Source organism: Lentzea sp. NPDC051213 (genome assembly GCF_044455585.1).
Classification (GTDB): Bacteria; Actinomycetota; Actinomycetes; order Mycobacteriales; family Pseudonocardiaceae; genus Lentzea.
In genome coordinates, this window is sequence record NZ_JBITEX010000003.1 from 451741 (window position 1) to 509029 (window position 57289).

The 57289-nt window shown below is 68.3% G+C and carries 53 protein-coding genes and 1 tRNA gene (2 of these 54 running past the window's edge); 34 read left to right on the plus strand and 20 right to left on the minus strand.

Annotation, left to right across the window (positions count from 1 at the left end; genetic code table 11):
- The 5 genes from ACIA8G_RS15300 to ACIA8G_RS15320 all read right to left on the minus strand — a co-directional run.
- Positions 1-156: the beginning of a glycosyltransferase gene (locus tag ACIA8G_RS15300; RefSeq protein ID WP_396419064.1), read on the minus strand. The gene continues 1200 nt to the left of window position 1, outside the view; the window shows 156 of its 1356 coding nt (coding positions 1-156); the start codon lies at positions 154-156; its stop codon lies off the left edge, out of view.
- A gap of 3 nt (positions 157-159) precedes the next feature.
- Entirely contained in the window at positions 160-1347 is a 1188-nt protein-coding gene (locus tag ACIA8G_RS15305) for a class I SAM-dependent methyltransferase (RefSeq protein ID WP_396419065.1), read from the minus strand.
- A 92-nt stretch (positions 1348-1439) separates the two neighbouring features.
- Positions 1440-1877 carry a hypothetical protein gene (locus ACIA8G_RS15310; protein WP_396419066.1) on the minus strand — a complete coding sequence of 146 codons (438 nt, stop codon included), beginning with the start codon at positions 1875-1877 and terminating at the stop codon, positions 1440-1442.
- A gap of 44 nt (positions 1878-1921) precedes the next feature.
- A complete protein-coding gene (locus ACIA8G_RS15315; protein ID WP_396419067.1) occupies positions 1922-3067 on the minus strand; it encodes a glycosyltransferase family 4 protein in 1146 nt (381 codons plus the stop codon).
- 80 nt (positions 3068-3147) lie between these two features.
- Entirely contained in the window at positions 3148-3798 is a 651-nt protein-coding gene (locus ACIA8G_RS15320; RefSeq protein WP_396419068.1) for an L-threonylcarbamoyladenylate synthase, read from the minus strand.
- 117 nt (positions 3799-3915) lie between these two features.
- Here ACIA8G_RS15320 and ACIA8G_RS15325 point away from each other — a divergent pair, with 117 nt between their 5' ends.
- The 10 genes from ACIA8G_RS15325 (at position 3916) to ACIA8G_RS15370 (ending at position 11391) form a co-directional block, all read left to right on the plus strand.
- Positions 3916-5190, plus strand: a complete 1275-nt coding sequence (locus ACIA8G_RS15325) for a hypothetical protein (RefSeq protein ID WP_396419069.1) — start codon at positions 3916-3918, stop codon at positions 5188-5190.
- 317 nt (positions 5191-5507) lie between these two features.
- Positions 5508-5684 (plus strand): DUF397 domain-containing protein, encoded by a 177-nt coding sequence (locus ACIA8G_RS15330; protein ID WP_396419070.1) that lies wholly within the window; start codon positions 5508-5510, stop codon positions 5682-5684.
- Positions 5685-5784: 100 nt separating this feature from the next.
- Positions 5785-6231, plus strand: a complete 447-nt coding sequence (locus tag ACIA8G_RS15335; protein ID WP_396419071.1) for a hypothetical protein — start codon at positions 5785-5787, stop codon at positions 6229-6231.
- Positions 6228-6764 carry a DUF3558 family protein gene (locus ACIA8G_RS15340; RefSeq protein WP_396419072.1) on the plus strand — a complete coding sequence of 179 codons (537 nt, stop codon included), beginning with the start codon at positions 6228-6230 and terminating at the stop codon, positions 6762-6764. The genes ACIA8G_RS15335 and ACIA8G_RS15340 overlap by 4 nt, the downstream gene beginning before the upstream one ends.
- A gap of 90 nt (positions 6765-6854) precedes the next feature.
- Positions 6855-8030: a hypothetical protein gene (locus ACIA8G_RS15345; protein WP_396419073.1), complete on the plus strand. Its 1176-nt coding sequence runs from the start codon at positions 6855-6857 to the stop codon at positions 8028-8030.
- Positions 8027-8779 (plus strand): ESX secretion-associated protein EspG, encoded by a 753-nt coding sequence (locus ACIA8G_RS15350; RefSeq protein ID WP_396419074.1) that lies wholly within the window; start codon positions 8027-8029, stop codon positions 8777-8779. Before ACIA8G_RS15345 ends, ACIA8G_RS15350 begins: the two co-directional genes overlap by 4 nt.
- Complete coding sequence (locus ACIA8G_RS15355; protein ID WP_396419075.1) at positions 8776-9261, plus strand: YbaB/EbfC family nucleoid-associated protein; 486 nt, start codon at positions 8776-8778, stop codon at positions 9259-9261. The genes ACIA8G_RS15350 and ACIA8G_RS15355 overlap by 4 nt, the downstream gene beginning before the upstream one ends.
- Positions 9258-9566 (plus strand): hypothetical protein, encoded by a 309-nt coding sequence (locus ACIA8G_RS15360; RefSeq protein ID WP_396419076.1) that lies wholly within the window; start codon positions 9258-9260, stop codon positions 9564-9566. Before ACIA8G_RS15355 ends, ACIA8G_RS15360 begins: the two co-directional genes overlap by 4 nt.
- A complete protein-coding gene (locus ACIA8G_RS15365) occupies positions 9563-10792 on the plus strand; it encodes a hypothetical protein (RefSeq protein ID WP_396419077.1) in 1230 nt (409 codons plus the stop codon). Before ACIA8G_RS15360 ends, ACIA8G_RS15365 begins: the two co-directional genes overlap by 4 nt.
- Before the next feature lie 35 nt (positions 10793-10827).
- Complete coding sequence (locus tag ACIA8G_RS15370) at positions 10828-11391, plus strand: hypothetical protein (RefSeq protein WP_396419078.1); 564 nt, start codon at positions 10828-10830, stop codon at positions 11389-11391.
- Positions 11392-11501: 110 nt separating this feature from the next.
- On the opposite strand, the gene ACIA8G_RS15375 is transcribed toward ACIA8G_RS15370, so the two are convergent.
- The gene (locus tag ACIA8G_RS15375) at positions 11502-12461 is read right to left on the minus strand and encodes a toll/interleukin-1 receptor domain-containing protein (protein ID WP_396419079.1); all 960 of its coding nucleotides are present in this window, start codon (positions 12459-12461) and stop codon (positions 11502-11504) included.
- Between the two features lie 187 nt (positions 12462-12648).
- Between ACIA8G_RS15375 and ACIA8G_RS15380 the strand changes: the two genes are divergently transcribed.
- Positions 12649-14364 (plus strand): hypothetical protein, encoded by a 1716-nt coding sequence (locus ACIA8G_RS15380; RefSeq protein WP_396419080.1) that lies wholly within the window; start codon positions 12649-12651, stop codon positions 14362-14364.
- On the plus strand, positions 14361-14684 hold the full coding sequence (locus ACIA8G_RS15385) for a hypothetical protein (RefSeq protein WP_396419081.1): 324 nt from the start codon (positions 14361-14363) through the stop codon (positions 14682-14684). Before ACIA8G_RS15380 ends, ACIA8G_RS15385 begins: the two co-directional genes overlap by 4 nt.
- Before the next feature lie 47 nt (positions 14685-14731).
- Here ACIA8G_RS15385 and prmC read toward each other — a convergent pair whose 3' ends face one another.
- The 5 genes from prmC to rpmE form a co-directional block, all read right to left on the minus strand.
- Positions 14732-15595: a peptide chain release factor N(5)-glutamine methyltransferase gene (gene prmC / locus ACIA8G_RS15390; RefSeq protein ID WP_396419667.1), complete on the minus strand. Its 864-nt coding sequence runs from the start codon at positions 15593-15595 to the stop codon at positions 14732-14734.
- A gap of 21 nt (positions 15596-15616) precedes the next feature.
- Positions 15617-17002, minus strand: a complete 1386-nt coding sequence (gene lpdA, locus ACIA8G_RS15395) for a dihydrolipoyl dehydrogenase (protein WP_396419082.1) — start codon at positions 17000-17002, stop codon at positions 15617-15619.
- Positions 17003-17013: 11 nt separating this feature from the next.
- A complete protein-coding gene (locus ACIA8G_RS15400) occupies positions 17014-18222 on the minus strand; it encodes an acyl-CoA thioester hydrolase/BAAT C-terminal domain-containing protein (protein ID WP_396419083.1) in 1209 nt (402 codons plus the stop codon).
- Between the two features lie 20 nt (positions 18223-18242).
- A complete protein-coding gene (gene prfA, locus ACIA8G_RS15405) occupies positions 18243-19307 on the minus strand; it encodes a peptide chain release factor 1 (protein ID WP_396419084.1) in 1065 nt (354 codons plus the stop codon).
- Between the two features lie 90 nt (positions 19308-19397).
- On the minus strand, positions 19398-19610 hold the full coding sequence (gene rpmE, locus ACIA8G_RS15410) for a 50S ribosomal protein L31 (protein ID WP_030472471.1): 213 nt from the start codon (positions 19608-19610) through the stop codon (positions 19398-19400).
- A gap of 241 nt (positions 19611-19851) precedes the next feature.
- Between rpmE and ACIA8G_RS15415 the strand changes: the two genes are divergently transcribed.
- Positions 19852-20238 (plus strand): hypothetical protein, encoded by a 387-nt coding sequence (locus ACIA8G_RS15415; protein WP_396419085.1) that lies wholly within the window; start codon positions 19852-19854, stop codon positions 20236-20238.
- Between the two features lie 173 nt (positions 20239-20411).
- Here ACIA8G_RS15415 and rho read toward each other — a convergent pair whose 3' ends face one another.
- The 6 genes from rho to argS form a co-directional block, all read right to left on the minus strand.
- Entirely contained in the window at positions 20412-22421 is a 2010-nt protein-coding gene (gene rho / locus ACIA8G_RS15420) for a transcription termination factor Rho (protein WP_396419086.1), read from the minus strand.
- 322 nt (positions 22422-22743) lie between these two features.
- Positions 22744-23589, minus strand: coding sequence for a homoserine kinase (gene thrB, locus ACIA8G_RS15425; protein WP_396419087.1), 846 nt, complete (start codon positions 23587-23589; stop codon positions 22744-22746).
- Positions 23586-24638, minus strand: a complete 1053-nt coding sequence (thrC, locus tag ACIA8G_RS15430; RefSeq protein WP_396419088.1) for a threonine synthase — start codon at positions 24636-24638, stop codon at positions 23586-23588. Before thrC ends, thrB begins: the two co-directional genes overlap by 4 nt.
- Positions 24635-25927: a homoserine dehydrogenase gene (locus tag ACIA8G_RS15435; RefSeq protein ID WP_396419089.1), complete on the minus strand. Its 1293-nt coding sequence runs from the start codon at positions 25925-25927 to the stop codon at positions 24635-24637. Before ACIA8G_RS15435 ends, thrC begins: the two co-directional genes overlap by 4 nt.
- 28 nt (positions 25928-25955) lie before the next feature.
- Complete coding sequence (gene lysA / locus ACIA8G_RS15440; protein ID WP_396419090.1) at positions 25956-27374, minus strand: diaminopimelate decarboxylase; 1419 nt, start codon at positions 27372-27374, stop codon at positions 25956-25958.
- A complete protein-coding gene (argS, locus tag ACIA8G_RS15445; protein ID WP_396419091.1) occupies positions 27374-29002 on the minus strand; it encodes an arginine--tRNA ligase in 1629 nt (542 codons plus the stop codon). Before argS ends, lysA begins: the two co-directional genes overlap by 1 nt.
- A 169-nt stretch (positions 29003-29171) precedes the next feature.
- On the opposite strand from argS, the gene ACIA8G_RS15450 reads away from it, so the two are divergent.
- From ACIA8G_RS15450 to ACIA8G_RS15460, 3 genes are all read left to right on the plus strand, one after another.
- Positions 29172-29996, plus strand: coding sequence for a DUF3105 domain-containing protein (locus tag ACIA8G_RS15450; RefSeq protein ID WP_396419668.1), 825 nt, complete (start codon positions 29172-29174; stop codon positions 29994-29996).
- Complete coding sequence (locus ACIA8G_RS15455) at positions 29996-30706, plus strand: DUF305 domain-containing protein (RefSeq protein WP_396419092.1); 711 nt, start codon at positions 29996-29998, stop codon at positions 30704-30706. Before ACIA8G_RS15450 ends, ACIA8G_RS15455 begins: the two co-directional genes overlap by 1 nt.
- A gap of 138 nt (positions 30707-30844) precedes the next feature.
- Positions 30845-32719: an acyl-CoA dehydrogenase family protein gene (locus ACIA8G_RS15460; protein WP_396419093.1), complete on the plus strand. Its 1875-nt coding sequence runs from the start codon at positions 30845-30847 to the stop codon at positions 32717-32719.
- Positions 32720-32936: 217 nt separating this feature from the next.
- Here ACIA8G_RS15460 and ACIA8G_RS15465 read toward each other — a convergent pair whose 3' ends face one another.
- Positions 32937-34106 carry an ROK family protein gene (locus ACIA8G_RS15465; RefSeq protein WP_396419094.1) on the minus strand — a complete coding sequence of 390 codons (1170 nt, stop codon included), beginning with the start codon at positions 34104-34106 and terminating at the stop codon, positions 32937-32939.
- Between the two features lie 153 nt (positions 34107-34259).
- Between ACIA8G_RS15465 and ACIA8G_RS15470 the strand changes: the two genes are divergently transcribed.
- Entirely contained in the window at positions 34260-38492 is a 4233-nt protein-coding gene (locus ACIA8G_RS15470) for a GH92 family glycosyl hydrolase (RefSeq protein WP_396419095.1), read from the plus strand.
- A 50-nt stretch (positions 38493-38542) separates the two neighbouring features.
- Here ACIA8G_RS15470 and ACIA8G_RS15475 read toward each other — a convergent pair whose 3' ends face one another.
- The gene (locus tag ACIA8G_RS15475; protein ID WP_396419096.1) at positions 38543-39229 is read right to left on the minus strand and encodes a hemerythrin domain-containing protein; all 687 of its coding nucleotides are present in this window, start codon (positions 39227-39229) and stop codon (positions 38543-38545) included.
- A 127-nt stretch (positions 39230-39356) separates the two neighbouring features.
- Between ACIA8G_RS15475 and ACIA8G_RS15480 the strand changes: the two genes are divergently transcribed.
- Complete coding sequence (locus ACIA8G_RS15480; RefSeq protein WP_396419097.1) at positions 39357-40022, plus strand: hypothetical protein; 666 nt, start codon at positions 39357-39359, stop codon at positions 40020-40022.
- Positions 40023-40326: 304 nt separating this feature from the next.
- On the opposite strand, the gene ACIA8G_RS15485 is transcribed toward ACIA8G_RS15480, so the two are convergent.
- On the minus strand, positions 40327-41235 hold the full coding sequence (locus ACIA8G_RS15485; protein ID WP_396419098.1) for a cation diffusion facilitator family transporter: 909 nt from the start codon (positions 41233-41235) through the stop codon (positions 40327-40329).
- A gap of 148 nt (positions 41236-41383) precedes the next feature.
- Between ACIA8G_RS15485 and ACIA8G_RS15490 the strand changes: the two genes are divergently transcribed.
- From ACIA8G_RS15490 to sbnB, 16 genes are all read left to right on the plus strand, one after another.
- Positions 41384-41455, plus strand: a tRNA-Arg gene (locus ACIA8G_RS15490).
- Positions 41456-42293: 838 nt separating this feature from the next.
- Complete coding sequence (locus tag ACIA8G_RS15495; protein WP_396419099.1) at positions 42294-43073, plus strand: thioesterase II family protein; 780 nt, start codon at positions 42294-42296, stop codon at positions 43071-43073.
- Positions 43070-43804 carry a PucR family transcriptional regulator gene (locus ACIA8G_RS15500; RefSeq protein WP_396419100.1) on the plus strand — a complete coding sequence of 245 codons (735 nt, stop codon included), beginning with the start codon at positions 43070-43072 and terminating at the stop codon, positions 43802-43804. The genes ACIA8G_RS15495 and ACIA8G_RS15500 overlap by 4 nt, the downstream gene beginning before the upstream one ends.
- Before the next feature lie 483 nt (positions 43805-44287).
- Positions 44288-45673 carry a LuxR C-terminal-related transcriptional regulator gene (locus ACIA8G_RS15505; protein ID WP_396419101.1) on the plus strand — a complete coding sequence of 462 codons (1386 nt, stop codon included), beginning with the start codon at positions 44288-44290 and terminating at the stop codon, positions 45671-45673.
- Positions 45674-45703: 30 nt separating this feature from the next.
- The gene (gene aroF / locus ACIA8G_RS15510; protein ID WP_396419102.1) at positions 45704-46594 is read left to right on the plus strand and encodes a 3-deoxy-7-phosphoheptulonate synthase; all 891 of its coding nucleotides are present in this window, start codon (positions 45704-45706) and stop codon (positions 46592-46594) included.
- Positions 46591-48261, plus strand: coding sequence for a (2,3-dihydroxybenzoyl)adenylate synthase (locus ACIA8G_RS15515; protein WP_396419103.1), 1671 nt, complete (start codon positions 46591-46593; stop codon positions 48259-48261). The genes aroF and ACIA8G_RS15515 overlap by 4 nt, the downstream gene beginning before the upstream one ends.
- Positions 48258-49628, plus strand: a complete 1371-nt coding sequence (locus ACIA8G_RS15520) for a salicylate synthase (RefSeq protein ID WP_396419104.1) — start codon at positions 48258-48260, stop codon at positions 49626-49628. The genes ACIA8G_RS15515 and ACIA8G_RS15520 overlap by 4 nt, the downstream gene beginning before the upstream one ends.
- Positions 49625-50344 carry a nitroreductase family protein gene (locus ACIA8G_RS15525; RefSeq protein WP_396419105.1) on the plus strand — a complete coding sequence of 240 codons (720 nt, stop codon included), beginning with the start codon at positions 49625-49627 and terminating at the stop codon, positions 50342-50344. Before ACIA8G_RS15520 ends, ACIA8G_RS15525 begins: the two co-directional genes overlap by 4 nt.
- A gap of 32 nt (positions 50345-50376) precedes the next feature.
- A complete protein-coding gene (sbnA, locus tag ACIA8G_RS15530) occupies positions 50377-51363 on the plus strand; it encodes a 2,3-diaminopropionate biosynthesis protein SbnA (protein ID WP_396419106.1) in 987 nt (328 codons plus the stop codon).
- Entirely contained in the window at positions 51360-51644 is a 285-nt protein-coding gene (locus tag ACIA8G_RS15535) for an acyl carrier protein (protein ID WP_396419107.1), read from the plus strand. The genes sbnA and ACIA8G_RS15535 overlap by 4 nt, the downstream gene beginning before the upstream one ends.
- Positions 51641-52876, plus strand: coding sequence for a beta-ketoacyl-[acyl-carrier-protein] synthase family protein (locus ACIA8G_RS15540; protein ID WP_396419108.1), 1236 nt, complete (start codon positions 51641-51643; stop codon positions 52874-52876). Before ACIA8G_RS15535 ends, ACIA8G_RS15540 begins: the two co-directional genes overlap by 4 nt.
- A complete protein-coding gene (locus tag ACIA8G_RS15545) occupies positions 52876-53928 on the plus strand; it encodes a beta-ketoacyl synthase N-terminal-like domain-containing protein (RefSeq protein WP_396419109.1) in 1053 nt (350 codons plus the stop codon). The genes ACIA8G_RS15540 and ACIA8G_RS15545 overlap by 1 nt, the downstream gene beginning before the upstream one ends.
- Positions 53928-54662: a 3-oxoacyl-ACP reductase FabG gene (gene fabG / locus ACIA8G_RS15550; RefSeq protein ID WP_396419110.1), complete on the plus strand. Its 735-nt coding sequence runs from the start codon at positions 53928-53930 to the stop codon at positions 54660-54662. Before ACIA8G_RS15545 ends, fabG begins: the two co-directional genes overlap by 1 nt.
- The gene (locus ACIA8G_RS15555; RefSeq protein ID WP_396419112.1) at positions 54655-55863 is read left to right on the plus strand and encodes a beta-ketoacyl-[acyl-carrier-protein] synthase family protein; all 1209 of its coding nucleotides are present in this window, start codon (positions 54655-54657) and stop codon (positions 55861-55863) included. Before fabG ends, ACIA8G_RS15555 begins: the two co-directional genes overlap by 8 nt.
- 11 nt (positions 55864-55874) lie before the next feature.
- On the plus strand, positions 55875-56894 hold the full coding sequence (locus ACIA8G_RS15560) for a beta-ketoacyl synthase N-terminal-like domain-containing protein (protein ID WP_396419113.1): 1020 nt from the start codon (positions 55875-55877) through the stop codon (positions 56892-56894).
- A gap of 25 nt (positions 56895-56919) precedes the next feature.
- On the plus strand, positions 56920-57289 hold the beginning of the coding sequence (gene sbnB / locus ACIA8G_RS15565) for a 2,3-diaminopropionate biosynthesis protein SbnB (RefSeq protein ID WP_396419114.1). 659 nt of this gene lie beyond the right edge of the window; the window shows 370 of its 1029 coding nt (coding positions 1-370); the start codon lies at positions 56920-56922; its stop codon lies off the right edge, out of view.

A 57289-nucleotide genomic window follows, 5' to 3' on the forward strand; every position in this document is an offset into this window, starting at 1 on the left:
CGGCGATCCGCCCATGGCCGCCACATCGGCCTCCCGATCGTCCGTGCACCCGAACCAGAGTTCGTCCGCGCCACGGCCGGCCAGTTCCCCGGCGATGGCCGCCAGCGGGTAGAAGAGTCCTGCGTGCGTCTCACTCGTGAAGAGGATTCGGCCCACAGGTCAGCCCTGCCCGAACTGACGTGCGACCCAGGCGACCGGGTCCTCGGTGCGAGGCATCCACGCCGCCGAGCTCTGTTCCTTGTTGAGGCCCTTCTCGACGACGGCCATGTTGTGGTGGAAGTGCACGGCGGTGACCGCCAGCTCGATCTCCGACGGGGTGTACCCCCCGTCCCGGACCTGTTCCTGGTGGTGCAGCCCGTCCACGAGGGACTTGAGGTGGCCGATCGACGTGCCGGAGGCGCCGTCACCCGCGCTGCTGCCGCCCCAGCCCGGCCAATAGGCGGTCTGCGTGTCCTCCACGACGTACAGGCCGCCCGGCTTCAGATGCGGGAACAGCGCCTGGAACGAGGTGATCACGTCCGCGTTCATGTGGCTGCCGTCGTCGATGATGACGTCGAACGGCCCTGCCGCCTCAGCGAACTCCGTCAGGAACGCGACGTCGGCCTGGTCGCCCTGCACGGGACGCACCCGCGCCTCGGCGATGCCGGACTTGTCGAAGACGTCGAGCCCGTACACCACGCCGCGCCGGAAGTAGTGCTTCCACATCTGCAGCGACGCACCACCGCCGGCGGGGTCGGCGTACCCGCCGATGCCGATCTCCAGCACGGTGACGCGCTGGTCTCGTAGGGAGGCGAAGTACCGCTCGTAGTTGCCGGTGTACCAGTGGGCGCCCCACTTGTCCGACCCGAACCGCACCGCCAGCGACGAGAGAGACGGCCGGTGGTCGCTCAGTGCGGCCAGGAGCTGTGAGGCGGCCGTCACGACCACCTCGCGCTGCTTGAGGAAGGGGTCGCTGGGGTCGAGGATCGGGGTGTCCGACTCCGTCACCTGGATGTCACGGGTGAAGTCACGGCGCCCAGGGGGACCGAACAGGGCGAGCAGCACCTCGGCGACGTCCTGCCGGATCACCACGAGCGGATCGCTCAGTTCTCCGGGCTCGACAGCGACCGTGCCCGCTCCGAAGACGACCGTGTTCGGGAACACGGTGCCCCCGAGCACGAGGTCGAACTGGAGAGCCGCCTTCTCGTGCTGAACCGAGTTCACGGTGACCCGCGACACCAGCTCGGCCAGCAGGACCTCGACGACTCGGTCCGCGTCGTGCCCGGCGAGCTCCGCCTCGACGTCCACGACGGACCTCTCGGCGATCCGCAGCAGGTCGTCGACCAGCCCGGCGGCAGCGTTCGTCATCCTCAACCCCCCATTTGACCTACAGGTTCGTCGAGGACCCTAGGCACGGGGGGCTTTCAAAAGCCTGACAACGCTGCTGACGTCGTGTCTGGTCAGCTCGGGTCGGCGGCCGGAATGACCGAGGGCATCTTCATCCGCTTGGACGCGCGGGCCTCCATGGCGGCGGTGACGATGATCGTCGCGATCATGGTGAACGCCAGCGCCTTCGGATGCAGCCACGACACGTCGCGAAGCAGCACCATCACCCCGAGCAGAATGATCATCTTGAGCATGAACCCGCCGAGTGCGGCAGCCATCACGAAGTGCACCTCGAGCGCCGCTGTCTTCCGCATCAGCCACAACGTGCTGAGCGAGGACACGCAGATCACGGCGCCACCGACGAGTGCTCCGAGCAGACCGGGCACACCGACCCAGATCGTGGACACGACGACTCCGAGGACCACCGTCGCAACGGTCGCCCAGAGCGCACCCCGGAACATCTCGGCGGCGAGCCCGCGCACCAGAGACGCGTGCGTAACTTCCTCACTCATACCACCGAGTGTAGAAAGCCCCTGATTCCGCACCTCAACTGCGGTCACTGACCGCTTCGGCGGGCGTCTCGCAGCCGAGGGATCACCGAGACCACGAACGTCACGATCAGCCCGATGACGAAGCACGTGGCCACGATGATCGGGTCGAACAACGTGAGCGCCACCGCGCCGAACGCCAGCACACCGGCCCACAAGTAGATGAGCAGCACCGCCCGCCGCTGGGAGTGCCCGATCTCCAGCAACCGGTGGTGCAGGTGCATCTTGTCGGGCGAGAACGGGCTCTCGCCCCGACGAGTGCGGCGGATGATCGCCATCAGCAGGTCGAGCAGCGGCACGAACAGCACGGCGGCGACGACGATCAGCGGCGACAGCAGACCGAGCAGGTCGGCCGCGCTGCCGGTAGCCTGGTTGATCTTGCCGGAGGCGCTGGTCGTGGCGGCGGCGAGCATGAGGCCGATGAGCATGGAGCCCGAGTCGCCCATGAAGATGCGCGCGGGGTTGAAGTTGTGCGGCAGGAAGCCGAGGCACGCGCCGGCGAGCGCGGCGGCGATCAGCGCGGGCGGGTAGGCCTCGACCGCGCCCTGCCGTTCGACGAGCAGGCCGATCGAGAACGCACAGGTGGCCGCGGCGGCGATGAGGCCGATGCCAGCGGCGAGCCCATCGAGCCCGTCGACGAAGTTCATCGCGTTGATCATGGTGACCGCGAGCAGCACCGTGAGCAGCGCGCCTTGGTTCTGGTCGAGCGAGATGGTGGCGCCGCCGTCCCACGGCACCCACGCGATCATCCACTGCAGGCCGAACAACACGAGGATGCCCGCCGCCGTGACCTGCCCGGCGAGCTTGGTGAGCGAGTCGAGCTCGAACCGGTCGTCGATCGCCCCCACGAGCACGATGACGCCGCCCGCGACCATGACGCCCCACGGGTCGTTGGAGAAGTCGAACGCGGCCCGCAGCACCGGCAACTGGTGCGCGAGGAACATGCCGCACAGCACGCCGCCGTAGATGGCGACACCACCCATGCGCGGCATCGGCTGCACGTGCACGTCGCGCTGCCGCGGATAAGCCACCGCCCCGATCCGGAACGCCATCAGGCGCACCAGTCCGACGAGCAGGAACGTCACAACGGCGGCGATCAACGCGACGAGCAGGTACTCGCGCACAGGAAGGACGAACGAGTATGCGGGCCCCACGGGCCTACCAATCAATCGGGGAATTTCGGGGTGCGCGCCACGCTACCCGCGGCGACATGATCAATTCTGGCACCAGCGCGTCACCGCGCGAGTTCGACCTCGATGCCGAGCACCTCGTCGACCTCTTTCTTGCTGACCGCACCCTCACGCAGGATCAACGCGTCCGGCCCGGTCAGGTCGACGATGGTCGAGGCGATGTTCTCACCGCTCAACCCGCCGTCCAGGTACACGGGCACCGCGTCGCCGAGCTGGTCCCGAGCCTCCTGCGCACTGGACGCAGGCGCCTGCCCGGACTTGTTCGCGCTGGACACGGCCATCGGCCCAACGTCGCGCAACAACTCGAGGGCCACCGGATGCAACGGCATGCGCAGCATCACCGTGCCGCGCGTCTGCCCGAGATCCCACGCGAGGCTGGGCGCGTGCGGCAGCACGATGCTCAGCCCTCCAGGCCAGAACGCCTCGATGAGCGCCCGAGCCTGCCTCGGCACGCTCAGCACCAGCCCGTCGATCGTGGTCCAGGACCCGACGAGCACAGGCACGGGCATGTCAGGCCCGCGTCCCTTGGCGTCGAGAAGGCTCCGGACGGCTTCCGCGTCGAACGCGTCACAGCCGATCCCATAAACGGTGTCGGTGGGCAGGACGACAAGGCGCCCGCTCCGCACCGCCCCGGCAGCAGCGGCAAGTCCCGCCGCGCGGTTGCTCGGTTCGCTGCAGTCGTAGACCGTGCTCACCTCGGTGAGCCTAGCCAGCCGTCCCGACAGGGTGACGTGAGACCCGTCCAATAACGCAGCGCAGCCATCTGCCGTTGGCTACATTGAGGCCGATCTGGGGGGATTTCTGGGGGATTCATGTCACTTGACCAAAACATGTGGGCTCCGCTGACGCCACCGCCATCGCGCCCACGCAGACCGTTGATCATCGGCCTCTCACTGGGCTTCGTCCTCTTGCTGGCCATGGCCGCCGCAGGGCTGTTCTTCATCGTCCCGCTGGTAGCAAAACGCATCGCTGACGCCGCACCAGGCCCCATCAAGGGCGACCCCGACAGCATCGTGCTGCGCCAGGAACCCGGCACCGGCCCCGCCTTCAAGTACGGCGGCACCCCGATCTACGACGCGTGCACGCTCGTGACGATCGCCAGCCTGGAGTCGTTCGGCCTGAAGCTGGCGCGCGACTACAACGTCGGCCACGAACACCTGGACGCCGACGTGCCGGCAGACGCCGCGATCGCCCTGGGCTCCGGCCCGGACAGGATCAGCAACTGCTTCTACATGCTGGACAGCAAAGACTCGCTCCACGTGGACGTGCACCAGACCCCGTTCACCACTCCGGCCGACCTGACGGTGGATCAGAACCGCGCCAAGTTCGGAGGCGCCGAGATCCGCACCTCAGCCGGCTTGTCACTGGCCTCGTGGCGCGACGACAGGTACAAGTCCGACCACGTGATGCTTTGGAACGCGGACCTCCTGGTAGAGGTCACCATCCGGCAGACCGACGACTCCACCGGAGCCCTGGACGTAGCCGCCTTCGTGCCAAAACTGGAAAGTCTCCTGCAGTCAGGAATCGCAGCGGGCCCGACCGCCCCGATGCGCCACGTCTACGACTCCCCCGTCGAGACGGTGAAGGACCCGTGCGCGATAGCCAGCGCGGCAGCGTTCTCCGCGGCCTTCCCGTCCATTGCCACCGCACCATCCATTGTGGACGGTTCCTACCCGATCGACGCCACGATCCCGGAATCCGAGCAGGGCCGCAGTAACGCCCGCCGCGCCGATCTCGCGTGCTCGCGCACCAACATCGTGCCGCGGGGCAGCCTCAACACGGACTCGTACCGCGTCCTGAAGGTCGACCTCTTGGTGTGGGACCGCAAACTGCCTGCCGACACCCGTAACGCCGCGCATTGCGACCCCAGCACGGAGCACACCCGGATTCCGGTTGCGCCGTCGATCGGCACCGGGCAGGCCTGCCTGGTCGGCTCTTCTGGCGAGTGGGAGCTGAAGTTCCAGGTGGACAACGTGAACGTGGGCGTTCAGTACGGGGATTCGGATGCCAGGGCCGAGTCAGCCGTTCGGCTGGAGCAGTTGGTGCCTGCCGCTAAGTCGATCGATTCGGCTGGGCTGTTCCGCTGACCGCTGTCGCCTGATCGGCTTTGCTCTGTCGGCAAGACCTTCCTCGCACTGACCCGATCGGGTTTGCCCGTGCTGCAAACCACCCGCAGGCATGTCCTTGGAACGCGCCGGCGAACTCATCGACGCCTCCGCCACCAAGATGAGCTGCTCAGACGCGACACTGGACTCAAGGTCGTCTACCTCGAAACCTCACGTCCAGCTTGTTCCTCGAAGAACCGGAGGAGATCGAGACGTACGAGAAAGCCATCCGGCTTCTGGGTCCTACGCGCACGGCCTGAGGGAGCATCACTGGAAGTGATCTCCGAGCTGGCGCGTCGATGGGAACAGGGTGGACTGGCGTAAGAGCAGCTACAGCGACACCCCAGGAGAACTGCGTCGAGGTGGCGTTCACCACCACCCATGCAGGTGTCCGCGACTCCAAGCACCCGTCTGGACCTGCGCTTTCATTCTCACTTAGCGCATTCAAAGCCTTCCTGACCAGGGAGAAGTTTTAGCCCAAACAGGGCTAAGTAGTTCAACGCATCCCCCGAACGGCCGCACGACGGTAAGGTCATGAGCCGACCACAGAGCGCAATCGGGGAGGGTCGAGCTTCTGTGTCCGAAGAAGCAACATTCACAAGGGGCGCCAGCTTCGCCGACAAGGTCGCAGGTGGTACCTGGGACTCACTGATGGGTGGCGGTCTCAGTGCCATCGTCGCAGCCGGCAAGGCAGTCGCGATCGCGGTCGAGACCCAACAACTGTCCGTCGACCCACACCTGGTCGACACCATGATCAAAAAGCTCGCCGACATGCAGGCTGCGCTAGAAAGCATCCAGGTGCGCGCATTTGACTTGAGCGCCGACACCAAGCTGGGCGGCGGCTACGCAGAGAAGATCAGCCAGAACAACAGAACGTTCGGACAAGAGGCGCAGAAGACGCTCAAGAGCCTCTACGACGCGATCGACGGTCTGAAAACCCAGATCGAGAAGAGTCGCGCGTCTTACCATGCGGTCGACACTGGGAGTGCCGACTCGCTCAAGAAACTCGACGGGAAGTCATGAAGCGGATCGCAATTGCCAGCGTCCTCGGTATCGCGTTGCTGACTGCCGCGTGCACCGGAACAACTGGCGCACCCAAGCCAACCCCCACCAGCGGTGAAGGCACGCCGACGAGCACACCGGCAGCGTCGGGGCTCGAAGCACTGGAGCCGTGTGGTCTCCTAGCGGAATCCGAGGCAACCACCATCGGAATGTCCTCCCCGGGCAACGCCGTGCAGGTCGCGTCGTCCGACGGCTGCGAGTGGCGTGCGGCCAGCGGTGGTGGCGGTGTGCGTGCAGGCATCCGTGCGAAGGCCGGCGTGAAAGAACTGAACCTGAACGGCGACAAGCTCTCGTCGATCAAGGTCGGCAAGTTCGATGCAACCAAGGTCGAGGCTGCGGACGGCGCGAAGAACCTGTGTGCCATCGCGATCTCAGTGACCGAATCGTCGTCGGTTCTCGTCATTGCGAACTTGAGCCTCAGCTCAAGCGACACAGCGGCCGCATGTGAGCGGGCGTCCAAGACCGCCGATCTGATCGCTCCGAAGCTGTCGTAACAACGCCCGAGGGGGATTCTCATGGCGCCGCCAGTCAAGCCAGTCGTTCCGCATCCGGATGCGCACTACCCAGGCCAGCCGCATGAACAGATGAAGAAGCTGGTCACCGAGAAGTACGAGCCTGGCGCGGCCACCAATGTCGCCACGGCGTGGGCTGAAATCGGTAATCAGTTCAAGGAACTGGCCACAGACTTCAACATCCTCGTCAACGGCTCGCAGGACGGTTGGAAAGGACGCGCCGCCGAGGGGGTTCGTGCTGCGCTTGGCAAAGTCGGCACGTTCGCCGACCAGACCGGTGACGGCTTCACCCGCACGGCGAATGCGATCGAGACCCAGCGGGACGCGGCTGTTCAGGCGAACAAGAGCATGCCTGAGCCGGTCAGCTACAACCCGGTGGACATCATGAAGAAGTGGGCCACCCCCTCGGTCCTCTTCCCGCCGGCCATGGCGGCCGCACCCCTCGAAATGCTCTCCAAGCACAACGAGCAGCAAGAGGCCAAGGCCGAAGCCGTCCAGGTCATGCAGACGCGCGACAACACGATGATGTCGGCCGCGATGTCCATGCCCACCATGGAGTCGACCCCGGTCGTCACCCAGGACCAGGCCGTCACGCAGACCAGCAGCACCACGAGCACGAGCAGCCTCAGCAGCGTCAGCCGGCCTCCGAGCACGACCGGCATGCCCGGCATGCCGCCTCCCGGCACGAGCAACAACGGCACCACCAACACCTCGTGGGTGGCGCCGCAGACGACGCCACCGCCGGGAATCACCCCGCCTGGCAACAACCAGAACCTCCCGCCCGGCAACAAGCCACCGCTGATCGCGCCTATCAACGGGTATCCGCCGCCCGGCATGAGGCCACCCGGTGGCGGCCAGACCGGCCGCCCCGCTGGTGGCGGTCCGGGTATGCGTCCCGGCGGCGGTCCAGGTGGACCCGGTGGTGGTGCAGGCCGCGGCATGGGTCCCGGCAGCATGGGCGGACCCGGCGGCGCAGGTCGTGGCATGGGTAGCTTCGGCCCGGCCAGCCCCGGCGGCAGCGCCGGCGTCATGGGCAGCGGCAGCGGTCCCGGCGGTGCAGGTGCAGGTGCAGGCGCAGGCGCAGCAGGCGGTCGCCAGGGCGCCGCTGGTGCCGGCGGCGCAGGCGCCGGCGCAGGCCAGGGCGGTCAGGGTGGGGACGACAAGGAACACAAGTCCAACTACCTGATCCCGACCGACGAGTTCTTCGACGACGATCGCATGGTCGCGCCGCCGGTGATCGGCGGATGAAGCAGATCGCCCAGCTCTCCCTGCCCGCGTTCGAGGTCCTCTGGGAGGACCTGCGGGCAGGGAGCATTCCCTATCCCTTCGACGTCAGCCAGCACGGCGAGACGTTGGACGAGCGCGCTCGCATCAAGGCCGCGGTTCACGCGGACCTCGAGCGCCGGAACCTGGCGCGGCGCGGCAGGCCGGAGCCCGACCTCGAGGACGCGCTGAACCTGTTGGCGCGCCCTGAACTCCGCGTCATCGCCCTGTGCATTCCGGACATGAACCAGCAGAAGCTGGTTCGAGCGAGCGTCGTGGCACGCGGCGGTTATGCGGTGCTGGTGACCCAAGAGGACACCACCGTGACGCTGAACCTGGTGCAGCCCAACGAGATCGCGACCAGCCTCGCGAACGCCATGCCGCAGGGACGACCAGGGCCGGGCAAGCTGGTCACGGTACCCGCAGAAGCCTTCGAGAACCGGCCGCAGCAACAAGAAGGCTTCCGCCAGGCGGTCCGCACGATGGAGAACGACGACGTCCGCCTCGCCAAGCAGATGCTCACCGGCCCGGCCACCGGCAACGGACACTTCCTCGTCAAGATGGAACAGGCCCGTACCAAGCGGGACTTCCCGCCCGTCACCTGGATCGACACGAGTCAGGGCCGCTACTCCAACATCCAGACCCGCCCCGGCTGGTTCACCATCAGCCCCGCGGACAACATGGGCCTGGCACGACACCTCGGACAGGTGCTGGCGATGACGAGCGAACGATGAACCCCGAGCAGATGATCGCGGACCTCGAGTCCAAAGCGCAGCAGCTCCAGCAACGCTCCCAGCAGATGCAGGAGCAGATCCAGCAGGCCAGCAGCAGGGTCACCTCTCCCAACGAGGCGGTGACCGTGACCGTGGCGCCGAACGGGGCGTTGCAGCACATCGAGTTCTCGCCCGTCGCGATGCGCCTCACGCACGTCCAGCTCAGCCAGCTCGTGATGCAGACCGTGCAAAAGGCCCAGGTCCAGTCGGCCGAGCAAGTAGCGTCCATTGTGGAGCCCGAGTTCGGCGGCACCGAGGCGATGGACTTCCTGCGCAGCTTCATCCCGCAGCAGGAGGAAGAGGAACCGCCGCCACCGCCGGAAGACGGTCAGGTCATGCGCGAGGTGTCCTGGAACGGCCCCGCGCACCAACCGCCGCCGCCACGTCCTCAGCGTCCCGCAAACGATGACGACGAGGACGGCTTCGGGAGCGTGCTCCGATGACCGGTCCGGGCTTCAGCGTCGACTCGACCGAACTGCACAAGTTCGCCAAGGGCCAGCGGGCCAGGGAAGACGCCCTCGACGCCGCCGCCAACAAGGCGGCGGCAGTCAACCTCGGCGGCGACACGTTCGGCCAGCTGCTGTCCTTTTTCGCTTCGAACGCCCAAGAGTGGGCAGAAGGCACCACGGCTGCGATCAGGGACCTGGCTGTGGCCGTCGGCAACGCGTCCGACGACACCAAGACCACCGCGTTGACCTACGAGTCCCACGAAGACGCCAACCGCAACCGGTTCGGAGGCCCCAGATGAGCTGGACCGGATTTGGCGACGGCGCGGCGAGCCCCGACAACTTCGCGGGTGGCGGACTCGCCGAGTCTCTGATGCAGACCATCGACTCTGCCGACCGCCTCGGCGAAGGTGACTTCGCCGAGTTCGGGATGAACCTCGCGGCGACAGGGTTGGATGCCTTGGGTGCGGCGATGGACCCGGTGGGTGCCCTGGCCACCGCCGGCATCGGATGGCTCATCGAACACCTCAGCTTTCTGCGCGAACCGCTTGACTGGCTGGCCGGGAACGGCGACAAGATCAAGGCCGCTGTCACCACGTGGAACCAGGTCGCAGCCGATGTCCACAACATCGGAGAGCAGCAGGACAAGGCCGTGAAGAGCGAGCTTCCGTGTTGGGAGCAGGGCACCGCGGCCGAGAACTTCCGGCAGAGTCAGGGCGAACTGGCCACCGAGATCGCAATGGTGTCGAAGATGAGCGCTTTCGTCGCGTCTGAGATCGCCACGGCGGGCACCATCACAGCAGCCATCCGCGGCATGATCCGCGACCTCATCGCACTGTTCGTCTGGGAAGTCATCCGCAACGCCGCCATTGCCCTCGCGTCGTCGGTGGTGTCGCTCGGCAGTTCGCTCGCGGCGTTCTCGGCCTGGGCTGTCGGACGCGGCGCGATGGTCCTCGGCAAGATCACGCAGCAGCTGGCCAAGCTGGTCAAGCTCGTGACGCGCATCATGAGCCGCCTGAAAGGACTCTTCAGCCAACTGGGCAGCGCACTCAAGCGCCTCGGCAGGTTCGGCAGGGGTGGCGGCGCCGGCGCGCCACATGCCCCGAACACCCCGTCGACTCGAGGAGACGGCCTCGCGGATGCGGGCAAGCGGCTCGAGGACTGGGGCAACACGCGCCCGACGCTCAGTGACGCCGGCGACAAGCTCAAGCAGGCAGGCCGCGAGTTCAAAGACGGTTACGGAGACGCTGGCAACTTCTGGAAGAACAAGTACGAGGAGCCCTGGAGCAACAACGGCGTGGTCAAGAAGATCCCCCAGCCGGTCCAGGATGCGGTTGGGGCCTACACCCCTTACAAGCCGCGCACACGCCCGGACGGCACGGTGACGCCACACTCGATGCCCAGCATCGCGGACGGAGGCTGGGTCACGAAGGCAACAGCGGACCATCTCCGCGAGTGGTCGAAATACGACGAGTTGGAAAACCAGGGTAGAACGTTCCCGAGGCAGCAAGGGTCGTTGGACGAGTGAACGGCACCAGACCAGAGTTCCAGCCGAAGAAGCTCGTGGCCGCGGGCCTGTTCACGCTGGCGATCATGCTGGGCAGTTTTCTGATCATGGCAGTCGGCAAGGCGGTCATCGTCGTGGCCTTCGCGCTCATGATTTGCTGGCTCGGCTACGTGTACACGGTGTTGGGCTACCGGCCGAAAACGTCGAAGTGGGAGTTGCTCCCTGCCATGGCACTCGGCATCATCACCCTCTTCCCCGCGAACATCGGCAGCCACTCGCTCTGGCTCACCGCGTACGGGGAGACTCTGCACTGCACGGTCACCAGCATCGAGACCCATGTCAACCGGCGCAGCCCGAACTCCTACAGCAACGAGCTGCGGTGCGGCGATCGACAGGTCCACTACACCCCGAGCATGTATCGGTCTGCTCAGAAGCCCGGCAGCGAGATGGACATCGTCGTCGACAGGACTGGCTTCATCCCCAGCCTCGAACCCGACAAGGTCGCCCTGTGGCGCAACTTGCTCCTGCTGCTGGCGGTGCTCATGAACGCCGTCTTCTTCTTCCTCGTCGCCTGGCTTCCCGTGCGCGAACCTGAGCCGGCAGTCGAAGAGTCCAGGTAAGGGGCACACGCGGTCACGCGCGAGGCGGCGGTTCCTCGAGCGCGTGACCGCGTGCCCTCCCCAGCGAGCAAACATACGACCATTTGGCCCCAACGTGACCAAACGTCGTGTTATTGGCCAGTATTTGGCAACTCTCCCCACGACTCCACGACGCAGAGGCCGCTGCGCAACGCGGTGAGCCCCTCGCGGAACACGGCCATGAGCCGGCGCAACGGCACGTGGGCCGCCTCGCCTCGGCGGGTGCTCTCCAGTAGGGCCTCGACACCCGCCGCCAGCGAGTCCAGGGACGCCACGCCGAACGACTCGACGACGTCAGCAGCGCGTAGCGCGCGGTCCACCTCGAAAGCTCGGCGTTCGAAGCGACGTCCGGCGTCCTGCAGTCGCACCGCGGCCGGCGCCAGCCGGGCAACGTCGGCGCCGCTGGCGAGCACGTCCTGGAACTCCCCCACCACGGCGGACGCCGCAGCCATCACTGCGGAGACGTCATCAGAGAACCGCGCCAGCTCGGCCGCCACATCCACGTGGGCGACGGCAGGGGCGACGACCAGTGCGCGCTCGGCTGCTTCGACGCGGTCCACCAGTTCGGAAGCCAGGGCAAGCATCGTGCGGCGCCAGGCGGCGGATGCCGGGCCTTCGATCCACGCCTCGCGGACGCTGCGGAACTGGCGCTCCACGACGAGCTGGACGGCCAGGTCGGGGTTGTCCTCGGTCAGGAACCCGTTGCCCAGCAGCACTACCGGGAGCAGCAGGCCGCAGACGCCGTCGACGAAGGCCTGGTTGTAGAAGAGGAAGAGCTCCTCGCGGCAGTACGGGCGGTCGAAGTAGCGGCGGGTCAGGACGGGCAGGAAGACGGTGGTGCTGCGGACCGACGCCCTGATCGCCGGCTGGACCTGCTCGCCCCAGCCGATGGACGACCGGTCCACGAAGATCTCAAGCGAGCGGCCGCGGTCGGCGTAGGCGTAGTGGCGCAGAGAGTCGGCGAACGGGCCCACGAAGTCCATCACCACGTCGTCCTGGCGCGCGTAGCTCAGGAAGCAGCTGATCGGCGGGGCGTCCGGCAAGCGCGTCATCTGCCCTCGTTCGGCGCATTGACAATTCGCAATTCATCCACCTTTACCCGATTCCGAGCAGGAACGACTATTGTGCCAGCCAGTAGCCCAAAATACCTCGGAAATGTGTGTTGTTCGTTGTCTCACCACGTCCCTGACCAGCACAGATGCGAAGTGCTCGATTCAATGACAGAAAGTGGACAGGACAATGTCATCTCCTGCGGCGACGCCGAGAAGCGATTCTCCGCTGTTACGCGACGACACGACTCGTTTCCTCTGCGGAGCCGCTCACCGCGACGAGGAGTTCGCGGACGCGGCCATTCGCGAGTACCTGGTGGAGTCGACGAGGTCGATTCCGCGGTCGCCGGGGGTGAACACCGGCGCGGTGTTGCGGGAGGCAGTGGCCGGGCGGTCGCGGCGCAAGGTGCGCGACGGCGTGCTGCTGGTGCTGGCGGTCGTGGTGCTGTTCGCCGCGAGCGGGATGTTGATGGCGGCGTGGCTACCGATCGCCTTGGTGGTCTCGATCGCGGCCGGAGCGCGGTTCGGGGTCGGCCTGCGGGGGCGGACCGTGTCGCCGCACGGGCGGGGGCCACTCGTGCTCGGCGGGATCGCCAGCGCGTTGGCGCTGTTCTTCGTGCTGTACAAGTTCTCCAACGAGCTCAACGAGAGCAGCAGCTACAGCAGGTACTACGCGCGGTACGAGCCCGAGAGCAACGACACCGGGCTCGTGGTCGCGATCATCGCGATCGTGCTGATCTTCGCGGTGTTGCTGGCCGATCGGGTCATCACGTGGCTGCTCGTGACGAAGAGCTTCCGGCGCGCGCACTTCCGCACCAGCGAGGGCGAGGAGGAGTTGTGGCGCAACGAGTGGAAGTTCCGGCGGCTCGGGCACTCGAACTACGCCGAAGCGCTCGCGCTGTATCCCGTGGAGCACGACGAACCTGACAGCCCGGACGAGGCGCAGGTGATCGTCTACTACGGCTATCGGCCGTTCGTCGGCTCGGGCACGATGTTCGAGCCGTGGTCCATGGCGCTGCCGCTGAAACCCGCCGAGGACAAGAAGATCGAGGGAGAGCGGCCCGGTTTCGCGCTGCCGGAGCTGTACGACCACATCACGGCGGAGCTGATCAAGACCGGCCGGTCGCCGTCGCTCTCGCCCGGTCACCGGCTGCGGGAGCTCAGGACGGGCGACCGGGTCGTCGTGTCCTCGGTCGAGCTGATCGACCACATCGAGGACGACGAGACACGGATCGTGTTGCCCAACAAAGACCACTCGCCCGAGGCCGCGGTGGGGCAGTCCGTTGTGGACGATCTGGTCGTCAGGCCGATGGAGTGGATGCGCTACTTCCGCTCGTTCCAGGTCGAGACGTGGGACCGCGACGTCGTCGTCTCCGCGTACCTCACGTTCGGGCTCGACGAGGAGATGCTCTACGCCGAGTGGACGCCCTGCATCCTGCACCCGATCCAGGTGCGGCACCGCGAGATCGACCTGCTGCCGGAGCAGTCCATGCGGCCCTTCCTCGAGGCGGTCGTCGACCTGCTGAGGTTCCCCGCCACCCTGCCGAAGCGGTTCGCGACGGCCGTGAGCTGGATGAACCCGATCTACCAGGCGGAAGGCACGTTCGTCGCGGAGAAGTACGGCGCCAGGTCCAGCCTGCGTGAGCTCGCGACCACGAACCAGGTCGACAACTACTTCCAGCTCACCGACGTCGAGCGCTACATCAAGGTGCTGGAGTCACGACTGCTGCGCACGATGGGCGAGTTCCTGGAGAGCAAAGGCATCTCGGTCACCGCGTTCATGGAACAGGCCCTGCAGGTCACGAGCAACAACGTGCACATCACCGGCCCGGTGATCTCCAGCAACATCGCCACGGCAGGCAAGGCACGCGCGGGCAACACGAGCACGAGCAAGGAACAGCGATGAAGGACCAGAACTTCGAGATCCAGGGGCCGGTCATCGGCAGCAACCTCGGCACCAGTGGACGCGCCAGAGCCGGAGACGTCCACATCGGACACATCAAGGACGTCGCCGCGGTGCTGCGGCTGCTCGACGAGCTGCGTGAGGACCTGAACGAGGCCAAGGCGCCGACGGCGACCATCGAGGCCGTCGACGACCTGCGCATCGAGGCGCGCAAACCCCAGCCCAGCAAGGATGTCACGGCGCACCTGATGGACAAGCTGGCCGACCGCGGCCTCGGCGAGCAGATGAAGGAACTCGCGAAGGCCTTCGACGCCCTGTTCTGAAGCGCCTGGGCTGAAGCGCCTGCGCTGAAGCGCCTGGGCTGAAGCGGCTAGACCTTGCGGGCCGTCGCGAACCTCGGCCGGCCCGCGAGATCGGCGTGATCCGCGACGTCGGCCAGGACCCGGCGCGCCGCCAGCAACGCCGGCACGGACTCGCCCTGCGTGTCGTCGTGCTCGATCCCGACCCACCCGCCGGGCTTGAGCCACCGCGCGGCCGCCGAGACGACGTGCCGGATCACGTCCAGCCCGTCGGCGCCGGAGAACACCGCCTGGTGCGGGTCGTGCACCCCGACCTCGGGCTGCACGGGAGTTCCCTCTGGCACGTAAGGCGGATTGCACACCACGAGGTCGACGGAGCCGTCCAGGTCGGACAGCAACGAAGGCGAAGTGGCGTCACCGGAGTGCAGCCGGATCGGCGTGTCCCCCGCCGCGATTCGCGCCTCGGCGTTGCGGCGCGTCCACGCAAGCGCTTGCGGGTCCAGCTCCACCGCGTGTACCAGCGCGTCCGGCCTGGCCGCGGCGATGGACAACGCCAGCGCGCCCGTTCCCGTGCAGAGGTCCACGACGACCGGAGAAGCGACGCCGACCAGGGCCTTCAGGCCCCACTCCATCAGCAGTTCGGTCTCCGGCCGCGGCACGAACACCCCCGGTCCGACCTCGACCGAGATGGGACCCATCTGCGCCCACCCGAGGATGTGCTGCAGCGGAATCCGGGACGCCCGCGTCCGGACGAGCTTGTGCAGCTGGTCGATCACGGACGGATCGACCAGCGGGATGAGCGGCAGCCGCCCCCGTTCCACGCCGAGGACGTGCGCGGCCAGGTACTCCGCGTCGACGCGCGGGCTGTCGACGCCCGCGTCGGCGAGGATCTTGGCCGCCTCGGAGATGGCGAGACGGAGCGGCTGCCGGTTCATCATGAGAAGGGGAAAGCTACCTCAGAAGTTGATCATGTGCCCGGCCAGGCCGTGCACGGCTTCCTTGACCGCTTCGCTGAGCGTCGGGTGCGCGTGGACGTTGCGCGCGACCTCGTGGACGGTGAGATCCCACTGCTGGGCCAGCGTGAGCTCGGGCAGCAGCTCGGTCGCCTCGGGGCCGATGATGTGGCCGCCGAGCAGTTCGCCGTGCTTGCCGTCGCTGATGAGCTTCACGAAACCGCCGAAGTCGCCGAGGCCGTGGGCCTTGCCGTTCGCGGTGAACGGGAACTTCGCGACCTGGACGTCGAAGCCCTTCTCGCGGGCCTGCGCCTCGGTGTAGCCGAACGACGCGATCTGCGGCTGGCAGAACGTCGCCCGCGGGATCATCACGTAGTCGAGCTCCATCGTCTCGGCACCGGCGATGGTCTCGGAGGCGATGATGCCCATGGACTCGGCGGCGTGCGCGAGCATCAGCTTCGCCGTCACGTCACCGATCGCGAAGATGTGCGGCACGGACGTGCGGCAGCGGCTGTCGATGTCGATCGCGCCGCGCTCGGTGAGCTTCACGCCGGTGTTCTCGAGGCCGTAGCCCTCGACACGCGGCACGAAACCGATGGCCTGCAACACCTTGTCGGCTTCCAGCACCTCGGTGGCGCCGTTCTTCGACACCGACACGCGCACCTTGGGGCCGGACTCGTCGATCGAGTCGACGCGGGTGCCGACGCGGACGTCGATGCCGAGCTTCTTGTAGCGCTTGAGCAGCTCGGTGGACACGTCGGCGTCCTCGAGCGGCACCATCCGGTCGAGGAACTCGACGATGGTGACCTTCACGCCGTAGTTGTGCAGCACGTACGCGAACTCGACACCGATCGCGCCCGCGCCGGCGACGATGATCGACTCGGGCAGCTCCTCGGTCATGATCTGCTCTTCGTACGTCACCACCCGGTCGGACTTCTGCGTGTTCGGCAGCATCCGGGTCGTCGCGCCCACGGCGATGATCGCGTGGCCGAACGTGATGGTCTCGTCCCCGACCGTCAGCGTGTGGTCGTCGGTGAAGTTGGCCCACCCGTTGTACTCGGTGATGCCGTTCTTCTTCATGAGGAAGTGCACGCCCTTGACGCGCCCGTCCGCGACCTTGCGGCTGCGTTGCCACGCGGCGCCGTAGTCGAAGCTGACGGTGCCCTCGACGTTGATGCCGAACGTCTTCTGCTCGTGCGTGAAGATGTGCGCGAGTTCGGCGTTGCGCAACAGCGCCTTCGACGGGATGCAGCCGACGTTCAGACAAACGCCGCCCCAGTACTTCTCCTCGACGACGGCGGTCTTCAGCCCGAGCTGAGCCGCCCGGATCGCGGCGACGTAGCCACCGGGACCCGCACCCACGACGACGACATCAAAGTGTGCGCTCATAAGCACACACCCTAGGTCCCGAGCTGCTCCTGCAAGAACTCAACCGTCCTTTTCCAAGCGTTCGCCTGAGCGTGCGCGGTGGCGTGCGGAACACCACCACCCGAGAAGGTGACACCGGGCCCCGGATAGGTCACGTCGGTGGCCGGCCGGTGCGGCGGGCCCGCGATCAGGTGTCCTGCCTCGGGATACACGACGTGCTCGTACGGGAACGGGTGCTCGTGGTCCTTCAGCCGCCGCATCGCGACCTCGCTCAGCTCGACCGACGGCCACCCGTCGTCGTGCCCGGACGAGATGAGCAACACACCCCCGACGATGTTCTCGACCCGGATCTCGGTGTCCTCGGGGATGCCGTCAGAGGTGTCGAACGCGAGCCGCAACGGCACCGGTTCGTCGTTGACGATCTTGGTGCGCAGCTCCGCGCCCACGTAGTACGGCAGGTACGGCAGCGGCTCGCCCTTGAGCGTCCACGACGCCGCCTCGTACGAGAGCTTCTGCAGCAGGTTCGCGCCCGGCCCGATCGCCTGGGTCACCACCCCGCTGCCGACCACGCTCACCACGGCCCGGACCTGCGGGAACGTCGAGCCGACGAGCAACGCCAGCTCACCACCGCGAGAGCCACCGATCACGCCGATCTCGCCCGCACGCTCCGCGAGGTAGTCGATCGCGGTCCCGAAGTACTCGAGCGGGATGTCGACGAGGTGTTTCGGCAGACCCTTCATGCCGAAGTAGCCGAGCGCCAACGTGACGAACCCGTGCGCGGCCAGCAGCGCCGCGTCCGTCTCGTGCAGGCCGCCCTCGGAGCCACCGAGCACGATGACGCCCGGCAGCTCGCCTCCGTCGTCCTCAGGGGCGAAGAGCGTGCCCACGAGGCCGTTCTCCCTGACCTCCAGGCGCTCGACGCCCTCGGGCACGGTGAGCCGTTCGAGAACGCGATCACCCACGCCGTCGACGGACAGCACCATGGGACCGGGCTTGCCGCCGACGCGTTCCAACGACCAGAACAGCCCCATGGGGTCGACACCGCGGTAGCTGCCCTCCAGCGGTGCGTGCCTGGTCAGATCGACAACACCACGGTCGTCAGCGGCAAAGACGCCATGAGAAGCACGGTCACCCGTGGAGAGCTGGACCGTGGTCAGATAGCCGGGTTTCAGGCCGACGACGAGTATGTCGACCGGCTCGTCGAGGGGCGCAGACTGCGGATTCACCAGGATCTCGGCCACAACGCGCCCCTCTCACGACGTCACCCGCCTGCGAGCCGCTCCGCTCGATCGGCGGCGGCCAGCGCGTCCACCACCGCGTCCAGGTCGCCGTCGAGCACCTGGTCCAGGTTATGCGCTTTGTACCCAACCCGGTGATCGGAAATTCGCGATTCGGGGAAGTTGTAGGTCCTCACCCGTTCACTGCGGTCAACGGTGCGGATCTGGGTGCGGCGGGCGTCGCTCGCCTCCTGCGCCTTCTGCTCCTCGGCGAGAGCCACCAGGCGGCTCTGCAGGACCTGCATGGCGCGCGCCTTGTTCTGCAGCTGGCTGCGCTCGTTCTGGCAGGAGGTGACGATGCCGGTCGGAAGGTGCGTGATGCGAACCGCGGAGTCGGTGGTGTTGACCGACTGTCCACCCTTGCCACTCGAGCGGTAGACGTCGATGCGCAGGTCCTTCTCGTCGATCTCGACCGCCTCGACCTCCTCGGCCTCGGGGAACACGAGCACGCCGGCGGCCGACGTGTGGATGCGGCCCTGCGACTCCGTGACGGGCACGCGCTGCACGCGGTGCACGCCGCCCTCCCACTTCAGCCGGCTCCACACCCCGTCGGGCGTGGTGTTCTTGGCCTTGATGGCGACCGTGACGTCCTTGAAGCCCCCCAGGTCGGAGTCGGTGCCGTCGAGCATCTCGACCTTCCAGCCCTGCCGCTCGGCATACCGCGTGTACATGCGCAGCAGATCCCCGGCGAACAGCGCAGACTCCTCGCCGCCCTCACCGGACTTGATCTCCAGCAGCACGTCGTCCCCGTCGTGCGGGTCGCGCGGCAGCAGCAGCTCGGTGAGCTTCTCCTCCAGGTGCGGGATGCGCTCCTCGAGCTCCTTGGCCTCGTCGGCGAACGCCTGGTCCTCGCTGGCGAGCTCCTTGGCGGCCTCGAGGTCGCTCCTGGCCCCCTCGATCTCGCGAGCGGCCTTCACGATCGGCCCCAGCTGCGCGTAGCGCTTGCCGAGTTTGCGGGCCCCTGCCTGGTCAGCGTGCACGGAAGGGTCGGCGAGCTTCTTCTCGAGCTCGTCGTACTCGGCGAGCAGGCTGTCCAGCGACTGCGACACTTCGGGGCTCCTCTGGGCGGGTGGTCCTCAGGAAACGGCAACGGCGCCTGCCCCCGGCAAGTCTGCCGAGGTCAGGCGCCGTTAACGCAGCTACTTGTTGCGCTTGCCGTAACGCGCCTCGAAGCGCGCGACGCGGCCACCGGTGTCCAGGATCTTCTGCTTGCCCGTGTAGAACGGGTGGCAGTTCGAGCAGACCTCGACGTGCACGGAGCCGGAGGTCTTGGTGCTCCGGGTGGTGAAGGTGTTGCCGCAGCCGCACGTGACCTCAGTCGTCACGTACTCCGGGTGGATTCCAGTCTTCAAGATCTTGTCCCTTTCAAGGATGGCCGCCGGGTCCCTGTCGTGACGGGTGAACCGGAGCCGGACTCGACCATTTAGTTTGCCAGACCGTTCAACACGTGCAAAAACGCGGTTGTTCCCGCAGCTCCGGCGTGGCTGAAGTCACAACCGCTCAACCTCTGTGATAGGCCGTTCGGCGCAAGGTGAGCCCGTTCGGCCACATACGGCTCCGTGTTGTTGGACACCGTCCCTCACACTGTGTGCCGTGTTCTGCACCGCCGAACGGCCTATGAACCAGCGCCTCTGGCTGGCTGTGCCGTTCCTGTTCTCCGCCGCCGTGTTCGGCCTGATGGGGTCGGCAGGGCTGATCACGGCATCCTGGACCACCGTGCCGCTGTCCCCGGTCGTGTCCGGAGCGGGGGTGGCAGTCGCGGCGGCTGTGTCCGGCGGTGTGCGGTGGCGGCGCGCGTGGCAGCGCCACTGGCTGCGGTGGCCCTACCTGGCCGCGGTGCTGACGCTAGGGGTGCTGGTGGGCGCGGTGGAGGTACCCGCGCTGGCCACGACCGTGGTGGGCCTGCCGGTGCTGCTGGGCCTGGTGTTCCAGTGCCTGGTGCAGAACGACGAGAGCCAGTCGACGGCCGACTGCCGCTGAGCCCAGTTGGCTGTTTGGCGGGAAAAGCACGTTCGGGCCATCTAGCGGCCCGAACGTGCTTTTCGCGCCAAACGGGACCAGCGGAGCGGGCGGTGGCGTTCGAGTGAACGGATGCGAAAAGACCCCCGGTGAGCTGCACCGGGGGTCTTTTCACGTGAAACTTACGCGGGCGGTCAGTCCTGCTCGGCGCCCGGCGTCGTCTTCGCCACCTGCATCAGGAACTCGATGTTGGTACGAGACTTCCGCAGCCGATCCAACAGCAGATCAATAGCCTGCTGCCCATCCAACGCGTGCAGCACCCGACGCAGCTTGTGCGTAACAGCCATCTCATCCGGAGAGAGCAGCAGCTCTTCCTTACGAGTACCCGACGAGTCGACGTCGACAGCCGGGAACGTCCGCTTGTCCGCGATCTTCCGGTCAAGCTTCAGCTCAGCGTTACCCGTGCCCTTGAACTCTTCGAAGATCACCGAGTCACCAGCGGACCCGGTCTCAACGAGAGCAGTCGCGATGACGGTCAACGACCCGCCACCCTCGATGTTGCGGGCCGCACCGAGGAACCGCTTCGGCGGGTAAAGGGCAGTCGAGTCGACACCACCGGACAGGATGCGACCGGAAGCCGGAGCCGCCAGGTTGTACGCACGCCCGAGTCGAGTGATCGAGTCCAAAAGCACAACCACGTCGTGGCCCATCTCGACCAGGCGCTTCGCCCGCTCGATGGCGAGCTCGGAGATGGTCGTGTGGTCCGACGGCGGCCGGTCGAAGGTCGAGGCGATGACCTCACCCTTCACCGAACGCTGCATGTCGGTGACCTCTTCCGGACGCTCGTCCACCAGGACGACCATCAGGTGGCACTCGGGGTTGTTCGTCGTGATCGCGTTCGCGATCGACTGCAGCACCGAGGTCTTGCCGGCCTTCGGAGGCGACACGACCAGGGCGCGCTGGCCCTTGCCGATCGGCATCACCAGGTCGATGACACGGGTGGTGAGGATGTGCGGCTCGGTCTCCAGGCGCAGACGCTCGTTCGGGTAGAGCGGCGTCAGCTTGGTGAAGTCCGGGCGGTTGCGCGCCTCTTCCGGGTCCAGGCCGTTGATCTTGTCGACGCGGACCAGCGGGTTGAACTTCTGGCGCTGCTGCTCGCCGTCACGCGGCTGGCGGACGGCGCCGGTCAGGGCGTCGCCGCGGCGCAGGCCGTACTTGCGGACCAGCGACAGCGAGACGTAGACGTCGTTCGAGCCGGCCAGGTAGCCCGAGGTGCGGACGAACGCGTAGTTCTCCAGCACGTCCAGGATGCCCGCGACCGGGAGCAGGACGTCGTCGTCGCGGACCTCGGTCTCGCGGTCCGGACGCTCGCCACCCTCGGCACGGCCACCGCGGCGGCGGCGGTCGCGGAAGCGGCCACGACGGCCATCGCCGTCGTCGTCCTGCTGCTGGCCACCGCCCTGGCGGTCGCGGTTGCGGTCGCGGCCACCGCGCTCGTTGCGGTCACCCCGATCACCACGGTCGCCGCGGTCGCCGCGGTCACCACGGTCCTGACGCTCGCCACGGTCCTGGCGCTCACCGCGGTCCTGACGCTCGCCACGGTCCTGGCGCTCAGCACGCTCGCCACGGTCCTGACGCTCACCGCGGTCGGAACGCTCCTGGCGCTCGCCCCGGTCAGAGCCGCGGTCAGGGCGCTCGGAGCGCTGCTCCTGCTGACCCTCACCGCCATCGGCGTTGCCGCCACCGCGACCGGAACGACGACGGCGATTGCCGCGGCGTCCACCGTCATCGGAGCGGCCGGACTCGTCAGAGCCGGACTCGGCAGGCGCGGCGGCAGGCTTCTCGGCTACCTCGAGCTGCTGCTGAACAGGCTTTTCGGCGGCCTTTTCGACCACCTTCTCCGCGACCTTCTCAGCCGCGGGCTTGGCGGGAGCAGAGGCCTTGGCCGGCTTCTCCGCTTTCGCGGGGGCGCCGGAGCCCTGCTTCTCCTTGATGGCCGCGATCAGGTCGCCCTTGCGCAGACCTGCGGTTCCGGTGATGCCCATTTGGCCGGCGAGCTCGCGCAACTCAGCGAGCACCATGCCGGACAGACCCGCGCGGCGGCGCGGCGTCGTGCCGTTCGAAGGGGTGGACAGAGCGTTCTCCTCGGCTCCAGAACCAGAAGCAGCTGCGACATCGCTGCTCAGCAAATCGGTGTTGCTCACACATGTCCTTCCTGACCAGGCCCCGCCTCCTACGTGGCCCAGCGGACCCGTCTTCCCACTTCAACTGGGGAACGACGGTCAAGTCCGATGCAGACGGAAGCACACACCGCTTCCGGCAAGCACGGGACTTTTCTCAGGTCACACGGCGATCGGGTGCCTCTTTTGCGTCCGCCCCGCCCGCACGGCACAGAGCCGGAACACAAAAGGATTGCGACTCGGAACGAGTGTCCGAGCGCGACACCGGCGCCCGTGCGCGCGGTGACTGATCGCCCCCGAGGGTAGACGCCGGTCTCCCGGCATGCAACAACCGGGGTCGGGCGTGTCAGTCCAATGGACGAACGCGCACGCCGGCGGTGTCGACGTCGAGTCTCCGCACGTCGAAGCCGTGCACGTCGACCTCGGGCGGCAGGTCGCCGAAGGCGATCACTGTGGGTCCCGCTCCGGACACGCAGGCGGGAACACCGAGCTTGCGAAGATCGTTGATCACTCGAACGGTGTCGGGCCAGGCCGGCTCGCGGTAGTTCTGGTGGAGGCGATCCTCAGTAGCGGCAAGGAGAACGGCCGGATCCGAGGTCAGCGCGTGCACCGCAAGGGCAGCCCGGCCCGCGGCGTGCGCGGCGTCCCCGTGCGGCACCTCGGCCGGAAGCAGGCCGCGCGTGGTCTTGGTGGAGGACTCCTGGGCCGGAATGAGCACGACCGGCCGCACCCGTGCGTCCGGCTCCAGCCGGACCGCGCGGTACCGCTCTCCTTCAGACCACGCAACAACAACTCCGCCGTACAAAGACGCCGCCGCGTTGTCCGCGTGGCCCTCGAACTCGGCAGCGATTTGCAACGCGTCCGTGTCCAACTCGCGACCCATCAGGGTGAATCCGGCTGCGACACCCGCCACGATCGCCGCCGCCGACGAGCCCAGTCCGCGTGCGTGCGGAATGACGTTGCGGCACTTCAGGGCGAGCCCACCGGTGTATCCGGCGGCACGGACGGCCCGCACGACGAGATGGCTCTCGTCGAGCGGGACCTCACCCGATCCGGCGCCCTCCACCGAGATCGAGAGGCCGTCCGCGGCCTCCACCTCGATCTCGTCGTACAGGCCGAGCGCCATGCCCAGCGCGTCGAACCCCGAACCGAGGTTCGCGGTCGACGCGGGGACCGAAACGACGAACTTCACGCGAGCTCCAGCGCGTGTGCCACGGCGCCGGGGTCGACCGGAACCGGCTCGACCTCGGTGGTGCCGAGCAACGCGGTGTCGGGGTCCTTCAGACCGTGACCCGTGACGGTGCACACAACCGTGGATCCGCGAGGCAGGCGCCCGTCCTCGGCGGTCATCAGCAGACCGGCGATGGACGCGGCCGACGCCGGCTCGACGAAGATGCCCTCGCTGGACGCGAGCAGCCGGTACGCGGCCAGGATCTGGTCGTCGGTGACGGCGTCGATCAGGCCACCGGACTCGTCACGGGCGTTGATCGCACCCGTCCACGAGGCAGGGCTGCCGATCCGGATCGCGGTCGCGATGGTCTCCGGGTTCGCCACCGGCTGGCCGCTGACCAGCGGTGCCGCGCCCGCGGCCTGGAAGCCGAACATGCGAGGCAGACCGCGGTCGTAGGACGTGTAGCCCTTCCAGTACGCGGTGATGTTGCCCGCGTTGCCGACCGGCAGGCAGTGCACGTCCGGTGCCTGCCCGAGCACGTCGGCGACCTCCCACGCGGCGGTCTGCTGGCCGACCAGCCGCACCGGGTTCACCGAGTTCACCAGCGTCACCGGGTACTCGGCCGCGGTCTTCGACGCCAGCTCGAGGCAGTCGTCGAAGTTGCCGTCGATCTGCAGGATCTTCGCGCCGTGCATGACGGCCTGCGCGAGCTTGCCCATCGCGATCTTGCCGCTGGGCACGAGCACGGCCGCCGTCAGACCCGCCTTGGCCGCGTAGGCCGCGGCGGACGCCGACGTGTTGCCGGTGGAGGCGCAGATCACGGCCTTCAGGCCGGAGGCGAGGGCGTACGTCATCGCCACGGTCATGCCGCGGTCCTTGAACGAACCGGTCGGGTTCGCGCCCTCGACCTTCACCCACACGTCCGAACCGGTGGCCGCGGAAAGCCTCCGAGCGTGCACCAAAGGCGTGCCGCCCTCGTGCAGCGTCACGACCTCCGCGCCCTCTGGGATCTCGATGCGGTCCCGGTAAGCGTTGATGAGACCGGGCCAGCCTGCTCTGACAGCGCTCACTCTTCGCCCTCCACCCGCATCACGCTCACGACCTCCCGCACCACGGGGAGACCGCCGATCTTGTCCACAGTGGACCGCAGTGCGGCGTCGGTCGCCGCGTGCGTGACGATCACCAGGCTGGCGTCCTCGATGCGGCCTTCCTGGCGCACCGCGGCGATGCTCACGTCGTGCTCGGCGAAGACCGCGGCGACCTGCGAGAGGACACCTGGCTTGTCCGCCACGTCGAGGCTGATGTGGTAGCGGGTGGGCGTGTTCCCCATGGGCTGCGCGGGAAGCGCGGCGTAGGCCGACTCGCGCGGACCACGTCCGCTCGCGACCTTGTTGCGCGCCACGGCGACCAGGTCGCCGACGACCGCGCTCGCCGTCGGGGCGCCACCGGCACCCTGCCCGTAGAACATCATCTCCCCTGCCGCGTCAGCCTCGACGAACACCGCGTTGAACGCACCGTGCACGCTCGCCAGCGGATGCGTCCTGGGGATCATGGCCGGGTGAACTCGAACGGCGACTGATTCCTGACCGGACGGCGACACGACGCGCTCGCAGATCGCGAGCAGCTTCACCGTGCGGCCGAGGCCCTTGGCCGCCGCGATGTCGGCCGCGCTGACCTGACGGATGCCCTCGCGGTACACGTCCGCGGCCGTCACCCGCGTGTGGAACGCAAGGGACGCAAGGATCGCGGCCTTCGACGCGGCGTCGAACCCGTCGACGTCCGCCGTCGGGTCGGCCTCGGCGTAACCGAGCCGCGAGGCCTCCTCGAGCGTCTCGGCGTAGCCGGCGCCCGTGGCGTCCATCGCGGACAGGATGAAGTTCGTCGTGCCGTTCACGATGCCCATGACGCGCGTGATCCGGTCTCCCGCAAGGGATTCCCGCAACGGGCGCAGCAACGGGATCGCACCGGCGACGGCTGCTTCGAAGTAGAGGTCGGCACCGGACGAGTCAGCGGCCTCGAACAGATCTGACCCGTGCTCGGCGAGCAGCGCCTTGTTCGCGGTGACGACGGACTTGCCCGCCTTCAACGCGTCCAGCAACAGCCCGCGCGTCGGGTCGATGCCACCGATGACCTCGACGATCACGTCCACCTCATCCGACGCGACCAGCGCGGCGGCGTCCGTGGTGAGCAGGTGCTCGGGTACTTCGCGGTGCTTGTTCGGCCTGCGCACGGCGATGCCCACGAGCTCAACCGGCGCGCCGATGCGCTGGGTGAGGTCCTCGGCCTGGTCCGTCAGCAGCCGGACGACCTCCGTGCCAACCGTGCCGCAACCCAGCAGGGCAACGCGAATAGGTTTCACAGAGTTCGCCTCCTTGGCTGGCACTGTCCTATACCTCCAGACGGAACAAGTCGTCTTCGGTCTCGCGACGCAGCAGCAGCCGCGCCTCTCCACCGGTCACCGCGGCGAGCGCGGGCCGTGGAAGTCGGTTGTACCCGCTCGCCATCGAGTAGCAGTAGGCCCCGGTCGCAGCGATCGCGACCAAGTCTCCCGGAGCGAGGTCATCCGGCAACCAGCAGTCGCGAACCACGATGTCACCCGACTCGCAGTGCTTGCCCACGACGCGGCAGAGAACGGCCCGCGACTCGGGCTCGGCCGCCCTGGACACCAGCTTGCAGTCGTAGACCGCGTCGTAGAGCGCGGTGCGGATGTTGTCGCTCATCCCGCCGTCGACGCTGACGTACCGGCGCCGCGCGCCACCGTCCAGCTCGACGTCCTTGATGGTGCCGACCTCGTACACGGTGACCGTGCCGGGACCGACGATCGCGCGACCGGGCTCCACCGCGATGCGAGGCATCTGCAGGCCGTTGTGCTCGCACTCCTTCTGCACGATGTTGTGCAGCTGCCGCGCCAGCTCGGCGGGCGGGGGCGGGTCGTCGTCCGGCGTGTACGCGATGCCGAGACCACCGCCGAGGTCGACGACCGTGAGCGAGTCGATCTCGCCGTGCTCCTTGCGGACGTCGGCGAGCAGGCCGATCACCCGGCGCGCGGCGACCTCGAAGCCCGAGGCGTCGAAGATCTGCGAACCGATGTGGCTGTGCAGGCCGACCAGCTTGAGGCCGCTCGCCTTGAGCACGCGGCGCACCGCCTCGGCCGCGTCGCCGGAGGACAGCGAGAAGCCGAACTTCTGGTCCTCGTGCGCGGTCGCGATGAACTCGTGCGTGTGCGCCTCGACGCCGACCGTCACGCGGATCAGCACCGGCTGCACCACACCGCGTTCGCGCGCGATCTGGTCGAGCCGCGCGATCTCGTGGTACGAGTCGAGCACGACCCCGCCGACGCCGGCCTCGACGGCCGCGATCAGTTCGGGAACGCTCTTGTTGTTGCCGTGCAACGCAATCCGCTCGGCGGGAAAGTCCGCCCTGAGAGCGATCGCGAGCTCGCCGCCGCTGCAGACGTCGATCGAGAGGCCCTCTTCGGCGACCCACTTCGCGACCTGCACGCTGAGGAACGCCTTGGAGGCGTAGTGCACCAGCGTCGGGTCGCCGAACGCCTCGGCGTGCTCGCGGCAACGTGCGCGGAAGTCCTGCTCGTCCATGACGAACAACGGGGTGCCGTACTGCTCGGCGAGCCCGCGCACGTCCACGCCCGCCAGCTCCACGACGCCGGAAGCGTTGCGGGAGGCGTTGCGCGGCCACACCGTCGGGTGCAGGTAGTCGAGCTGCTCGGCGGTCGAGGGGCGGTCGCCGGCGGTGGTGCCGGGGACCATGACGTCGGCGTGCCGGGGTCCGGCCGGATGCGCGCGCATCACATGCGCTCCGGGGCGCTCACGCCGAGCAGGCCGAGGCCCGCGGCGAAGACGCGCCTGGTGGCGTTGACGAGCTGAAGCCTGACCTGGTGCAACGGAGTCGTCTCCTCATCGCCGCGCGGGAGCACGCGGCAGTCTTGCTGGAAGCGGTGGTACGTGCCCGCGAGCTCTTCGAGGTAGCGAGCGACGCGGTGCGGTTCCCGCAGTTCGGCGGCTGTGGCCACCACGCGCGGGAACTCGCCGATGGTGCGGATGAGGTCGCCTTCGCGCTCGTGGGTGAGCAGCGCGAAGTCCTCACCCGGGGTGATGCCGAGGTCGGCGGCGTTGCGGAGGATCGACGACGTGCGCGCGTGGGCGTACTGCACGTAGTAGACCGGGTTCTCGTTGCTGTGTTTGCGCAGCAGGTCGAGGTCGATGTCGAGGCTCGAGTCGACGCTGGAACGGATCATGGCGTAGCGGGCCGCGTCCACACCGACCGCGTCGACCAGGTCCTCCATCGTGATGACCGTGCCCGCGCGCTTGCTCATCCGCACCGGCTGGCCGTCGCTGACGAGGTTCACCATCTGGCCGATCAGCACCTCGACGACGGCCGGGTCGTCGCCCAGTGCGGACGCGGCGGCCTTGAGGCGCGCGATGTAGCCGTGGTGGTCCGCGCCGAGCATGTAGATGCACAGGTCGAACCCACGCCCTCGCTTGTCGACGAGGTACGCGATGTCACCGGCGATGTAGGCCGGGTCGCCGTCGCTCTTGATGACGACGCGGTCCTTGTCGTCACCGAAGTCGGTGGACCGCAGCCACCAGGCGCCGTCCTTCTCGTACAGCGAACCGTTCGCCTTGAGCTTGGCGATCGCCTCGTCCACGCGCCCGGACTTGTGCAGCGAGTCCTCGTGGAAGTAGACGTCGAAGTCGGTACCGAAGGCGTGCAGGCTGCTCTTGATCTCCTCGAACATCAGCCCGACGCCGATTTTGCGCACTGTCTCGGGGTCGCTGAGCGCACCCGGTTCGCGGCGCAGCACCTCGGCTGCGATGTCGCTCACGTACGTGCCCGCGTAGCCGTCCTCCGGGGCCGGCTCGCCCTTCGCGGCGGCGATCAGGGACCGGACGAACCGGTCGATCTGCGCGCCCGCGTCGTTGAAGTAGTACTCACGCGTGACCTCGCCACCACGGACTTCGAGGATCCGGCCCAGCGCGTCGCCCACGGCCGCCCAGCGCGCGCCACCGAGGTGGATGGGGCCGGTCGGGTTCGCGGAGACGAACTCCAGGTTGATCTTCTTGCCGCCCAGCTCCGCGCCCGTGCCGTAGCCGTCCGCCAGCGCGTCGCGGACGATCGCGCCCTGCGCCTCGGTGGCGATGGTGAGGTTCAGGAAGCCCGGTCCGGCGACATCGGCCTTGGCGATGGCGGGCTGGGTCAGCAGGGCCTCGGCGAGCCACGTCGCGAGGTCGCGCGGCGGGACGCCGACCTTCTTGGTGAGCTGGAGCGCGATGTTCGTGGCGTAGTCGCCGTGCTCGGGGTTCCTGGGTCGCTCGACCGTCACCTGCTCAGGGGCAGCGGCGGTGTCCAGGCCTCGGTCAGCCAGCAGCTGGGCAACCGTGGTCCGAACCAGTTCGGCGAGCGCTTCAGGGGTCACGCTCCAAGAGTTTAGAGAAGCGTTGTCGCAGGTCTCGACCGGGTTACCGGGTCCCGGAGGGTGAGACGGCAAGTGTTAACGCGGACGTGGTATCGCAACTCGCTGACAGTGATCAGACACGGAGTCCCTACACTGGCGCCGGTTGACCAGGACGACATCTGAGGCGGACATGACCAGCGGCAAGAAGACGAAGGCCACACGCAGCAGCGTGGCCGCAGCCCGTTCCTCGGTGGTGGCGAGCAAGCCTAAGCCGTGGGGCACGATCATCGCGGTGATCGCCGTGCTGGGCCTCGCGGGCGGCGTGTTCGGATATGCGTATTCGCAGATCCACGCGAACAACGTCAAAGAGGCCGCCCTGGCCAAGTGGAAGCCCTCCGACACGAACAAGGACCCGTCGACGCAGCTCGCGGGCATCGTCGTGAAGGAGTACAAGGGCTCCAAGCACGTGCAGCCGACCCAGCGCGTGGCGTACGACCAGACCCCCGCCTTCGGCGGACCGCACGACGGCACGTGGGCCGACTGCACCGGCGTCGTCTACGAGAAGGCCATCCGCACGGAGAACATCGTGCACGGCCTCGAGCACGGCGCGGTCTGGATCGCGTACAACCCGGACCAGGTCAAGGACGCCGCGCTCACCAAGCTCAAGGCCAAGGTCGAGGGCATCCCGTACATGGCGCTGTCGCCGTTCCCCGGCCTCGACAAGCCGGTCTCGCTGCAGTCGTGGGGCCACCAGCTGAAGGTCGACAACGCCGACGACGAGCGCATCGACCAGTTCATCTCCTCGCTGCTGCGCAACCCGAACACCTACCCCGAGGTCGGCGCGTCCTGCGAGAACCCGCAGTTCCTGTCGAACCCGGCCCCGTTCGTGGCCGAGAAGCCGGGCGCCGACGCCGTGCCGATGGACGGCGGCGTGGACGAGTCGAAGACCGAGGGCCAGCCGAACGCCAGCACGCCGCCGCCGTCGGGCTCTGCCTCGACGCCGCCTTCGAGCTGATGCCGGCACCCGCTGACGCCGACGCGGACGAGGTCACCGTCGTGAGCTCCGAGCGACCCTCCGGGGTCGCTCGGACGCTCGTGATCGGTGCCGCCGTCCTGGCCGTGCTCCTGCTGGGCGCGGCCGTCGGCCTGCTCGTGAAGCTCCCCGGCTCGTCGACGTCCTCGGCACCGGCCTCCGGTTCCATCGACGTCGGCTTCTGCCAGGACATGTCCATGCACCACCTGCAGGGCATCCAGATGGCCAACACGGCCAGGGATCGCTCTGTGGACCCGGAGATCCGCCAGCTCGCGTTCGACATCTCCTCCACCCAGCTCGAGCAGGTCGGGCGGATGAAGGGGTGGCTGATGATGTGGAACGAGCACGAGCAGAACGTCTCCGGCGTCTACATGGCGTGGATGAACGACGCGGGTGTGCACGGGCACGGCGCGACCACGCCCGAGGCGGGCAAGCCGCTGATGCCGGGCATGGCCACGACCGAGGAGCTGGGCAAGCTGCGGACGCTGTCCGGGCGCGAGTTCGACGTGTACTTCCTGCAACTGATGCTGCGGCACCACATGGGTGGGGCGCCGATGGCGGAGTACGCCGCGACCAAGGCCGGCCAGTCGGTCGTCAAGGTCCTGGCGGACAACATGCTGAAGTCGCAGACCGCCGAGACCGAGCTGATGAAGGACTACCTGGCCAAGCGCGGAGCCGCTCCGCTGCCGTAGCCCGGTTTTGCGTCATGAGGGTGACCTTCATGGACCTGAGGTCCATGAAGGTCACCCTCATGGCATTTCACCCTCCGGGTCGGTGGACATCGGACTACCGGCGAGTAACGTGGGTCACACCCCTACTCGGAGGTAACCATGACCGTCGACGAGCGCGCGGCCAGGCAGGTCGCCGAACAAGCACGGGAAACCCGCTGGCAGCGACCGAGCTTCGGCAAAGAGCTCTTCCTCGGTCACTTCCGGATCGACCTCATCCACCCCCACCCGAGCGGCACCGACGAAGACCGCGAGCGCGGCGACGCGTTCCTGGAGAAGCTCCGCAAGTTCACCGAGTCCCAGATCGACAACACCGTGATCGAACGGGACGCGCAGATCCCGGACGACGTGCTCAAGGGCCTGAAGGACCTGGGCGCGTTCGGCATGAAGATCAAACCCGAGTACGGCGGCATCGGCCTGACCCAGGTCTACTACAACAGGGCGCTCATGCTGGTCGGCAGCGCCAGCCCCGCGATCGGCGCGATGCTCTCGGCCCACCAGTCCATCGGCGTTCCCCAGCCGATCGCGATGTTCGGCAGCCCCGAGCAGAAGCAGGAGTTCCTGCCGAGGTGTGCGAAGGGCGAGATCACCGCCTTCCTGCTCACCGAGCCGGACGTCGGCAGCGACCCCGCGCGGCTCGGCACGACCGCTGTCGCGGACGGCGACGACTACGTCCTCAACGGCGTGAAGCTGTGGACCACCAACGGTGTCGTGGCGGACCTGCTCGTCGTCATGGCCCAGGTGCCGGACCGGGGCATCACCGCGTTCGTCGTCGAGGCGGACGCCGAGGGCGTCACGGTCGAGAACCGCAACGCGTTCATGGGCCTGAGGGGCCTGGAGAACGGCGTCACGCGGTTCCACAACGTCCGAGTGCCCAAGAAGAACGTCATCGGCAAGGAAGGCGCCGGTCTCAAGATCGCGCTCGCCACCCTGAACACCGGCAGGCTCAGCCTCCCCGCCCTGTGCGCGGGCAGCGCCAAGTGGTGCCTGAAGATCGCCCGCGAGTGGAGCACCGAGCGCATCCAGTGGGGTCTGCCGGTCGGCAAGCACGAGGCCATCGCGGGCAAGATCGCGTACATCGCCGCCACGGCCTACGCGCTGGAAGCCGTGCTGGACCTCAGTTCCGAACTCGCGGACGCCGGCAAGCACGACATCCGCATCGAGGCCGCGCTGGCCAAGCTCTACGCGTCCGAGAAGGCCTGGCTCGTGGCCGACGAGCTCGTGCAGGTCCGCGGCGGACGCGGCTACGAGACGGCGGAGTCCCAGGCCGCCCGCGGTGAACGCGGCATCGCGGCCGAGCAGGTCCTGCGCGACCTCCGGATCAACCGGATCTTCGAGGGCTCCACGGAGATCATGCACCTGCTGATCGCCCGCGAGGCCGTGGACGCGCACCTGTCCGTCGCCGGCGACATCATCGATCCCGACGCGGACCGGCAGAAGAAGATGAAGGCGGCGGCGAAGGCCGGCGGGTTCTACGCGAAGTGGCTGCCGACGCTCGTCGTGGGCAAGGGGCAGAGTCCGGCCGGGTACACGGAGTTCGGGCCGCTGGCCAAGCACCTGCGGTTCGTCGAGCGGTCGGCGCGCAAGCTGGCGCGGCAGACGTTCTACGCGATGTCGCGCTGGCAGGGAAAGATGGAGCGCAAGCAGCGGTTCCTCAGCCGGATCGTGGACATCGGGGCCGAGCTGTTCGCGATCAGCGCCGCGTGCGTGCGTGCCGCGCAGGACAAGAACCCGAACTCCCGGCTGCTGGCGGACGCGTTCGCGAAGCAGGCGCGGATCCGGGTCGACGAGCTGTTCGAGAAGCTGTGGAAGAACACCGACGACAGCGACCAGGTGCTGGCCAAGCAGGTCATGGACGGCGAGTACACGTGGCTGGAGGAGGGCATCATCGACGCGTCCATCCCCGGCCGGTGGATCGCGGACTCGACGCACCGCGCGGCGACCACGCCGAACGTGCACCGGCCGACGCCCAGGTAACCGTTACTGCACTGGGCAGGCTGATGGTGCGGGCGCGGCACCTGCCCAGTGCACGGCCGGTAGGGGGCTACGTCCCCCGCATCCCCCTACCGACTCCCCTTGCAACGGAAGGACACAACACCCTCCAGGTGGAGGTTCCGGTAACGCTAAGCCACTCCATCGTGTTCACAGCTACGACAATTGAGTGAATTACCAGGTGAGGGCTACTCAACTACTCTCAGAGAGTAACTTCGAAGACCAATTCACGGGCGGCCTTGAGGCCCATCGCGAGGGCTCCGGACAGCACCGCTCCGTCACCCAGCGAACCAGCCACGATCCGCGGCGCCAGCGGCGTCATCGTCCGCAGCGCGGCCTCGAGCGGCGCTAGCAACAGGTCGACGTTCGACCCCACGCCACCGCCCAGCACGATCAGCTCCGGGTCGATCACCGCGGACACCGCGGCGACGAGGAACGCCAGCCGTTCGGCCTCCACCCGCACGACCTCGACGGCCTGGCCGTCACCTGCCCGCGCCAGATCGAACACCTCACGGGCGGACCGGGCCGTCAACCCGCGCTCACCGGCCAGTGCCACAACGGATTCCGCCGCCGCGGCGTCCTCGAACTGTCCACGTTGGACGTCCGCAGCGGACTTCCCGAACGGCAGGAAGCCGACCTCGCCGGCCGCCCCGTGCGCGCCGCGGAACAACACGCCGTCGACCACGATGCCCATGCCGATGCCGGTACCGACCGTCGCGCAGACGAAGACCCGAGCGTCCTTGGCCGCCCCGTAGACGTGCTCGCCCACCGCGGCCAGGTTCGCGTCGTTCTCCACGACCACCACCGGCCCCAGCGCGGACTCCAGCTTCTCCAGCACGCCGGCGGACTCCCAGCCGGGCAGGTTGGGCGCGTGCCGCACCACCCGCGAACGCTGGTCGATCACGCCGGGGCTGCCGATCACCTTCACCACGACGTCGGTCAGCGCGATGCCCGCATCCGCCACGGTGCGGGCGGCCAGCTCGGTCACCGTGCGCACCAGGGCGGTGGCGGACCGGCTGCGGTTGCGCTCGTCCACGCGGGCGACCACGGATCCGCCCAGGTCGGCGACGGCCGCCCGAATGCGTTCTCGGCCTATGTCAATGCCCAGTACATATCCAGCGGCCGGATTCGGCTCGTAAACCACGGCGGAACGCCCCGGGCCGGCCGTCGTACGGCCGATCGGACGCACCAGATCGTGGCGTTCGAGATCCACCAGGGCCTGGCCGACCGTGGGCTTGGACAGCCCGGTGTCCTTCGCGATCTGCGGCCGGGTGGCCGCGCCCAGACGGCGCAATCGGTCCAGCACGGCGCGTTGGTTGAGCACGCGCATGCCCGCTGGTGTGCCCACCTCTGGCGGCTTGCGGTCGGTCACCAACCGAGTCTAGATCTTCGACGAACGTCCACGATGGCAACAGTGAGAGGACAGGTTCGAAGACAATTTGTGTCCGCTCCCTTGACAACGATGTCAGGTAAAGAAACGCTCCCTCGCGAATGGGGCGGGCAAGGCGGCGGCGGAAGGGTTGCAATGAGGCAACTGGGGAAAAGACGAACAACTGCTCTGTTGAGCGTTGCGATCACTGCGACACTGGTGTGTGGCGTCACCAACGGCTACGCGGCCGCCGCACCAGAGGAGTCAGGCGTGGGCTTTACGTCGTCCTTTGAGGACGGTCAACCTCAACCTGCGTGGGCGAACACCGTCGAGACCGACGCGGCGGGCAACCCCAAGTCGGCCGGCGTGATCGGCTCCGACGGCTCGGGCATCCCCGGCAACGTCTCCGAGAAGGTGCTGGAGGTGAAGGCCAACGGGGAGTTCGCGGACGCGGGCGAGGTGAAGGAGAACCTCGTCGACGGCAGTGCGAACACCAAGTGGCTCGTCTTCACCCCGAGCGGCTGGGCCACGTTCCGGTTCGGCGAAGCCCAGACGATCAAGAAGTACGCGCTCACCTCGGCCAACGACGCCCCCGAGCGCGACCCGAAGGACTGGAAGCTCCAGGGCTCGACCGACGGCACGAACTGGACCACGATCGACACCCGCACCGGTGAGGCGTTCGCCGAGCGGTTCCAGACCAAGGTCTACGACATCGCGTCGCCCACGGCGTACGCGCACTACAAGCTCGACATCACGGCGACCCAGGGCGGCGTGAACCTCATCCAGCTCGCCGAGCTGCAGCTCTCGGACGGCACGACCACGCCTCCGTCGCCGAACATGCGCAGCGTCGTGGGCAACGGCCCCACGGGCGGCTACGCGTCGAAGGCACGCGTCGGCTGGACGGGCGTGAAGGCGTTCCGCTTCCAGGGCAAGCACACCGCCGAGGGCCGGGCGTACAGCTACAACAAGGTCTTCGACGTCGACATCAAGGTCGAGCAGAAGACCGAGCTGTCGTACATGATCTTCCCGGACTTCGTCACCGACAACCTGAACTACCCGAGCACGTACTCGTCGATCGACCTGGCGTTCTCGGACGGCACGTACCTGAGCGACCTCAAGGCCGTCGACCAGCACGGCGCGGTGCTGTCGCCACAGGGCCAGGGCGCGGGCAAGTTCCTGTACGCCAACCAGTGGAACAAGGTGAAGTCCACGATCGGCGCGGTGGCGGCCGGCAAGACGATCAAGCGCATCCTGGTCGCCTACGACGGGAACAAGGGCCCGACGGAGTTCGGCGCCTGGGTCGACGACCTCTCCATCGGCGACGCCGTGGTGAAGCAGTACGCGAAGCCTTCCGACTACGTGCTGACCACGCGTGGCACGAACTCGAACGGCTCGTTCTCGCGCGGCAACAACTTCCCCGCGACCGCGGTGCCGCACGGCTTCAACTTCTGGGCCCCGATGACGAACGCGGGCTCGATCTCCTGGCTGTACGAGTACCAGCAGCGCAACAACGCGCAGAACCTGCCGACGTTGCAGGCCTTCACCGCGTCGCACGAGCCGAGCCCGTGGATGGGTGACCGCCAGACGTTCCAGGTCATGCCGTCGGACAAGGCTCCGACGCAGGACCGCGCGGCACGGTCGCTCGCCTTCAAGCACGACAACGAGGTCGCGAAGGCGCACTACTACGGCGTGACCTTCGAGAACGGCCTGAAGGCCGAGATCGCGCCGGCCGACCACGCGGCGCTCTTCCGGTTCACGTTCCCCGACGAGGGCCAGAAGAACCTCACGTTCGACAACGTCAGCAACCTCGGTGGCCTCACCCTGGACGCGGCGAACGGTGTCGTGACGGGCTACTCGGACGTCAAGAGCGGCCTCTCGACGGGTGCGACCCGCCTGTTCGTCTACGGCAAGGTCGACAAGGCGGTCACCGGCAGCGGCCGGCTGACGGGCGCCGGGCGTGACAACGTCGGCGGCTACTTCTCGTTCGCGGACAAGACGGTCCAGCTGCGCATCGCCACGTCGCTGATCTCGGTCGACCAGGCTCGCGCCAACCTCGACCAGGAGATCACGGCGGCCGACTCGTTCGACGCGGTGCGCGACCGTGCGCAGGCCGCGTGGGACAAGGTGCTCGGCATCATCACGGTCGAAGGTGCGACCGAAGAGCAGCTGATCACGATGTACTCCAACATGTACCGGCTCTACCTCTACCCGAACTCGGGCTTCGAGAAGGTCGGCGACAAGCTGCAGTACGCGTCCCCGGTGGCGCCGCTGGTCGGTGAGAACACGCCGACGAAGACCGGCGCGAAGATCGTGGACGGCAAGATCTTCGTCAACAACGGGTTCTGGGACACCTACCGCACGACCTGGCCCGCCTACAGCCTCTTCACCCCGTCCAAGGCGGGCGAGATGGCCGAGGGCTTCGTCCAGCAGTACAAGGACGGCGGCTGGATCTCGCGCTGGTCCTCCCCCGGTTACGCGGACCTGATGACCGGCACGAGCTCCGACGTGGCGTTCGCGGACGCGTATCTGAAGGGCGTGTCGAACTTCGACATCAAGGCCGCCTACGACGCCGCGGTGAAGAACGCTTCCGTGGTGCCGCCGAGCAACAACGTCGGCCGCAAGGGCATGGACAAGTCGATCTTCCTCGGCTACACCGGCAACGACCAGCTCGACGAGGCGTGGTCGTGGGCGATCGAGGGCTACGTCAACGACTTCGGCATCGCGTCGATGGCGAAGGCACTGCACGAGAAGACGGGCGAGAAGCGGTACGCGGAGGAGTACGAGTACTTCCTCAACCGCGCCCAGAACTACGTGCTGACGTTCGACAAGCGGATCGAGTTCTTCCAGAACCGCAACGTCGACGGCTCCTGGCGCGTCGAGGACCCGGCCAAGTACAACCCGCAGGACTGGCGCTACGACTACACCGAGACGAACGGCTGGAACATGGCGTTCACGGTGCCGCACGACGGGCAGGGTCTCGCGAACCTGTACGGCGGTCGGGACAAGCTGGCGCAGAAGCTCGACCAGTTCTTCACCTTGCCCGAGACCGCCAAGTTCCCCGGCGGCTACGGGGGCGTGATCCACGAGATGATCGAGGCGCGGGACGTGCGGATGGGCCAGTACGGCCACTCCAACCAGCCGTCGCACCACATCGCGTACATGTACAACTACGCCGGCAAGCCCGCGCGGACCGCGGAGAAGGTGCGGGAGATCCTCGCGCGTCTCTACGTGGGCAGCGAGCAGGGCCAGGGCTACGCCGGTGACGAGGACAACGGCGAGATGTCCGCGTGGTACCTGTTCTCGTCGCTGGGCTTCTACCCGTTGCAGATGGGCAAGCCGGCCTACGCGATCGGTTCGCCGCAGTTCACCAAGGCGACCGTGAAGCTGGAGAACGGCAAGAAGCTGGTGATCAACGCGCCGAAGAACAGCGCGAAGAACATCTACGTGCAGGGCGTGAAGGTCAACGGCAAGGCGTGGAACAAGACCACGCTGCCGCACGACGTGCTCGCGGCCGGCGCGACGATCGACTTCGACATGGGCCCGGCGCCGTCGGCGTGGGGCACGGGCGCTGACGACGTGCCGGACTCGATCACCAAGGGCGACGCGGTGCCGACGCCGTTGCGCGACGTTTCTACCGGCATCACCGATGGTGCGCTGGTGGACAACAACTCCGCGACGTCGGCGGTGGTGAAGTCGTTCGACTTCAAGGCCGCGGACGTCAAGGAGAAGGCGGAGTTCTACACGCTGACCAACGCGAAGACGGGCACGTCCCCGTCGTCCTGGGAGCTGAAAGCCTCCTACGACGGCAAGACGTGGGCGACGGTCGACAAGCGTTCCGGCGAGAACTTCCAGTGGCAGCAGTACACCCGGTCGTTCAAGATCGCCTCGCCGGGCCGGTACAACTTCTACCGCGTGGAGTTCTCCGGCGACGTCGCGCTGGCGGAGTTCGAGCTGCTGTCGAAGCCGCTGCCGGCTCCCACCACCACGGTGACCGGGACGGTCAACGGTCCGCTGCAGGTCAAGGGTGTGACCTATGTGGACGGTGCCACGATCAACGGCCCGGTCACGGTCGCTCGCGGCGCCACGCTCTACGTCTTCGGCGGCGAGATCAAGGGCCCGATCTCGGCGGCGGACGCGGCGTCCGTGGTCCTGGTCGGGGTCAAGGTCGGCGGTCCGGTGTCGGTGCACGGTTCCGCCACCGAGGTCGCGGTGGAGAACACCTCGGTCGGTGGCCCCGTGTCGCTGACGTCGAACAAGACGAGGTCGGTGGTCGCCTTCTCCACGGTCGGCGGACCGTTGTCCTGCACGGGCAACAGCCCGGCACCGTTGAACAACGGCTTCCCGAACGACGTGAAGGGGCCGAAGGCAGGGCAGTGCTCTGGCCTGTGAGTGATTGAGGAAAGGCCGCGTTCCGCCACGGAACGCGGCCTTTCTTGCTTTTACGCGGCTATCTGGCGCCGGCGAGCCTTGGCACGCTGGTGGATTCCGGCGCCGATGAGCTTGTGGAGCAGCCGGACCGGAGGCGGAAGCAGGCGGAGAAACCCTGCCCGCTCCTGAGGCGTTGATTCCTGCAGGATCATGCCGATGGTGTCGAATCCCTTGGCGCCCTTGGGCATGCCGCTCGCGCCGTTGCGGCCCAGCGCGTCCCACTCGGCCTGGGTGATGTACACCGAGACGAGCGGGAGGACCTTGCTCTCCTCCTCGCCCAGGTGCTCGATCAACGGCCCGGACATGCCTTCGAGGACCTCGGCGAGTTCGTTGCGGATGGCCTCGTCGGCCCCTTGCTTCCACCTGGGCAGCAGTTCATCGACCCGCTCCAACGCCTTGCCGACCACCTCGTGCTGCTGTTCCATGCGCTGCACGAGCTCGCTGTCGAGGCCGCCGACGCGCTCCAGCAGCCGAGGCCAGAGCATCTCGTCCTCGCCCACGTGGTGGTGATGCAACAGGCTCGCCATCATCTCGATGAACTCGGCGACGTATCGCGCGCCATCGCGGTCGCCCGGAGCCACGCCCCGGACCAAGGCGGGCATCTGCGCGAACTCGCGCTTGAACCACCTGTGGATCACCACCATCTCCCAGGTGTCCACTGTCTCCCCGGTGGTGCGGGGCTGCCTTCCGGTGTCCATGGCGGCGACGGTAAGTCGCCGGTGCGGCCCCTGCCAGGCGATCGGCGATTCCGTCCCGTTCGGGTGTTTGTGGAACAGCTTGCCGGGTTTCAGGACATGACCTTGAACGGCGTCGCACCATGGCGTCATGAACGCAGATGCGGCGTCGCGGACTGGTTCGGCCGGCTGGTGGCCCTGGGCGTTGACCGTCGGTGCGGTCGCGCTGTTCATCGGCGGCATGCTGCACCCGAGGAAGGACCCGGCGCTGTCCGGGCACGCCGCGGAGGCGGCCTGGATCGGTGACCCGATGTGGGTGCCCTCGCACGCCCTGGTCCTGCTGAGCTCGACCCTCTTCGCCCTCGGCCTGGTCGGCTTGCTCCGCCATCGGCCAGACCTGCCCGCCGCCGCCCGCCGGGCCGGCTGGACCGCGGTGGCAGGAGCGGTCCTCTCGGTGATCGAGAACGTGCCGCACCTAGCGGCGACCACCGAGAGCGACGCGGCAGCCGCAGGTCACGCGACACCGTTCCTGAGCACTCACATGGTGTTGGCGTTGCTGGCGTTCCCGCTGTTCGGCTTCTCGGTGGCCGCGCTGGCCGCGCTCAGCAAGCGGCACCTGGCCCACCCGGCACTCGGGGTCGGCGCCGTGATCGGCGGGATCTCCTGGGGCCTGGCCCCGTGGGTCGTCGGTCCGCTGGGACTCGAGTCGTTCAACGTGTTGTTCATCGTCGGGATGCTCATGGCGCTGTGGTTCGCCGCGGTCGGCATCGGAAGCCTGATCCCGGCCCGCCGCACGGCCAGCGGAGCCGCGCAGTGACAGGCGAAGGGGCGAATGCACTGGTCTGTAACGACTAGCTGACCCTGGTTCGCTCTCGTTTGAACCGAAAAGGCCGCGTTCCGTCACGGAACGCGGCTTTTCTCGTTCACCTGAACGGATCTATCCCCTTCAGACATACTTCGATGAGATCTTGGCAATTCACGCGGTGGTAGTTGGGGAGGCTCTTGTGGTGCCGTTCGAACGAGGCCGAGTTCGGATCGCCGTGCCGCAACCCCGAACCGAGACCGTTCCGTCACGAAGCGGCGCGCCGTCCACTAAGGACGAGATCCGCGACCTGCCCGGCTCACCACGAAAGCTCCCGGCACCGCTGCGCTGACGAGCCGCCCTCGACCTGAAGGGTCGCGTGCTCGATGTGGTACTTGGTCGCCAGCAACGACTGCGCGGCCTTGAGCACGTTCTCGTGATCGGCGTCCTGCGCGGTCGTGAGGTGCGCCGACGCGACCTCCATGCCGCTGGTGAGCGTCCACACGTGCAGGTCGTGCGCCTCGGTGACACCGGGCAACTCGGTGAGCGCCTTCTGCATCTCGGTGACGTCCAACCGCTCCGGCGCGTGCTGGAACAGGATGTGCAGCGCGTTCTTCGCGAGGTTGTACGTCCGCGGCAGCACCCACACGCCGATCAGCACACCCATGATCGGGTCCGCGTACTTCCAGCCCGTGGTGATGGTGATCAGGGCGGAGATCAGCACGCCCACCGACCCGATGAGGTCGGCCAGCACCTCGAGGTACGCACCCTTGACGTTGATGCTGTCCTTGGCGCCTTCCCTGAGCACGCTGAAGCTCACGAGGTTTGCCCCGAGCCCGAGCGCCGCCGCGATGAGCACCGGCACCCCCGGCACCGAAGGCGGGTCCTGGAACCGCCCGACCGCCTCGTAGATCACGTAACCCGCAACCCCGAACAACAGGACCGCGTTGGCCAGCGCCGCGAGCACCTCGGCCCGGTAGAACCCGAACGTCCGATTCTTACCGGCCTTGGCCCGCCGGGCCACCATGATCGCGGCCAGCGCCATCCCGACCCCGAGCACGTCGGTGAGCATGTGCGCGGCGTCGGAGATCAGCGCGAGCGAGCCCGTCGCGAAGCCCACGATGAACTCGACCACCATGAACACCGCGCCCACGCCGAACGCGACCCACAGCTTGCCGGCGTGACGCCCGCTCGCCGACGCCGATCCGTGCCCATGCCCGTGACCCATGACTGGGAACATATAGCGACATGCGCATGAGTGCAATCGGGGCATTCCTGATCTGGGGCGGAGGTGACGGACGCCACCTTCTCTCGGCTCCGGGGGTAGGCGTGAAACGTGGTCGGCGCGATGCGCTAGGATCTTTCACGTAGCTACGGCCCCCGTAGCTCAGGGGATAGAGCACCGCCCTCCGGAGGCGGGAGCGCAGGTTCGAATCCTGCCGGGGGCATCGAAGGTCGAAGGGCGAGGTGTGTCCGCGGAGAGCGCGGACCCCTCGCCCTTCGCGTGTTTTCTGGGGGCCGAGCCCCCAGACCCCAGCCGGGGGCTTCGCCCCCGGACCCCCTATTCTGTGCGTCCGCCAAACGCATGGACTGCGAGGCTGGGTATTCGCTGCGGGAAATCGAGCTATTTGGATAGCTTGGGTGTCTCGGAACTTTCGGCTGCATGGTGATGTGCTGACATTGCTTTCTGTACTGTGAGCCGAAGCTTGGCGCTGGCGACTGGCGTGGTCGGGTCCCGTCTAGGCGGCTGATCCCCTGTCGCGGCTTCCGCGAGGGTTGGTCGCGGTGGTGTGCCGGCATCAGCGGATTCACGGCCCGACAGCCCGGTCCGCACCGGGTTCCGTTGCACATCGTGCAACTAGCCGAACGAATCGGCTATCCGGCGTAAGCAAACCGTCCAGATGCCGTACGGAAGTCGGACATCTGGACCGTACCGGACCTCCGATAGTCGGGGTGGGCGGACACCGAACTATCGAGACGCCCGGCCACGAGATTAAGGCTCAAACACTGGTCGTCGGCTGACTGGCCCCGACCTGACTGTTACTTTCGTTCACATCTTCAAAATAATGCGATTCCCGGAAGTCGGGAGAGAAAGTCGTCGAGCGTGGTGGCCACTATTGACCTCCCACTGTCGCGACTTTCCCGAATTACCGGGAGGGACTCGTCGAACTCAGGGATGTCAGACGAATTCGGCGGGTGCGTTGTCTTCGGCTTTGTGTTCCGCGGGTGTGCCGGGCGCGGGATCCGGTGGCCGTTAGTCCTGCCCGGCATGAGGTGATGATTCGGATGGTCACTTCCACAATGCACGCCAACCCGTGGGTTCGCCGGTATCACCGCACGTCACAGGCCGTCTCCCGACTGGTCTGCTTCCCACACGCAGGAGGGTCGGCCTCCAAGTACTTCGCCCTGTCCGCTGCACTCAGCCCGCAGGTCGACGTCATCGCGATCCAGTACCCCGGCAGACAGGAACGCCGGGGGGAACCGTTCGTCGACGACATCGGACTGCTGGCCGACCGGATCCACGAAGCACTCCGCGACGAGGACGAACTGCCGCTGACGTTCTTCGGGCACAGCATGGGCGCCGTCGTCGCCTTCGAGGTCGCTCGGCGGTTCGAGGCCGAGGGGCGCGAGCTGGCGCGGCTGTTCGCGTCCGGGCGCCGTGCCCCGTCGTCTCGCGGCGACGAGACGGTGCACCTGCGCGACGACGACGGGATTTTGGCCCAGCTGCGCCTGCTCAGCGGCACGGATTCGGCGGTGCTCGACTTCAAGGGCATGACGAGCCTGTTCCTGCCGGTGCTGCGCGCCGATCTTCGGGCCATCGAGACCTACCGGGGGTCGGCGGACGCGGTACTGCGCTGTCCCATCTCGGCCCTCGTCGGCGACGAGGACCCGCTGACGAGCGTGGAGGAGGCCTCGATGTGGGTCCGGCACACCACGGGCCCCTTCGGCGTCCGGGCCTTCCCCGGCGGCCACTTCTACCTCGACGACCAGGCGGCCGAAGTGGTCGGGGTCCTCGAACACCACTTCGACCGAACTCGTGGAGCAGAAGGGAAAACGACCGCATGACCACTCTCGACCACAGCTCCCGCGCGCCGTTCGCGCTGGTGGGTACGCCCATCGGGCGCCTGGCCGACGAGGAGATCACGGCCGTCACGGCGCCGGTCCCCCCGGAGGCGGGTGCCGGCACCGCCTACCTGATCCTGGTGGTCAGGGGTTCGACCACCGCGCTGGCGGACCAGGTCTCCGAGTACTTCGGCAGGTACAACATCCCCGGCACGCTGCACGCGCCCGGTGACACGGGCGCCGTCGTGCTCGTGCCCGACGGCGACGAGCTCCGCACGCGCTGGCTCGTGGACGAGTTCCGCGAGTGGCTCGGCGAGCGGGCCTGGTGCGCCACGGCGAGGCGGACGCGCGCCGAGATCCAGTCCGGCTACCAGGAAGCGGCCGACGTGCTGGACCTCGTCCTGGCGGCGGGGCGCGGTCCCGGCGTCTACGACATGGACGACGTCCTGGTCGAGTACGCGGTCACCCAGAACGACGCGGTGTCGAGCAGCCTGGTGGCGATCGTCGCGTCGCTGATGGCGTCGAGCAGCGTGAGCTTCGAGACCCTCGACGCACTGATCCGGGCGGACTACAGCCGCACCCAGACGGCCGCCGAGCTGTGCATACACCGCAGCACACTGGACTACCGGCTGCGCCGCATCGAGGAGCTCACCGGATACGACCCGGTGAGCGGCCGGGGTGTGCGGGTGCTCGGTGCGGCCATGACCGCGTACGCGCTTTCCACCATCGGCTAGATTCTCGTCGTTCTCTGAATACCGACCCCGCTTCCGCTCTGACTTCGTCAGGCAGGGTGCGGGGTCGGTTTCGCGCATATCACCGACATCGCGCCCTGACTTTATGCCGGCCAGGACCTTGACAGAGCCGAGTGGGGCCGGTTCCGATTCGGGCAAGTTTCTCGAGTGAATCGGGCAGCGGCCTTGGTTTCCTGGTCCGGAAGTTCACGACGGGTGAGGTCGCGGAAACCGGCCGACGGATCCGCCGCATCAGCGGCGTGCACACCGAAACCGCTGGTAGAGAGGCTCGCTCGACGACTCGGATCACCCCGAAAATGATCGACCACCACAGTGCGAATGATGCGTCTCATTTGGCGTGAGTTTACGGTCTTTCCGGAATTCCGCATCCTGCGCATGGACGGCCTTGCGTCCGTTGCCATAGCGTCGAATTCACGGGTCCGGTTCCGCCCGGTCCGTTCGGGCAAGAGGGAGGAAACATTGGCGATGAATTCCGCAAACGACCACGATGAGGATTGGCAAAGCCTGGTCTCCTCGCTCACCGATGTCCGGAAAGGGCACGGCGCCGTCGTCCTGCTGGAGGGCCCGCCCGGCATCGGCCGGAGCAGGCTGATCGCCGACGCGCTCGACCTCGCCGCCGAGCAGGGGATCGCTACCTGCGCGGCCCAGGCCGACGAGCTGACCCGGTGGACGCCGCTGGCACCCATCGTCTCCGCGTTGGGAGAGACGATGTGGACCCTGGCGGGCAGTCCGATGAAGCTCGCGGCGCGACTGCTCGGCAAGATCGAGGAACGCGCCGAGGCGGGCCCGCTGGTGATCGCGCTGGACGATCTGCAGTGGGCCGACCTGATCACGCTGGCGGCGGTGCAGTCCTTCGTCACGCACTTCCGGACTCGTCCGGTGGTGTGGCTGCTCGCGTGCCGCGACGGCGCGGGCGAGGCGATCACGGTCGGGCGGTTGTTCGACCGGCTGGCCTCGGCCGGCGCCACCCGGCTCCGGCTGGAACCGTTGCGGGAGAACGCGGTCGCGAAGATCGTGGCCGAGTACCTCGGCGCGACGCCCGGAGACGACCTGGTCGAGCTGGCCGCGGGGGCGAGCGGGAATCCGGCCCTGTTGACCGAACTGCTCGACGGGCTGCGTGCCGAGCAGGTGGCGGAGACGGGCGAGCCCGGTGCCCGGCCCGTCACCCGGCGGCTGCCCCAGCGCTTGACCTCGGCCGTCCGCACCAGGCTGGAGGGCTTCAGCACCGACACGATCGGCGTCCTGGAGATCGCCGCGATCCTCGGCAGGTCGTTCCGCCTCGTGGACGTGGCCGAGGTCCTCGGCCGGACGCTCGCGGACATCCTGCGCGGCATCCGCGAGGTGCTGCGGGCAGGTCTGCTCGACTGCGACGAGGTCGCCGACACCCTGTCCTTCCGGCACGAGCTCGTGTGGCGTGCCGTGCGCGAGACCATCGCCGCGCCGGTCGCCGCGGCGCTCCATCGCCAGGTCGGTCAGATGTTGTTGCAGCGCAACAGCTCCGACCCGGAAGCCGCCGCCCACCTGGTCTCCGCCCTGGAGGACGAGCTGGCGAGGTACGAGACGGCGGGCGCTACTCAGGACGTGGCCAGGGTTCGCAGCGAACTCAGGGCGCTCGGCGTCCGGAGGCGGCACTGGACCTACGCCGAACGGTCGGCGACCGGGTGGGACAGCCTCACCGAGACCGAGCGGAACGTCACCGAGCTCGTCGCAGAAGGACTCACCAACCGGCAGATCGCCGCACGGATGTTCGTGTCCCCGCACACCGTGCACGCCCACCTGGGCCGGATCTTCCGAAAGCTCGCGGTCAACTCACGGGTCGAGCTGACCGGTCTCCGTTACCGCGTCGCCTGACTGCCGCCACGTCCACAACAAGGAGTTGCAGTGACCGACACCCAGCTGGACGTTCGGCGCGACTTCGTCACCGCGCCCTACGAGCTCGTGAGCAGGCAACATCGGCCCGGCCGATCCACCGTCACCGTCGGCGGAGTGCCGTTCGGTCCGGGCACGGTGACCCTGGTCGCCGGCCCGTGCGCGGTGGAAACGCCGGAACAGACCCTGGATGCGGCGCTGATGGCGCGCACCGCGGGTGCCGCGATGCTGCGCGGCGGCGCGTACAAACCGCGCAGCTCCCCCTATTCCTTCCACGGTCTCGGCGAGGACGGGCTGAAGATCCTCAGCGAGGTGCGGACCGAGACCGGTCTGCCGTTCGTCACCGAGGTGCTCGACACCCGTGACGTCGACCTGGTGGCCTCCCACGCCGACATGCTCCAGATCGGCACCCGCAACATGCAGAACTTCTCGCTGCTGCGGGCCGCCGGGGCGACCGGCCTGCCGGTCCTGCTCAAGCGCGGCATGACCGCGACCATCGAGGAGTGGCTGCTGGCCGCCGAGTACATCGCCGAACAGGGCAACCTGAACATCGTGCTGTGCGAGCGCGGCATCCGCACGTTCGAGACGGCCACCCGCAACACGCTGGACATCAGTGCCGTGCCCGTCGTCCAGCGGTTGACCCACCTGCCGGTGATCGTCGACCCCTCGCACTCGGGCGGCAGGCGCGACCTGGTGTTCCCGTTGAGCAGGGCCGCGATCGCGGTCGGCACCGACGGGCTGATCGTGGACCTGCACCCGCGGCCGGCGGACGCCCTGTGCGACGGGCCGCAGGCACTGGAGCCGCGGGACATGGCGGAACTCGCCGGCATGATGCGCGAGGTGCCGCTGCTCGCGGGCAGGCTCGTCGCCGCCGGCCCGGACATCGAGGGGTCGAGGCGATGACACCCAGCGGACTGGTGACGTGGCCTGAGGACCGCGTCACGGCCTACCGGCTCCGCGGCCACTGGCGCGGCCGGACGCTCGGCTCACTCGTCACGTCGTGGGCCGACTGCTACGGCTCCGAGGTCGCGGTGGTCGACGACCGCAGGCAGCTCACCTACCTCGACCTCGCCGCCGAGGTCGACGTGCTCGCCGAACGACTCCTCGGCCTCGGCCTGCGGCCGGGCGACAGCATCGTCGTGCAGCTCCCCAACTGCGCCGAGTTCGTCGTGCTGATGCTGGCCTGCGCGCGGGTGGGGGTGGTGCCCACCATGATGCTGACCGCCCACCGGGAGCACGAGCTCACCCACATCGCCCGGCACGTGACGGCGAAAGCGATCGCCGTGCCCGGCCGGGTGCACGGCTACGACCACCAGGCACTGGCCCGGCGGGTCGCGGCGGACTGCGACGACCTCCGGCACGTGCTGGTGGCGGGCGAGGGCGTCGAGCCCGGCCACGTCGACCTGCGGAAGCTGATGTCCCCCGACTCGCAGACGTGGGAGCGCAGGAACAGGCTGGACGCGCTGGCGCCTGACGCGTCGGACGTGGCGCTGTTCCTGCTGTCCGGCGGCACGACGGGTGTGCCGAAGGTGATCCCCAGGACGCACAACGACTACGAGTACGCCGCGCGGCACAGCGCGCGGGTGTGCGGTTTCGACCGGAGCACGGTCTACCTCGTCGCGCTGCCCGCCGCCCACACCTTTCCGTTGGGGAGCCCGGGGTTGCTCGGCACGCTGATGAACGGCGGGCGGGTCGTCCTGGTGCCCTCGCCGCGGCCGGAGGTCGCCTTCGAGGCGATCGCCACCCACCGGGTGACCGTCGCGGCCGCCGTGCCCGCGGTCGTGCAGCGGTGGATCGAGTCCAGCGAGTCGGCCGAGTGGGACCTGTCCAGCCTGCGGCTGTTGCAGGTCGGCGGATCACGGCTGTCGCGGGAGCTGGCGATGCGGATCCGCCCTGCGCTGCGCTGTGCGCTGCAACAGGTCTACGGGATGTCCGAGGGTCTGCTGAACTTCACCCGCCTCGACGATCCGGCCGAGGCCGTGGTCTCCACGCAGGGCCGGCCGATGAGCGCGGACGACGAGATCCGCATCGTCGACGAGCACGGGCGGCAGGTCGAGGACGGCGACGCCGGCGAGCTGCTGGTCCGGGGCCCCACCACGATTCCCGGCTACTTCCGGGTTCCCGAGCACAACGCCGAGTGCTTCACCGCGGACGGCTGGTACCACACGGGAGACATCGTGCGGCGCCACTCCAGCGGCAACCTGGTGGTCGAGTCGCGGGTGAAGGACGTGATCAACCGGGGTGGCGAGAAGATCCACGCCGAGGAGATCGAGGACGTCCTGAACCGGATGCCCCAGGTCGCGCGGGCGGCCGCGGTGGCAGCGCCCCACCGGGAGCTCAGCGAGGTGGTCTGCGCCTGCGTGGTCCTGGAAGCCGGGCAGTCGATCACCCTGGAGGAGATCCGGGACTACTTCGACGCCAGTGGCATGGCCGCCTTCAAGTTCCCGGAACGACTGGAGGTCCTGGACGAGATGCCGCTGACCCCGGTCGGCAAGATCCGCAAGCAGAGTCTTCGCGAGCTGGCCGCCGGGATGCGGACCCTCCGTCAGGTCGAGGAGGTCGGGGCATGACCCGCCGCCACGAGGTGACGCTGGAACCGGGCACGTTCCGCTACCGCGAGCTGACGCTGGACATCTCCCTCGACCCCGTGGCCGTCGCGGCGCGGCTGGCCCGCGACGGGGGTTTCGACACGCACGTGGTCTACGAGGCGGGCGGGCGAGCGACGTTCGCCGGGGGCGTTCTCGGCGAGATCATCGTGGACCGCCACGGTTTCACCACCCGGTGGGGCACCGAGGAGGAGGAGTGGCGGCCGCTGGACGGCCCGCCCCTGGACCAGGTCGCCGACTTCCTGCGGCTCGCCCCGGTCGGGGACTGGCGGGCGTACGGCTTCGCCGCCTTCGAACTCGGTCACCTGCAGGCCGGTCGGGTGGAGATGGCGGGCGACGACACGTTGCTGCACCTCGTCATCCCGCACGTCCAGGTGGTGCTGGAGCACGACCGTGCCGTGGTCAGGGCGACCGACTGGGACACCCTGGACCAGGTCGCCGACCTGGTCTGTGCCGACGAAGCCGCTCCCGTCTACACCACGCGACCGCTGACATCCGACAACAACGGGTCGGCTTACATCACCGCGGTGGCCTCGGCCGTCCGGGAGATTCGCGCACAGCGGCTGGACAAGGTCATCGTGTCCAGGGTGGTGCCGGTCGACTTCGACGTCGACCTGGTCGGCACCTACGTGGTCGGCAGGCGGGCCAACACACCCGCCCGGTCGTTCCTGCTGCGCATGGGCGATCTGGCTGCGACCGGGTTCAGCCCGGAGACCCTGCTGGAGGTCGAGCCGGACGGCCGGGTCATCACCCGGCTGGTGGCGGGCACCTGCGCCCGCACCGGTGACGCCGACACCGATGCCCGGCTGCGCGACGAACTCCTCAACAACCCCAAGGAAGTCTTCGAGCACGCGATCTCGGTGCGCTCGGCGGCCGAGGACCTGGCGAAGATCTGCCTGCCGGGGACCGTCAAGGGCCACGAGTTCATGTCGGTGCAGCAGCGCGGCAGCGTGCAGCACCTCGACTCGACCATCACCGGCCGGCTGGACCACGGACTGTCCTGCTGGGACGCGTTCGCGAAGCTGTTCCCGGCGGCCGCGGTGTCCGGCATCCCCCGCGACACCGCGTACCAGGCCATCCACCGGCTCGAGTCCGAGCCGCGGGGGCTGTACAGCGGAGCGGTGTTCACCTGCGGCGCGGACGGCGACTTCGACGCCGCGCTGGCGCTGCGCTCGATCTTCCGCGCCGGCGGCCGCAACTGGCTGCGCGCCGGCGCCGGGATCGTGGCTCAGTCGCGTCCCGAGCGGGAGCACGAGGAGACCCGCGAAAAGCTCCGCAGCGTGTCACGGCACCTGGTGCCGGTGCTGCCTTACGACGGGGAGTTGCCATGACTGTCGTGAAAGCGCCGAACAGCGAGGCGCTGTCGGCGAACGCGATCACCGCCGTGTCGCACTGCATCGGCACGATGCGCGCCGTGCGCCGCTTCCAGCAGGCCGACATCGACCCGGAACTCATCGACTTCGTGCTGCGGCACGCGATCCAGGCCGGTTCGGCGAAGAACCGCCAGCCGTGGCGGTTCGTGGTCGTGCGCGATCCGCAGCAACGGATCCGGCTCGGTCACTGGTACCGCAAGGGGTATCAGGACATCCTCGCGTGGTCCCGCACCGAGGAGATCCGCAACGACGCCGCCCCGGACGAGAAGCAGCAGATGACCGCCGCGGGACAGCTCGCCGCGCACTTCGACGAGGTGCCCGCCGTGATCGTGGTGTGCTACCTGCCGACCCGGCGCAACCCGGCCGACTTCTTCGGCGGGGCGTCGATCTACCCGGCGGTGCAGAACCTGTTGCTCGCCGCCCGTGCCGTGGGGCTCGGGGCGACCCTGACCACGTTGCAGGCACTCGGCGGCATCACCGCGGAGGGCGACGCGGCCGGTCCGGTGTCGATCTACGACGACCTCAGGCACATCCTCGGGATCCCGAGCGGCATCGTTCCGGCGGCCCTGATCCCGGTCGGCTGGCCGGCGGGCCGGTTCTCGGCGGGCAGGCGGAAACCCGTGCCAGAGGTGGCCTACCGGGAACGCTGGGGACAGGCGTGGGGCAATGACTGACGAGCGGACGAGACACCCAGAGGAGGTTTGCCGTGCCAGTGATCTCCGCGCCACACGAGTTCAACGTTGACGACCTGTACATCGATCTCCAGCAGGTCGTCGGGCGTCCGCTGTACCTGAAGTGCGAAGGGTTCAACTTCGCCGGGTCGATCAAGCTGAAGGCGGCGGCCGAGATGATCGACGCCGCCGAGCGGTCCGGGCTGCTCACCTCACGGACGACGCTGGTGGAGTCCTCCTCCGGCAACCTCGGCGTGGCGCTGAGCATGATCGCCGCCAGCCGGGGCTACCGGTTCGTCTGCGTCACGGACATCCGGTGCAACCGGGTCGCCGTGCGGCTGATGGAGAGCTACGGGGCCGTGGTGCACGTGGTGACCAAGCCGGGCGCCGACGGCGGCTTCCTCGGGGCACGACTGGAGCACGTGCGGGACCTGTGCGTCCGCGACGACCGGAACATCTGGCTGAACCAGTACGCGAACCCCGGAAACTGGGGCGCGCACTACCGGACCACCGGACCGGAGATCATCAAGCAGTTCCCCGACGTCGAGGTGCTGTTCGTCGGGGCAGGGACCACCGGGACCCTGATGGGCTGCGCCAGGTACTTCCGCGACGAGGGGCTGCCGGTCGAGGTGGTCGCGGTCGACGCGGTGGGATCCGTGACCTTCGGCGGCCCCATCGCCCGCAGGCTGATCCCCGGTCTGGGCACGAGCACTCGGCCGGAGATCTTCGACCGGTCCTATGTGGACGACGTGGTGCACGTCGAAGAGCCCGACTCGATCGCGATGTGCCAGGTGCTGGCGGCACACGGGTTTCTGCTGGGCGGCTCCACGGGAACGGTGCTCGCGGGCGCACTGTCCTGGCTGGACGCCCACGAGAAGTCCCGGTCCGGCACCGCGGTGCTGATCTCCCCCGACCTCGGCGAGCGCTACCTGGACTCGATCTACGACGACAACTGGCTGCGGGCCAACTACACCGACGACCTGGTGGCCGTCGGCAGCACGGACGAAAGGAGAGGCGCATGAGCACAGTCCTCGACGAACGCAAGGCCACCATCAAGAGGCTGGCCTGCGCCGCATTCGAGATCGAGCCGCACGAACTGGACGAGACGACCAGCTTCATCGAGGACCTCGGGGTCGACTCGCTCAGCACGATCGACCTGCTGGCGAACCTGGAGACGGAGTTCGGCATCGAGATCGACCAGGACGAGTTGCCCCGCATGGTCGACCTCGACGGCGTCTACGACGTCGTGGCGCAGTTCGCGGGCTGGGAGTCGGCCGTGGACGAGAACGCCGCGGTGCGATGACCACGCCGGGCGAGGAACGCCGCAGGGTGGTGGTGACCGGCATGGGCGTGGTGTCGAGCATCGGCATGGGTGCCGGCGAGTTCGCCGACGGCCTGCGTGCCGGCCGGAGCGGCGCCGGACCGGTCACCGCCTTCGATGCCTCGGGGTTCCCGTCCGACATCGCCTGCGAGGTGCGGGATTTCGAGCCGGAACGGTGGATCCGCACCGTGCCGGCCAGGGAGTTGGGCCGGGCCAGCCAGTACGCGGTCGCGGCCGCGCGGATGGCGGTGGACGACGCGGGCGGCGACTCCTGCTCGCTCGGCGACCGGCGCGGCCTGGTCGTGATCGGCACGACGGGCGGCGAGGCACAGGACGTCGACCGGCTGGCCGAGCTGGAGGTCACCGAGGGCGCGGAGCGGATGGACCCGGAGATCGTCGGCCGGGTGTCGGCCCAGAACCTCGCCGTGTCCGTCGCACGCGAGCTCCGACTGTCCGATGTGGACGCTTATGTCATCGGGACGGCGTGCTCGGCGGGGAACTACGCCATCGGCGACGCGTTCGACGCGGTGCGGCTCGGGGAGGTGGACTTCGCCCTGTGCGGTGGCTCGGACGCGTTGAGCCGCCGGACGTTCGCGACCTTCCACCGTCTCGGGCTGGTCGCCCCCGACGTGTGCCGGCCGTTCGACCGCGACCGCAAGGGCATCCTCACCGGTGAGGGCGCGGCCGTGCTGGTGCTGGAGAGCCTGGACTCCGCGCTGGCACGCGGCGCGACCATCCACGCGGAAGTGCTGGGGTACGGCCTGAACTGCGACGCCCACCACCCGGTGTCCCCGCTGCGGTCGAGTGTCGCCCGCGTCGTCGGGCTGGCGCTGGACGACGCGGGCGTGAAGCCCGGCGACGTGGACCTCATCTCCGCGCACGGCACCGGAACGAAGCTGAACGACGTGACGGAGTGCGAGGCGATCAGGGACGTCTACGGGGACGACCCTCCACCCGTGGTGTCGATCAAGTCGATGCTCGGCCACACCATGGGCGCGGCCAGTGCCCTGGCGACCGTCGCCTGCGCACTGGCGATCACCGGCGGGTTCATCCCCCCGACCGTCAACCACCGGGAGACCGACCCGGCCTGCGAGATCGACTGCGTGCCCAACCACGCGGTCGACGCGGACCTCCAGGTGGTGCAGAACAACGGACTCGCCTTCGGCGGGGACAACGCGGTACTGGTGCTCGGGAAGTACGGGAGGACGGTCTGATGGCGGCCACTGCTCCGGTGATCACCGGCTGGTCGGCGGTGTCGCCGTTCGGCCACGGCCGAACGGCGTTCGCGGCGGGCGTGCGGTCGGGACGGCCGACGGCGGCCGCGGTCGACACCGACCGGTGGTCGGTACCGGACACCCAGGCCTGCCTGGTGCCCGACTTCGACGTCGAGGAACTCGTGGGCGGCAAGGGTTTGCGGCACCTGGACCGGGCCAGCACGCTGGCGCTTGCCGCCGTCGGCGACCTGGTCGAGCAGGGCGTGGACACCGGCCACCGCGCCGGTGTCGTGCTCGGCACCACGTCGGGCAGCATGCAGACCGAGATGACCCACATGCGCGACTCGCTGCTGAACAGCAGGCCGCATCTGCTGAACCCCAAGACGTTGGCGAGCGGCTCGATGAACTGCGCGGCGGCCCAGTGCGCCATCCGGTACGACATCACCGGTCCGAACACCACGCTGGCGGCCGGCCGGGGCGCCACGGTGCACGCGCTGAGGTACTCCAGCAGGCTGCTCGCCGCGGACCGGGCCGACTCGGTGATCGTCGGGGCGGTCGAGGAGTACTCGGCGGCGCGGCACTGGCTGGCGCGGCACAGCAGAGGCTCCGAACCACTGCTGGGCGAAGGAGGCGCGGTCTTCCGGCTCGAACCGGGGACGACCGGCCGCGCGGCGCTCGCGGAGGTTCTGGGCGTCGAGACCAGGGTCTGCCTGGACGGCGCGGCGCACCCGGCGCTGATCGAGTGCGTACGCGCGCTGCTGAAGCGCGGATCCGTTGCGACACAGGAGGTGTGGGCCGTCGTGACCACCACCACGTCCGGGGCGGAACGCGAGGCGATGGCCGAGCTGTTCGCCCCGGACGTCCTGACCCGCGTCCCCGGCCCGCACCAGATCGGCGACACCGGGGCGGCGTCCTCGGCGTTCGCGATCGCCTCGGTGCTCAGCGTCGCGGAACGCCTGCCGGAAGCGGCTGGCCGGCCCGTGGTGATCGTGTCCGGCGATCCGACCGGCGCTGTCGCCGCTGTGCTGCTGCGTCTGGCGGGTGAGCTCTGATGGCGGGCGTGGCACTGGTCAGCGGGGGCTCACGGGGCATCGGCCGGGCTTGCGTCCGGCGGCTGGCCGCCGACGGGTTCGACGTGGCCTTCTCCTACCGGTCGGACGAGCAGAGCGCGGTGGAACTGGAGAAGGAAATCGCCGGCCTCGGCACCCGCGTGCTCGCCTCGCAGGTCGACGTCACCGACCCCGACGCGGTGTCGGAGTGGGTGGCGCGCACCGAGCGCGACCTCGGCCCGATCGGCGCGGCGGTCACCTCGGCGGGCATCATCGCCGACGGCCTGGTCGTGTCGATGCCGACGGCCAGGTGGAACGACGTGCTGCGCACCAACCTGGACGGCGTCTTCCACGTCTGCCGGGCCGTCGCCTTCCCGATGGTGAAGCGGAAGTCCGGCAGCATCACCATGATCTCGTCCGTCTCGGGTGTGCACGGCAAGGCGGGTCAGGCCAACTACGCGGCCGCCAAGGCCGGGATCATCGGGTTCGGCAGGTCACTGGCCAGGGAGGTCGGGGCACGTGGCATCAGGGCCAACGTCGTCGCTCCCGGCCTGATCGACACCGAGATGACCGCCGGCCTGCCAGAGCCGGTGCGGCGCAAGATGTTCGAGCAGATCGCGCTGCGCCGGGCAGGCCGGCCGGAAGAGGTGGCGGATCTGGTGTCCTACCTGAGTTCCGACCGCGCGACCTACGTGACCGGGTCGGTAGTGGAGGTCCACGGTGGATACGGTGGCTGACCGGCGCGTGGTGGTCACCGGCATCGGCGTGCTCTCGGCCATCGGCAACGGCAGGGACGGGTTTCTGGCGGGACTGCGGGAGGGACGCAGCGGAGCCGGACCCGTCACGGCCTTCGACACCACGGGTTTCGGCTACGGCCAGACGTGCGAGGTGGCGGACTTCGCCGACGACGAGCTGTCCGAGTACGGCCGGGCCACCCGGATGGGCGCCGCCGCGGCCGGCATGGCCGTCCGGGACGCTGGCCTGACGCCGGGAATGCTGTGCGGCGTCACGGGTCTGGTCGCGGTCGGCACCACCGAAGGGGACGCCCGCGACGTGGACGACCTGGCCGCCACCGAGGTGGCGAAGGGCCTGGCGGACCTCGATCCGCTGCCGGCCAGGCGGGCCCGGTTCAGCCGGATGCCGACGGCCATCGCGGACGAGCTGGGGCTGGCCGACGTCGAGCTGATCACGCTCCCCGATGTCTGCGCGGCGGGCACCTACGCCATCGGCTACGGGCTGGACGCGATCCGGTCCGGCGACGTCGACTACGCGTTGTGCGGCGGTGCGGACGCCATCTGCCACCGGACGTTCGCCGCCTTCTACCGGATGGGCGCGCTGTCCCGGGACGTGTGCAGGCCGTTCGACCGGGACCGCACGGGTGTCGTGTTCGGGGAGGGCGCCGCGATGCTGGTGCTGGAATCGCTGGACTCGGCGCTGGCCAGGAACGCGGTGATCCACGCCGAGCTGCTCGACTACAACCTCAACTGCGACGCCTTCCACCCCACCCGGCCGGTGAAGGAGTCGGTCGCCGAGTGCATGCGCGGCGCGTTGGCGAACTCCGCGGTGGCGCCGGGCGAGATCGACCTGATCATGGCGCACGGCACCGGTACCCCCACCAACGACCCGATGGAGTCCGCCGCGTTCGCCGAGGTGTTCGCGGGCGGCGAGATCCCTCCGGTGTCGGCCTTGAAGTCGATGATCGGGCACACCATGGGCGCCGCGAGCGTCCACTCGTGCATCGCCGCGATGCTGGCCGTGGAACACGGTTTCCTCCCGCCGACCATCAACCACCGCACCCTCGATCCCGACTGCCCGGTGGACTGCGTGCCCAACGAGGCACGGGCGGGCGAGCCGCGCACCGTGCTGGTCAACGCCCTCGGGTTCGGCGGTGCCAACGCGGCCGTCGTCCTGCGGCGCTACCAGGGGGTCTCGCAGTGATCATCTCGGCGATGTCCGTGATCTCCCCGTTCGGACTGGGGGCCGACGCCTTCACCGAGGGCGTCCGGACTCGAGGACCAGCACTGTCCCTTGTGGAGGAAGATCTGCCGTACGCGTTCCAGGGGGAGGTCGGCGGGTTCGACATCGGGGAGATCCTCGGTGAGACGAAGAACCTGGCCAACCTCGGGCGGTCGGCGAGCCTGGCACTCGGCACGGTCGCCCTGCTGCTACGCCAGCACGATCTGGCCGAGTTCGCGCCCGCCGAGCGCGCGCTGGTGCTCGGCGGCGACCTGATCGGCATGGACCGCGGGATGGGCATCATGCGCGAGTCGCTGACCAACGCGCAGCCGTTCCAGGTGAACACCAAGGCGTACCCCAGCAGCATCATGAACTTCTCGGCCGCGCAGTGCGCGATCCGGTTCGGCTTCAAGGGTTCCAACTCGACGGTGACCACCGGCCGGATGACCGGGCTCTCGGTGTTGAACTACGCCAGGAGGATCCACCGCCACGGCCGGTCGCCGATGGTGCTGGCCTGCGCCGTGGAGGACCTCAACCCCCGGCGCTCCTGGCTCACCTGGCACGGCCTCGGCACGCGGGACCCGCTCGGCGAGGGGTGCTGCGTGTTCCTGACCGAGTCGGCGGAGTCGGCTCGCACGCACGGCAGGCAGCCCGTCGCCGAGGTGCTGGCACTGGAGTTCGGGTACGCGCCGCGTCCCGAAGCGGTGGCGTACACGCTGGCCGCACGGATCGGGCGGGCGCTGCGGCGGGCGGACCTCGACGAGGACGACGTGTGGGCGGCGGCGGTGTCCGGGTCGTCGGCCGACGAGCTCGCCGCCGTGTCGGCCGTGCTCGGCGCGGACGCGCGAGTGCTGGAGCCCGCGAGCCTCATCGGCGACACCGACGGGGCGTCGGCCGCGTTCCAGCTGGCCACCGCGATCGCCCACGGGATGGACGGCGACATCGCGATCGTCACCTCGGCCGACCCCGACGGCCAGGTCGGCTGCGGTGTGTTCCGGATCTTCGACCGTTGACCAACTTCTACGTCTGGAGCCAAGCATGTCCCAGGCCCCGTCCTTTTCGGTGATCTCCGGCGCCCAGGTGAGCCGGGTCCTGCGCGGGCAGGAGAAGCGCGTGGTCGAGCTGATCGAGACCGCGTACCGCACGCACGGCCTCGGCCGCACGGTGAACCCGCCCTCGTACTTCCTGCGGTTCGAGGACCGGCCGACCGCACGGATCATCGCGTTGCCCGCCTCCATCGGCTGGCCGGCGAACGTCGACGGGCTGAAGTGGATCTCCAGCTTCCCGGAGAACGTGGCGAGCGGGCTGCCGAGGGCGTCCGCCGTGCTGGTGCTCAACTCGCCCGCCACCGGCTATCCCTTCGCCTGCCTGGAGAGTTCCATCATCAGCGCCGTCCGCACGGCGGCTT

What these genes read in the sequence shown, in the direction of transcription:
- ACIA8G_RS15375 (WP_396419079.1), bottom strand. Translation starts at nt 12,461, where the DNA reads ATGACGCGCTTGCCGGACGCCCCGCCGATCAGCTGCTTCCTGAGCTAC.
- ACIA8G_RS15560 (WP_396419113.1), top strand. Translation starts at nt 55,875, where the DNA reads ATGTCCGTGATCTCCCCGTTCGGACTGGGGGCCGACGCCTTCACCGAG.
- ACIA8G_RS15310 (WP_396419066.1), bottom strand. Translation starts at nt 1,877, where the DNA reads ATGAGTGAGGAAGTTACGCACGCGTCTCTGGTGCGCGGGCTCGCCGCC.
- lysA (WP_396419090.1), bottom strand. Translation starts at nt 27,374, where the DNA reads ATGCGCGCGCATCCGGCCGGACCCCGGCACGCCGACGTCATGGTCCCC.
- ACIA8G_RS15475 (WP_396419096.1), bottom strand. Translation starts at nt 39,229, where the DNA reads ATGGACACCGGAAGGCAGCCCCGCACCACCGGGGAGACAGTGGACACC.
- ACIA8G_RS15355 (WP_396419075.1), top strand. Translation starts at nt 8,776, where the DNA reads ATGAACCCCGAGCAGATGATCGCGGACCTCGAGTCCAAAGCGCAGCAG.
- ACIA8G_RS15485 (WP_396419098.1), bottom strand. Translation starts at nt 41,235, where the DNA reads ATGGGTCACGGGCATGGGCACGGATCGGCGTCGGCGAGCGGGCGTCAC.
- ACIA8G_RS15470 (WP_396419095.1), top strand. Translation starts at nt 34,260, where the DNA reads ATGAGGCAACTGGGGAAAAGACGAACAACTGCTCTGTTGAGCGTTGCG.
- fabG (WP_396419110.1), top strand. Translation starts at nt 53,928, where the DNA reads ATGGCGGGCGTGGCACTGGTCAGCGGGGGCTCACGGGGCATCGGCCGG.
- ACIA8G_RS15385 (WP_396419081.1), top strand. Translation starts at nt 14,361, where the DNA reads ATGAAGGACCAGAACTTCGAGATCCAGGGGCCGGTCATCGGCAGCAAC.
- ACIA8G_RS15480 (WP_396419097.1), top strand. Translation starts at nt 39,357, where the DNA reads ATGAACGCAGATGCGGCGTCGCGGACTGGTTCGGCCGGCTGGTGGCCC.
- ACIA8G_RS15345 (WP_396419073.1), top strand. Translation starts at nt 6,855, where the DNA reads ATGAAGAAGCTGGTCACCGAGAAGTACGAGCCTGGCGCGGCCACCAAT.
- ACIA8G_RS15455 (WP_396419092.1), top strand. Translation starts at nt 29,996, where the DNA reads ATGCCGGCACCCGCTGACGCCGACGCGGACGAGGTCACCGTCGTGAGC.
- ACIA8G_RS15450 (WP_396419668.1), top strand. Translation starts at nt 29,172, where the DNA reads ATGACCAGCGGCAAGAAGACGAAGGCCACACGCAGCAGCGTGGCCGCA.
- ACIA8G_RS15350 (WP_396419074.1), top strand. Translation starts at nt 8,027, where the DNA reads ATGAAGCAGATCGCCCAGCTCTCCCTGCCCGCGTTCGAGGTCCTCTGG.
- ACIA8G_RS15460 (WP_396419093.1), top strand. Translation starts at nt 30,845, where the DNA reads ATGACCGTCGACGAGCGCGCGGCCAGGCAGGTCGCCGAACAAGCACGG.
- ACIA8G_RS15525 (WP_396419105.1), top strand. Translation starts at nt 49,625, where the DNA reads ATGACTGTCGTGAAAGCGCCGAACAGCGAGGCGCTGTCGGCGAACGCG.
- ACIA8G_RS15505 (WP_396419101.1), top strand. Translation starts at nt 44,288, where the DNA reads ATGAATTCCGCAAACGACCACGATGAGGATTGGCAAAGCCTGGTCTCC.
- ACIA8G_RS15515 (WP_396419103.1), top strand. Translation starts at nt 46,591, where the DNA reads ATGACACCCAGCGGACTGGTGACGTGGCCTGAGGACCGCGTCACGGCC.
- ACIA8G_RS15520 (WP_396419104.1), top strand. Translation starts at nt 48,258, where the DNA reads ATGACCCGCCGCCACGAGGTGACGCTGGAACCGGGCACGTTCCGCTAC.
- ACIA8G_RS15495 (WP_396419099.1), top strand. Translation starts at nt 42,294, where the DNA reads ATGGTCACTTCCACAATGCACGCCAACCCGTGGGTTCGCCGGTATCAC.
- ACIA8G_RS15535 (WP_396419107.1), top strand. Translation starts at nt 51,360, where the DNA reads ATGAGCACAGTCCTCGACGAACGCAAGGCCACCATCAAGAGGCTGGCC.
- ACIA8G_RS15340 (WP_396419072.1), top strand. Translation starts at nt 6,228, where the DNA reads ATGAAGCGGATCGCAATTGCCAGCGTCCTCGGTATCGCGTTGCTGACT.
- ACIA8G_RS15305 (WP_396419065.1), bottom strand. Translation starts at nt 1,347, where the DNA reads ATGACGAACGCTGCCGCCGGGCTGGTCGACGACCTGCTGCGGATCGCC.
- ACIA8G_RS15540 (WP_396419108.1), top strand. Translation starts at nt 51,641, where the DNA reads ATGACCACGCCGGGCGAGGAACGCCGCAGGGTGGTGGTGACCGGCATG.
- ACIA8G_RS15380 (WP_396419080.1), top strand. Translation starts at nt 12,649, where the DNA reads ATGTCATCTCCTGCGGCGACGCCGAGAAGCGATTCTCCGCTGTTACGC.
- ACIA8G_RS15365 (WP_396419077.1), top strand. Translation starts at nt 9,563, where the DNA reads ATGAGCTGGACCGGATTTGGCGACGGCGCGGCGAGCCCCGACAACTTC.
- ACIA8G_RS15545 (WP_396419109.1), top strand. Translation starts at nt 52,876, where the DNA reads ATGGCGGCCACTGCTCCGGTGATCACCGGCTGGTCGGCGGTGTCGCCG.
- lpdA (WP_396419082.1), bottom strand. Translation starts at nt 17,002, where the DNA reads ATGAGCGCACACTTTGATGTCGTCGTCGTGGGTGCGGGTCCCGGTGGC.
- ACIA8G_RS15500 (WP_396419100.1), top strand. Translation starts at nt 43,070, where the DNA reads ATGACCACTCTCGACCACAGCTCCCGCGCGCCGTTCGCGCTGGTGGGT.
- ACIA8G_RS15330 (WP_396419070.1), top strand. Translation starts at nt 5,508, where the DNA reads ATGGGAACAGGGTGGACTGGCGTAAGAGCAGCTACAGCGACACCCCAG.
- ACIA8G_RS15360 (WP_396419076.1), top strand. Translation starts at nt 9,258, where the DNA reads ATGACCGGTCCGGGCTTCAGCGTCGACTCGACCGAACTGCACAAGTTC.
- ACIA8G_RS15325 (WP_396419069.1), top strand. Translation starts at nt 3,916, where the DNA reads ATGTCACTTGACCAAAACATGTGGGCTCCGCTGACGCCACCGCCATCG.
- prmC (WP_396419667.1), bottom strand. Translation starts at nt 15,595, where the DNA reads ATGAACCGGCAGCCGCTCCGTCTCGCCATCTCCGAGGCGGCCAAGATC.